This window comes from Qipengyuania flava (assembly GCF_011762005.1).
Lineage (GTDB): Bacteria > Pseudomonadota > Alphaproteobacteria > Sphingomonadales > Sphingomonadaceae > Qipengyuania > Qipengyuania flava.
On the sequence record NZ_JAASQU010000002.1, the window covers coordinates 618078 to 672986 of the forward strand.

57 protein-coding genes and 1 tRNA gene (2 of these 58 running past the window's edge) are annotated in these 54909 nt (G+C 64.0%); 34 read left to right on the forward strand and 24 right to left on the reverse strand.

Going from position 1 to position 54909, the window contains the following annotated elements; translation table 11 throughout:
• Positions 1-2267: the 5' portion of an ATP-dependent Clp protease ATP-binding subunit ClpA gene (clpA, locus tag FHS69_RS09695; protein WP_130585671.1), read on the reverse strand. It extends 121 nt beyond the left edge of the window; the window shows 2267 of its 2388 coding nt (coding positions 1-2267); it begins with the start codon at positions 2265-2267; its stop codon lies beyond the left edge, outside the window.
• A gap of 130 nt (positions 2268-2397) precedes the next feature.
• Positions 2398-2598: a DUF1192 domain-containing protein gene (locus tag FHS69_RS09700; protein ID WP_067671887.1), complete on the reverse strand. Its 201-nt coding sequence runs from the start codon at positions 2596-2598 to the stop codon at positions 2398-2400.
• Positions 2599-2705: 107 nt separating this feature from the next.
• Here FHS69_RS09700 and FHS69_RS09705 point away from each other — a divergent pair, with 107 nt between their 5' ends.
• The 6 genes from FHS69_RS09705 to FHS69_RS09730 all read left to right on the forward strand — a co-directional run bounded on the left by FHS69_RS09705 (position 2706) and on the right by FHS69_RS09730 (position 8998).
• Complete coding sequence (locus FHS69_RS09705) at positions 2706-3716, forward strand: NAD(P)H-quinone oxidoreductase (protein WP_341801739.1); 1011 nt, start codon at positions 2706-2708, stop codon at positions 3714-3716.
• Positions 3709-4323: a glutathione binding-like protein gene (locus FHS69_RS09710; RefSeq protein ID WP_166777515.1), complete on the forward strand. Its 615-nt coding sequence runs from the start codon at positions 3709-3711 to the stop codon at positions 4321-4323. Before FHS69_RS09705 ends, FHS69_RS09710 begins: the two co-directional genes overlap by 8 nt.
• Before the next feature lie 101 nt (positions 4324-4424).
• Positions 4425-5321 carry a UDP-2,3-diacylglucosamine diphosphatase gene (locus FHS69_RS09715; RefSeq protein WP_166777516.1) on the forward strand — a complete coding sequence of 299 codons (897 nt, stop codon included), beginning with the start codon at positions 4425-4427 and terminating at the stop codon, positions 5319-5321.
• Between the two features lie 89 nt (positions 5322-5410).
• A complete protein-coding gene (locus tag FHS69_RS09720) occupies positions 5411-6397 on the forward strand; it encodes a glycosyltransferase family 4 protein (protein ID WP_166777654.1) in 987 nt (328 codons plus the stop codon).
• 104 nt (positions 6398-6501) lie between these two features.
• Complete coding sequence (locus FHS69_RS09725; protein ID WP_067465157.1) at positions 6502-7230, forward strand: DUF1013 domain-containing protein; 729 nt, start codon at positions 6502-6504, stop codon at positions 7228-7230.
• A 94-nt stretch (positions 7231-7324) separates the two neighbouring features.
• Entirely contained in the window at positions 7325-8998 is a 1674-nt protein-coding gene (locus tag FHS69_RS09730; RefSeq protein WP_166777517.1) for a long-chain-fatty-acid--CoA ligase, read from the forward strand.
• 63 nt (positions 8999-9061) lie between these two features.
• Here FHS69_RS09730 and FHS69_RS09735 read toward each other — a convergent pair whose 3' ends face one another.
• Both FHS69_RS09735 and FHS69_RS09740 read right to left on the reverse strand, forming a co-directional pair.
• Positions 9062-9454, reverse strand: a complete 393-nt coding sequence (locus FHS69_RS09735) for a bactofilin family protein (protein WP_067465151.1) — start codon at positions 9452-9454, stop codon at positions 9062-9064.
• A gap of 16 nt (positions 9455-9470) precedes the next feature.
• Complete coding sequence (locus tag FHS69_RS09740; RefSeq protein WP_425128221.1) at positions 9471-10631, reverse strand: M23 family metallopeptidase; 1161 nt, start codon at positions 10629-10631, stop codon at positions 9471-9473.
• Between the two features lie 229 nt (positions 10632-10860).
• On the opposite strand from FHS69_RS09740, the gene FHS69_RS09745 reads away from it, so the two are divergent.
• The 10 genes from FHS69_RS09745 (at position 10861) to wecC (ending at position 19337) form a co-directional block, all read left to right on the forward strand.
• On the forward strand, positions 10861-11547 hold the full coding sequence (locus tag FHS69_RS09745) for a nicotinate-nucleotide adenylyltransferase (RefSeq protein WP_166777519.1): 687 nt from the start codon (positions 10861-10863) through the stop codon (positions 11545-11547).
• Positions 11548-11604: 57 nt separating this feature from the next.
• Positions 11605-12024, forward strand: coding sequence for a ribosome silencing factor (rsfS, locus tag FHS69_RS09750; RefSeq protein ID WP_067465145.1), 420 nt, complete (start codon positions 11605-11607; stop codon positions 12022-12024).
• Positions 12025-12072: 48 nt separating this feature from the next.
• On the forward strand, positions 12073-12495 hold the full coding sequence (locus tag FHS69_RS09755) for a 23S rRNA (pseudouridine(1915)-N(3))-methyltransferase RlmH (RefSeq protein ID WP_166777520.1): 423 nt from the start codon (positions 12073-12075) through the stop codon (positions 12493-12495).
• A gap of 17 nt (positions 12496-12512) precedes the next feature.
• Positions 12513-13721: a murein hydrolase activator EnvC family protein gene (locus tag FHS69_RS09760; RefSeq protein ID WP_166777521.1), complete on the forward strand. Its 1209-nt coding sequence runs from the start codon at positions 12513-12515 to the stop codon at positions 13719-13721.
• Positions 13722-13825: 104 nt separating this feature from the next.
• Positions 13826-15166: a S41 family peptidase gene (locus FHS69_RS09765; RefSeq protein ID WP_130585663.1), complete on the forward strand. Its 1341-nt coding sequence runs from the start codon at positions 13826-13828 to the stop codon at positions 15164-15166.
• Positions 15167-15181: 15 nt separating this feature from the next.
• Positions 15182-15658, forward strand: a complete 477-nt coding sequence (locus FHS69_RS09770; protein ID WP_067465134.1) for a disulfide bond formation protein B — start codon at positions 15182-15184, stop codon at positions 15656-15658.
• Positions 15655-16182, forward strand: a complete 528-nt coding sequence (locus tag FHS69_RS09775; RefSeq protein ID WP_166777522.1) for a demethoxyubiquinone hydroxylase family protein — start codon at positions 15655-15657, stop codon at positions 16180-16182. The genes FHS69_RS09770 and FHS69_RS09775 overlap by 4 nt, the downstream gene beginning before the upstream one ends.
• A 91-nt stretch (positions 16183-16273) precedes the next feature.
• Positions 16274-16837, forward strand: a complete 564-nt coding sequence (locus FHS69_RS09780; RefSeq protein WP_341801742.1) for a hypothetical protein — start codon at positions 16274-16276, stop codon at positions 16835-16837.
• Positions 16838-16877: 40 nt separating this feature from the next.
• Positions 16878-18017 (forward strand): non-hydrolyzing UDP-N-acetylglucosamine 2-epimerase, encoded by a 1140-nt coding sequence (gene wecB / locus FHS69_RS09785; protein WP_166777524.1) that lies wholly within the window; start codon positions 16878-16880, stop codon positions 18015-18017.
• 54 nt (positions 18018-18071) lie between these two features.
• Positions 18072-19337 (forward strand): UDP-N-acetyl-D-mannosamine dehydrogenase, encoded by a 1266-nt coding sequence (gene wecC, locus FHS69_RS09790; protein ID WP_166777525.1) that lies wholly within the window; start codon positions 18072-18074, stop codon positions 19335-19337.
• Between the two features lie 10 nt (positions 19338-19347).
• Here wecC and fabI read toward each other — a convergent pair whose 3' ends face one another.
• The 3 genes from fabI to FHS69_RS09805 are packed head-to-tail and all read right to left on the reverse strand — an operon-like array spanning position 19348 to position 22145.
• On the reverse strand, positions 19348-20157 hold the full coding sequence (gene fabI / locus FHS69_RS09795) for an enoyl-ACP reductase FabI (protein ID WP_166777526.1): 810 nt from the start codon (positions 20155-20157) through the stop codon (positions 19348-19350).
• Positions 20154-21179: a YihY/virulence factor BrkB family protein gene (locus tag FHS69_RS09800; protein WP_208380279.1), complete on the reverse strand. Its 1026-nt coding sequence runs from the start codon at positions 21177-21179 to the stop codon at positions 20154-20156. Before FHS69_RS09800 ends, fabI begins: the two co-directional genes overlap by 4 nt.
• A gap of 3 nt (positions 21180-21182) precedes the next feature.
• On the reverse strand, positions 21183-22145 hold the full coding sequence (locus FHS69_RS09805) for a DnaJ C-terminal domain-containing protein (protein WP_243844607.1): 963 nt from the start codon (positions 22143-22145) through the stop codon (positions 21183-21185).
• A gap of 184 nt (positions 22146-22329) precedes the next feature.
• On the opposite strand from FHS69_RS09805, the gene pdxH reads away from it, so the two are divergent.
• Genes pdxH through FHS69_RS09820 form a run of 3 tightly spaced genes read left to right on the forward strand, consistent with a single transcriptional unit; the run spans position 22330 to position 24673 of the window.
• Complete coding sequence (gene pdxH, locus FHS69_RS09810) at positions 22330-22938, forward strand: pyridoxamine 5'-phosphate oxidase (RefSeq protein WP_166777527.1); 609 nt, start codon at positions 22330-22332, stop codon at positions 22936-22938.
• A complete protein-coding gene (locus FHS69_RS09815) occupies positions 22935-23867 on the forward strand; it encodes a cation diffusion facilitator family transporter (RefSeq protein ID WP_166777528.1) in 933 nt (310 codons plus the stop codon). Before pdxH ends, FHS69_RS09815 begins: the two co-directional genes overlap by 4 nt.
• A complete protein-coding gene (locus FHS69_RS09820; RefSeq protein ID WP_166777529.1) occupies positions 23864-24673 on the forward strand; it encodes a PhzF family phenazine biosynthesis protein in 810 nt (269 codons plus the stop codon). The genes FHS69_RS09815 and FHS69_RS09820 overlap by 4 nt, the downstream gene beginning before the upstream one ends.
• Here FHS69_RS09820 and FHS69_RS09825 read toward each other — a convergent pair.
• A complete protein-coding gene (locus tag FHS69_RS09825) occupies positions 24658-25785 on the reverse strand; it encodes a serine hydrolase domain-containing protein (protein ID WP_166777530.1) in 1128 nt (375 codons plus the stop codon). The genes FHS69_RS09820 and FHS69_RS09825 overlap by 16 nt on opposite strands.
• Before the next feature lie 30 nt (positions 25786-25815).
• Here FHS69_RS09825 and FHS69_RS09830 point away from each other — a divergent pair, with 30 nt between their 5' ends.
• Positions 25816-26160, forward strand: coding sequence for a hypothetical protein (locus FHS69_RS09830; protein WP_172603112.1), 345 nt, complete (start codon positions 25816-25818; stop codon positions 26158-26160).
• On the opposite strand, the gene mnmA is transcribed toward FHS69_RS09830, so the two are convergent.
• A complete protein-coding gene (gene mnmA / locus FHS69_RS09835) occupies positions 26157-27311 on the reverse strand; it encodes a tRNA 2-thiouridine(34) synthase MnmA (protein ID WP_166777531.1) in 1155 nt (384 codons plus the stop codon). The two genes, FHS69_RS09830 and mnmA, sit on opposite strands and share 4 nt — an antisense overlap.
• A 68-nt stretch (positions 27312-27379) precedes the next feature.
• On the opposite strand from mnmA, the gene FHS69_RS09840 reads away from it, so the two are divergent.
• The 6 genes from FHS69_RS09840 to FHS69_RS09865 all read left to right on the forward strand — a co-directional run bounded on the left by FHS69_RS09840 (position 27380) and on the right by FHS69_RS09865 (position 34607).
• On the forward strand, positions 27380-27703 hold the full coding sequence (locus FHS69_RS09840; protein ID WP_166777532.1) for a hypothetical protein: 324 nt from the start codon (positions 27380-27382) through the stop codon (positions 27701-27703).
• Positions 27704-27706: 3 nt separating this feature from the next.
• A complete protein-coding gene (sciP, locus tag FHS69_RS09845; RefSeq protein ID WP_067465087.1) occupies positions 27707-28006 on the forward strand; it encodes a CtrA inhibitor SciP in 300 nt (99 codons plus the stop codon).
• A 139-nt stretch (positions 28007-28145) separates the two neighbouring features.
• Positions 28146-28409 (forward strand): GlsB/YeaQ/YmgE family stress response membrane protein, encoded by a 264-nt coding sequence (locus tag FHS69_RS09850; RefSeq protein WP_067465083.1) that lies wholly within the window; start codon positions 28146-28148, stop codon positions 28407-28409.
• Between the two features lie 236 nt (positions 28410-28645).
• A complete protein-coding gene (locus FHS69_RS09855) occupies positions 28646-29848 on the forward strand; it encodes an efflux RND transporter periplasmic adaptor subunit (RefSeq protein WP_067465077.1) in 1203 nt (400 codons plus the stop codon).
• Between the two features lie 14 nt (positions 29849-29862).
• Positions 29863-33339 (forward strand): efflux RND transporter permease subunit, encoded by a 3477-nt coding sequence (locus tag FHS69_RS09860; RefSeq protein ID WP_166777533.1) that lies wholly within the window; start codon positions 29863-29865, stop codon positions 33337-33339.
• Between the two features lie 53 nt (positions 33340-33392).
• Entirely contained in the window at positions 33393-34607 is a 1215-nt protein-coding gene (locus FHS69_RS09865; RefSeq protein WP_166777658.1) for a DUF445 domain-containing protein, read from the forward strand.
• Between the two features lie 55 nt (positions 34608-34662).
• Here the strand turns inward: FHS69_RS09865 and FHS69_RS09870 are convergent, their stop codons facing one another.
• Positions 34663-35592: an electron transfer flavoprotein subunit alpha/FixB family protein gene (locus FHS69_RS09870; protein ID WP_166777534.1), complete on the reverse strand. Its 930-nt coding sequence runs from the start codon at positions 35590-35592 to the stop codon at positions 34663-34665.
• A 27-nt stretch (positions 35593-35619) separates the two neighbouring features.
• Positions 35620-36366 carry an electron transfer flavoprotein subunit beta/FixA family protein gene (locus FHS69_RS09875; protein WP_166777535.1) on the reverse strand — a complete coding sequence of 249 codons (747 nt, stop codon included), beginning with the start codon at positions 36364-36366 and terminating at the stop codon, positions 35620-35622.
• 226 nt (positions 36367-36592) lie between these two features.
• Here FHS69_RS09875 and FHS69_RS09880 point away from each other — a divergent pair, with 226 nt between their 5' ends.
• Positions 36593-37075: a DUF6265 family protein gene (locus FHS69_RS09880; protein ID WP_243844608.1), complete on the forward strand. Its 483-nt coding sequence runs from the start codon at positions 36593-36595 to the stop codon at positions 37073-37075.
• 134 nt (positions 37076-37209) lie between these two features.
• On the opposite strand, the gene sucC is transcribed toward FHS69_RS09880, so the two are convergent.
• The gene (gene sucC / locus FHS69_RS09885) at positions 37210-38466 is read right to left on the reverse strand and encodes an ADP-forming succinate--CoA ligase subunit beta (RefSeq protein ID WP_082834535.1); all 1257 of its coding nucleotides are present in this window, start codon (positions 38464-38466) and stop codon (positions 37210-37212) included.
• 61 nt (positions 38467-38527) lie between these two features.
• Here sucC and FHS69_RS09890 point away from each other — a divergent pair, with 61 nt between their 5' ends.
• The gene (locus FHS69_RS09890; protein WP_166777537.1) at positions 38528-39307 is read left to right on the forward strand and encodes a 3'(2'),5'-bisphosphate nucleotidase CysQ; all 780 of its coding nucleotides are present in this window, start codon (positions 38528-38530) and stop codon (positions 39305-39307) included.
• A 64-nt stretch (positions 39308-39371) separates the two neighbouring features.
• Here FHS69_RS09890 and FHS69_RS09895 read toward each other — a convergent pair whose 3' ends face one another.
• The gene (locus FHS69_RS09895; RefSeq protein ID WP_166777538.1) at positions 39372-40067 is read right to left on the reverse strand and encodes a YiaD family glycine zipper/OmpA-like lipoprotein; all 696 of its coding nucleotides are present in this window, start codon (positions 40065-40067) and stop codon (positions 39372-39374) included.
• Positions 40068-40255: 188 nt separating this feature from the next.
• Here FHS69_RS09895 and FHS69_RS09900 point away from each other — a divergent pair, with 188 nt between their 5' ends.
• Complete coding sequence (locus FHS69_RS09900; protein WP_166777539.1) at positions 40256-41569, forward strand: CNNM domain-containing protein; 1314 nt, start codon at positions 40256-40258, stop codon at positions 41567-41569.
• A gap of 248 nt (positions 41570-41817) precedes the next feature.
• Here the strand turns inward: FHS69_RS09900 and FHS69_RS09905 are convergent, their stop codons facing one another.
• The 9 genes from FHS69_RS09905 to FHS69_RS09945 form a co-directional block, all read right to left on the reverse strand.
• A complete protein-coding gene (locus tag FHS69_RS09905) occupies positions 41818-42228 on the reverse strand; it encodes a DUF3035 domain-containing protein (protein WP_067465054.1) in 411 nt (136 codons plus the stop codon).
• Positions 42228-42776 (reverse strand): signal peptidase II, encoded by a 549-nt coding sequence (lspA, locus tag FHS69_RS09910; protein WP_208380281.1) that lies wholly within the window; start codon positions 42774-42776, stop codon positions 42228-42230. The genes FHS69_RS09905 and lspA overlap by 1 nt, the downstream gene beginning before the upstream one ends.
• A complete protein-coding gene (ileS, locus tag FHS69_RS09915) occupies positions 42773-45601 on the reverse strand; it encodes an isoleucine--tRNA ligase (protein ID WP_166777540.1) in 2829 nt (942 codons plus the stop codon). The genes lspA and ileS overlap by 4 nt, the downstream gene beginning before the upstream one ends.
• A gap of 70 nt (positions 45602-45671) precedes the next feature.
• Entirely contained in the window at positions 45672-46598 is a 927-nt protein-coding gene (locus FHS69_RS09920) for a bifunctional riboflavin kinase/FAD synthetase (RefSeq protein ID WP_166777541.1), read from the reverse strand.
• The gene (locus tag FHS69_RS09925; RefSeq protein ID WP_166777542.1) at positions 46595-47074 is read right to left on the reverse strand and encodes a dihydrofolate reductase; all 480 of its coding nucleotides are present in this window, start codon (positions 47072-47074) and stop codon (positions 46595-46597) included. The genes FHS69_RS09920 and FHS69_RS09925 overlap by 4 nt, the downstream gene beginning before the upstream one ends.
• On the reverse strand, positions 47071-48126 hold the full coding sequence (locus tag FHS69_RS09930) for a 5-(carboxyamino)imidazole ribonucleotide synthase (RefSeq protein ID WP_166777543.1): 1056 nt from the start codon (positions 48124-48126) through the stop codon (positions 47071-47073). The genes FHS69_RS09925 and FHS69_RS09930 overlap by 4 nt, the downstream gene beginning before the upstream one ends.
• Positions 48126-48620 (reverse strand): 5-(carboxyamino)imidazole ribonucleotide mutase, encoded by a 495-nt coding sequence (purE, locus tag FHS69_RS09935; protein ID WP_166777544.1) that lies wholly within the window; start codon positions 48618-48620, stop codon positions 48126-48128. The genes FHS69_RS09930 and purE overlap by 1 nt, the downstream gene beginning before the upstream one ends.
• A gap of 1 nt (position 48621) precedes the next feature.
• Positions 48622-49308, reverse strand: coding sequence for a 2,3-diphosphoglycerate-dependent phosphoglycerate mutase (gpmA, locus tag FHS69_RS09940; protein WP_166777545.1), 687 nt, complete (start codon positions 49306-49308; stop codon positions 48622-48624).
• 76 nt (positions 49309-49384) lie between these two features.
• Positions 49385-49528, reverse strand: a complete 144-nt coding sequence (locus tag FHS69_RS09945) for a hypothetical protein (protein ID WP_166777546.1) — start codon at positions 49526-49528, stop codon at positions 49385-49387.
• Positions 49529-49641: 113 nt separating this feature from the next.
• On the opposite strand from FHS69_RS09945, the gene FHS69_RS09950 reads away from it, so the two are divergent.
• Positions 49642-49716 (forward strand) — tRNA-Thr (locus FHS69_RS09950).
• Between the two features lie 132 nt (positions 49717-49848).
• Here FHS69_RS09950 and FHS69_RS09955 read toward each other — a convergent pair.
• Positions 49849-50745, reverse strand: coding sequence for an SDR family oxidoreductase (locus tag FHS69_RS09955; protein ID WP_166777547.1), 897 nt, complete (start codon positions 50743-50745; stop codon positions 49849-49851).
• 90 nt (positions 50746-50835) lie between these two features.
• Between FHS69_RS09955 and FHS69_RS09960 the strand changes: the two genes are divergently transcribed.
• Together FHS69_RS09960 and FHS69_RS09965 are read left to right on the forward strand one after the other, a co-directional pair.
• Positions 50836-51303, forward strand: coding sequence for a PH domain-containing protein (locus tag FHS69_RS09960; protein ID WP_067671978.1), 468 nt, complete (start codon positions 50836-50838; stop codon positions 51301-51303).
• A gap of 2 nt (positions 51304-51305) precedes the next feature.
• Positions 51306-52838 (forward strand): PH domain-containing protein, encoded by a 1533-nt coding sequence (locus tag FHS69_RS09965; protein ID WP_341801745.1) that lies wholly within the window; start codon positions 51306-51308, stop codon positions 52836-52838.
• Here FHS69_RS09965 and FHS69_RS09970 read toward each other — a convergent pair.
• The gene (locus FHS69_RS09970; protein WP_166777548.1) at positions 52835-53131 is read right to left on the reverse strand and encodes a GNAT family N-acetyltransferase; all 297 of its coding nucleotides are present in this window, start codon (positions 53129-53131) and stop codon (positions 52835-52837) included. The two genes, FHS69_RS09965 and FHS69_RS09970, sit on opposite strands and share 4 nt — an antisense overlap.
• A 54-nt stretch (positions 53132-53185) precedes the next feature.
• Between FHS69_RS09970 and FHS69_RS09975 the strand changes: the two genes are divergently transcribed.
• Together FHS69_RS09975 and FHS69_RS09980 are read left to right on the forward strand one after the other, a co-directional pair.
• Complete coding sequence (locus FHS69_RS09975; RefSeq protein WP_166777549.1) at positions 53186-54181, forward strand: threonine aldolase family protein; 996 nt, start codon at positions 53186-53188, stop codon at positions 54179-54181.
• Positions 54178-54909, forward strand: the 5' portion of a protein-coding gene (locus FHS69_RS09980) for a DMT family transporter (RefSeq protein ID WP_166777550.1). It continues 213 nt past the right edge of the window; the window shows 732 of its 945 coding nt (coding positions 1-732); the start codon lies at positions 54178-54180; its stop codon lies off the right edge, out of view. The genes FHS69_RS09975 and FHS69_RS09980 overlap by 4 nt, the downstream gene beginning before the upstream one ends.

Consider the following 54909-nt stretch of genomic DNA (forward strand, 5'->3'; position numbering starts at 1 on the left):
GGGGTGAGTTCGAAGGCCGGCTTGTCGTCCTTCATCGTCACCGAGACCTCGCCGCCGTCGGCCAGCTTGCCGAACAGCAGTTCTTCGGCAAGCGGCTGCTTGATCCGTTCCTGAATCAGGCGGCCCATCGGACGCGCGCCATAGAGGCGATCGTAGCCCTTGTCCGCCAGCCATGCGCGCGCATCCTTGTCGAACTGGATGTCGACATTCTGCTCGGCCAATTGGAGCTCGAGCTGAAGGATGAACTTGTCGACCACCCGCGCAACGGTGTCCTTGCCGAGATAGCCGAAGGGAACGATCGCATCGAGACGGTTGCGGAATTCCGGGGTGAACATGCGCTTCACCGCTTCCTCGCTCGCGTCTTCCTTGCTCACGTCGCCGAACCCGATGCCCTGGCGCGCCATGTCGGCTGCGCCCGCATTGGTGGTCATGATCAGCACCACATTGCGGAAATCGACCGTCTTGCCGTGATGGTCGGTCAACCGGCCGTTGTCCATCACCTGCAGCAGGATATTGAACAGGTCGGGATGTGCCTTCTCGATTTCGTCGAGCAGCAGCACGCAATGTGGGTTCTGGTCGACCGCATCGGTCAGCAGGCCGCCCTGGTCGTAACCGACATAGCCCGGAGGTGCGCCGATCAGCCGCGAAACGCTGTGCCGCTCCATATATTCGGACATGTCGAAACGCTTGAGCTCGATCCCCATGATGCTGGCGAGCTGACGCGCGACTTCGGTCTTGCCGACGCCGGTCGGGCCCGAAAACAGGAACGAACCGATCGGCTTGTCGGGATCGCGCAGGCCTGCGCGGCTGAGCTTCATAGCGGTCGAGAGCTTCTTGACCGCGGCGTCCTGCCCGAAGACCACGTGTTTGAGATCGCGCTCAAGATTCTCGAGTGCCTTCTTGTCGTCCTTGCTGACCGACTTGGGCGGGATCCGCGCCATCGTCGCGATGACCGCCTCGATCTCGCGTGCGGTGATCTTCTTCTTGCGGCGGCTGGGCGGCACCAGCATCTGCATCGCCCCGACCTCGTCGATCACGTCGATCGCCTTGTCGGGCAACTTGCGATCATTGATGTAGCGCGCCGACAGCTCGACCGCGGTTTTCAGCGCGTCCGCAGTGTAGGTCACCTTGTGATGGTCCTGAAACGCGGTCTTGAGCCCCTTGAGGATCTTGATCGTGTCCTCGACGGTCGGTTCGTTCACGTCGATCTTCTGGAACCGGCGCAGCAGCGCGCGGTCCTTCTCGAAATGGTTGCGGAATTCCTTGTAAGTGGTCGAACCGATGCACCGGATCGCTCCGCTCGACAGCGCGGGCTTCAGCAGATTCGAGGCATCCATCGCCCCACCACTCGTCGCGCCTGCGCCGATCACCGTGTGGATCTCGTCGATGAATAGGATCGCCTCGGGCATGCCTTCAAGCTCGTTGACCACCTGCTTGAGGCGTTCCTCGAAATCGCCGCGATAACGCGTGCCGGCGAGAAGCGCGCCCATATCGAGCGAATAGATCACCGCTTCCTGCAGGACCTCGGGGACCTCTCCCTCGACGATCTTGCGCGCGAGCCCTTCGGCAATAGCGGTTTTGCCTACCCCGGGGTCGCCGACATAGAGCGGGTTGTTCTTGCTGCGCCGGCACAGGATCTGGACCGTGCGATCGACTTCGGGTCCACGGCCGATCAACGGATCGATGCGGCCGTCCTCGGCCTTGCGGTTCAGGTTGACGGTGAACTGGTCGAGGGCGGTTTCCTTCTTGCCCTTGTCGCCCGCCTTGTCCTCGTTCGCCGCCTCCGTTCCGTCGGCGCCTTCGGGCGGGCGGTTCTCGACCTGCTTGCCGCCCTTGCCGATGCCGTGGCTGATGAAGCTGACGGCATCGAGGCGGCTCATGTCCTGCTGTTGCAGGAAATAGACCGCGTAGCTGTCCCGCTCGGAGAACAACGCGACCAGCACATTGGCGCCGGTCACCGTGTCCTTGCCGCTCGATTGCACATGCAGGATCGCACGCTGGATCACGCGCTGGAAACCCGCGGTCGGCTGCGGATCGGCGCTCTCGTCCGATTGCAGCGACTGGTATTCCTGTTCGAGATATTGCTTCACCACAGCGGTCAGCTCACCGAGATCGACACCGCAGGCAGACATGACCTGCGCGGCGTCCTCGTCGTCGATCAGCGCGAGCAGCAGGTGCTCGAGCGTCGCATATTCGTGCCGACGCTCGCCCGCATCGGTCAGCGCGGCGTGAAGGGTCTTTTCGAGATTGGCGGCAAAGCTGGGCATTCAGAAGTCTTTCGCTTGGGACTCGCAAAAGGCGAGCACGGGACAGCCTATGGGGCGAAGGTTAGCCAAAGCTGTATAGGCAGGCGATATGGGCACGCGGGCCGATGATTTCAGCCCCCGCATCGCGCAACTAATCCTTGCGTCCGAACAAGGCCTCCGCCGCATCGCGATGTGCAGCGGCAGAAAGGCGATGTTTCTCGACGCGTACGATCTCGGCTTCGAGCAGGGCGATGCGTGCTTTGAGCTCGTCCTGCGAATAGGGCCCGAGATCCTCGGTGGCCAAAAGGCTGGCGGCGTCGCCCCTGGGGCGCGGACTCGCATCGTCATCCATCGCGGACAATCTCGCAATTCTGTGTGGTTGCTGTCAACGGGGCCGCGCGGTATTGCACCGCTTGCGTGCCCGGGATGACATGCAAGTTGCGAAGAGAAGGGGGAAAAGTGGCTGCGGATTTGCCCAAGACGATGACCGCCATGGGGTTCGACGATCCAGGGGGGCCAGAGGTCTTCCGCGCCGAGACCCTGCCGGTACCCCAACCGGGCGAGAACCAGGTTCTCATCCGGGTCGCGCATGCGGGGGTCAACCGGCCCGACGTCATCCAGCGGCAGGGCTTCTATCCCCCGCCACCGGGGGCATCACCAATTCCGGGGCTGGAAGTGGCGGGCACGGTGGTGGCCACCGGCATCGGCGCACCGCCGGAAATGCTCGGCCGCCGCGTTTGCGCTCTGGTCTCGGGCGGGGGATACGCCGAGTATTGCCTCGCGCATGCGGCGCATTGCCTGCGCGTGCCCGGCACCATGGCGCTGGGCGTCGCAGCAGCCATTCCCGAGACCCTGTTTACCGTCTGGCACAATGTGTTCGAGCGCGGCTGGGCGCGCGATGGCGAAAGCCTGCTGGTCCACGGCGGCACGAGCGGGATCGGCACCATGGCGATCCAGCTGGCCAAGGCCTTCGAAATGCAGGTGGTCGCAACCGCGGGTAGCGAAGAGAAGTGCCAGGCGATCCGCGACCTCGGGGCCGATCTGGCGGTCAACTACAAGACGCAGGATTTCGTCGAGGAAGTGAAAAGCTTCACTGGCGGCAAGGGTGTCGACGTGGTGCTCGACATGGTCTCGGGCGATTACGTGGCGCGCAATATCGAGTGCCTTGCCGAAGACGGCCGCCACGTGACGATCGCGGTGCTGGGCGGGCTCAAGGCACAGATCAACATGGCCACTGTAATGCGCAAGCGGCTGGTGCTGACCGGGTCGACTTTGCGGCCCCGCTCCGACGAGTTCAAGGCCTTGCTGGCGGATGAGATTTACAACCATGCGTGGCCGCTGTTCGAAGAGGGAGCCATTGCGCCGGTAATGGATCGCAGCTTCCCGCTGGCGGAGGCGGGGGCGGCGCATGCCCACATGGAGGCGGGCGATCACATCGGGAAGATTGTGCTCGAGGTTGGCGGTGAGTGACCCGATCCTCCACGAGGATCCGCGCAGCGGCAATTGCTACAAGATCAAGCTTACCGCTGCGCTGCTCGGCCTCCCGCTCGCCACCCGGCAGTACGACATTCTCGCAGGTGAGACGCGCACGCCTGAATTCCTCGCCAGCGTCAATCCGAACGGCCGCATTCCCGTGCTCGAGATCGACGATCGTTTCCTTCCCGAAAGCAATGCCGCCTGCTGGTATCTCGCGGGCGATAGCGCGCTGATCCCGCGGGATCGTTTTGCACAGGCGGAAATGCTGCGGTGGATGTTTTTCGAACAGAACAGCCACGAGCCCAATATCGCGACACTGCGGTTCTGGCTGCACTTCGTCGGCGAGGCTCAGCTTTCGCCGCAGCAGAAAGCGCAGATGATGGCAAAGCGCATTGCCGGATGCGACGCGCTGGCGTCGATGGATCGCCACCTTGCGAAGCGCGACTGGTTCGTCGGCGGAGCGGTGTCTCTCGCCGATATCGCGCTGTTTGCATACACGCATACCGCCGAAGAAGGCGGCTTCGGCCTAGGCGACTATCCCTCCATCGGGGCATGGCTCGACCGCGTGCGGGGCCTGCCCGATTTCATCCCCATGCAATGACCCGTCATTGTCGCAATGTCGCGATTCGGTAACGGCAATGTGAATCGCACGTAACAATCTCACGCCATGTCAGGGCTGACACCCATCAGGGGACCCGGCCCATGAATGATCTGCCCAATCAGTTCGATGCCGCACACAAAGTCGCGAGCTTTCCCTCGATCCGGCCCAGCGTTCCAGAGCGCACGACCGGCGAACGCCGCAAGTTTCGCACGATCTGGATCAGCGATGTCCACCTCGGCACAAAGGGGTGCAACCACGAGCTGCTGATCGACTTCCTCGACCATACCGACAGTGAGACCATGTATCTCGTCGGTGATATCATCGACGGCTGGCGGTTGAAGAAAAAGTTCTACTGGCCACCCGAACACAACGATATTGTCTGGCGAATTCTGAAGCGTGCCAAGCGGGGCACCAAGATTGTCTATATTCCCGGCAATCACGACGAGATGGTCCGCCCCTTCAGCGGACTGAATTTCGGCGGGGTCGAGATCATGCGCGCGGCCTTCCACGATACCGCGGACGGGCGCCGCCTGATGGTGCTGCATGGCGACGAATTCGATACGATCATGCTGGCCCATCGCTGGCTCGCCTTCGTCGGCGACGCGCTGTACCACGTCATGATGAAGCTCAACAATTGGGTGGCCGCCGCGCGCAAGCGGCTCGGACTGCCCTATTGGTCGATTTCCAAGGCCGCCAAGCACAAGGTCAAGAACGCGGTCGAGTTCATCTCGAAGTACGAGGAAGTCGTTGCCCGTGCAGCGGCAGAGCGCGGGGTGGACGGGGTTGTCTGCGGTCATATTCATACCGCCGAGTTCCGCGATTTCGAATGGGATGGTCGCACGGTCGAATATTGGAACGACGGTGATTGGGTCGAAGGCTGCAACGCACTGGTCGAGCATTTCGACGGGCGCATGGAGATTCTTCACTGGCCTGAAGAAGTCGCGCGGCGCGACCGGTCTGCAGATGACGTCACGCCGTCAGTTTCGGCGGCAGCGTGACCGCGCATTTCCCAGCGCCTGCCCACCTGGCGGAAGTCGCTGCCCTCCCGCAGCGTATCGCGATCGTTACCGACGCCTGGCTGCCGCAGATGAACGGCGTGGTTCGCACTTTGACGACGACATGCGAGCAATTGCGTGCGCATGGCCATGAAGTGCTGGTGGTGTCGCCCGATCAGTTCGCCAGTCTTCCGTGCCCGACCTATCCCGAGATACGGCTGGCCGTGACGCGCCCGGGCGCGGTGGCATCGCGTCTGCGCGAATTCTCTCCCGAAGCGATCCACATAGCGACCGAAGGCCCGCTGGGTATGATCGCGCGCAGCTATTGTGCGCGGCATGCGATCCGCTTCACCACCGCCTACCACACGCAGTTTCCCGATTATTTGGCCAAGCGCACGCGTTTGCCGGCTGAATGGTTCTGGCGCTACATCGAGTGGTTCCACCGGCCCGCGCGGCGGGTGCTCGTGGCGACCGACAGCATCAGCGAAGAATTGCGCGCTCACGGGCTGACGCATTTGCATCGCTGGAGCCGTGGCGTCGACCTGTCTTGCTTCACCCCCGATGCACCGCCACCGCCCGAATTCGCAGACCTACCCGGCCCGATCCAAATCTATGTCGGGCGCGTCGCGGTCGAGAAGAACATCGAGGCTTTCCTCGAAAGCGAGTATCCCGGCAGCAAGGTGGTGGTGGGAGATGGTCCGGCGCTGGCAGCATTGCGCGCGAAATATCCTGAGGCGCATTTCCTCGGTCGGCGTTCGGGAAGGGATCTTGCGGGCTGCTATGCGGGGGCGGATGTTTTTGTCTTCCCAAGCAGGACGGATACGTTCGGGCTGGTGATGATTGAGGCGCTGGCCTGCGGAACTCCCGTCGCGGCCTTTCCCGTTCCCGGGCCCTGCGATATCGTCACCCCCGAAGTCGGCGCCCTCGGTGAGCAGCTCGACCGGGCGATCGGCGCCGCTTTGTTCTGCGACCGCAATGCCTGCGCGGCCTATGGCGCCCAATTCAGCTGGGCAGCCGCGACCGGTCAGTTCCTTGCCGGGCTGGCGGCCTTCGAGGCGGAGGAACTGCCTGGCGCCTGAGGCTTTCGCTTGCCGAATCCGACACTCTCGCCTACATCGGCAGGATAACGGCCGTCCCGCGAGGGGCGGCCTTCTATTTTCGCAAGACGAGAAAAGGCATATTCATGGCCGACCAACCCAAACCGTTGATGCCGCATGCGACCGCCACCTGGCTCGTCGACAACACCGGCCTGTCGTTCGAACAGATCGCCGAATTCTGCGGCCTTCATATTCTCGAAGTGCAGGCGATGGCGGACGATCTTGCGGGTAGCAAGTACACCGGCCGCGATCCGGTCCATGCGGGCGAACTGACCCAGGACGAAATCGAGAAAGGTCAGGCCGACAGCGAATATCGTCTCAAGATGCAGCGCGCGCCGGTCGCGGTCAGCCGGACCAAAGGGCCGCGCTATACGCCGGTGTCGAAGCGGCAGGACAAGCCCGATGGGATCGCATGGATCCTGCGCAACCACCCCGAAATTTCCGATGCGCAGATCGGCAAGCTGATCGGCACCACGCGCAACACGATCGGTGCGATCCGCGAGCGCAGCCACTGGAACATCCAGAACATCCAGCCCAAGGACCCCGTTACACTCGGCCTGTGTTCGCAGCGCGAACTCGACGCGGTTGTGGCCAAGGCGGCCAAGAATCTCCCGGTCGACGACGAAGCGGCGCCGGCACCTTCGGGCGGGACGGGCAGCGATCGCGAGAAGCTGATCGAGGAACTGCGCGCCGAACGCGACGCAAACGAAAAGGCTGCCGCCGAGGCCGCGCAGGAAGCCGAAGCAGCTGCCTGGCTGGAGGCCAAGCGTGCTGCCGAAGAGACCGGCGAAACGGGTGAGCCCACCGACGTCTGATCTGCGCTACGCAAGGATACTGAAAGGCGGGCGGAGTGCGGACTTCGCCCGCCTTTTTGCTTGCGTTTGAGGCGCATTACTCCATGCTACTGACATGGATGTAAGCAAGCTTCCCAACCATCACCCGGTGCCTTGGAATACCACTTTCGAACCCATGGCTCTGCCGGCCATGTTCGCGCGCAGCACACGGGCTGCTCCCGACGCGCCACTGCTGCATTTTCTCGGTCGCAGCTACACTTACGATGAACTCTTTCGCGATGCGCAAGCCTTCGCACAGGCGCTGATCCGGCGCGGCATTGCCGCTGGCGACCGGGTCGGGCTCTTCCTGCCCAATGTCCCGAGTTATGTCGCCGCCTATTACGGGGCGATGATGGCCGGTGCGGTTGTGGTGAATTTCTCGCCGCTCTATTCGGTCGAGGAGCTCGAACAGCAGGTCGCGGATTCGGGCACGCGGCTGCTGGTGACGGTCGACGTCCCGGAGCTCTACGCCACGGCCGAAAAAGTTCTGCGCGGCTCGGCGCTAAGAACGCTCGTGGTAAGCTCGCTCGCCGAGATGCTGCCAACCTTCAAGGGGCTCGCCATGCGCGTCCTCGGGCGCAAGAAGATAGCGCGCGTTTCCCGTGACGAGAGTGTTCTCGCGTGGCGCGAGTTTCTCAGCCGAGGGCGCGAGGGCAAGGCCGCGCTGCCCGAGGTCGATCCGCATTCGCTCGCGCTGTTGCAATACACCGGCGGGACCACCGGCACGCCCAAGGGGGCGATGCTGACCCATGCCAATCTCTCTATCAACGCGCAGCAAACCGCCGGTCTCAATCCGTTCGGCGATCCTGCGCACGAAGTCTTTCTCGGCGCTTTGCCGTTCTTCCACGTTTTCGCGAACACCGCGCTGCTCAACCATGCCGTGGTAACCGGCGCGGCCATCGCCATGGTCCCGCGCTTCGATGCGGGCGAGGTGTTGAAGACGATCGAAAAGCATCGCGCTACCGGCTTTCCCGGCGTGCCGACCATGTTTCAGGGGCTGCTCGACCATCCCGCGTTGGCCAAGACGGATCTCTCGAGCCTTCGTGTTTGCATTTCCGGCGGTGCGCCGCTTCCCGCACCGCTGCGCGACAAGTTCGAAGCCGCGACGGGGGTGCGACTGGTGGAGGGTTATGGTCTCACCGAAAGCTCGGGTGTCATCTCGACCAATCCCTATCGCGGCACGCGCAAGCCGGGGACGATCGGTCAGGTCGTTATGGGCACCGAAGTCCTGCTGCTGGACAAGGAGGACCCGAGCATCCTCGCACCGGATGGCGAGCCGGGCGAACTGGCGCTGCATGGTCCGCAGATCATGCAGGGCTACTGGAACCGTCCGGACGCGGCGAAGGATGTTTTCGTCGAGCATCAGGGCAAGACATGGCTGCGCACCGGCGATGTGGCCACGGTGGACGAGGACGGCTTTCTCGAGATTGTCGACCGGATCAAGGACATGATCGCGGTGGGCGGTTTCAAGGTGTTTCCCAGCCAGGTCGAAGACGTCCTGCTCGAACACCCCGGCGTCAAGGAAGCGCTGGTCATCGGCCGACCCGATTCCTATCGCGGCGAAGCACCGGTCGCCTATGTCACGCCCAATCCCGGGCGCGAGACCAGCGGTGCAGACCTGCGCGAATGGCTCAACGCGCGTGTCGGCAAGCACGAGCGCGTCGACGAGGTCGTGATCCGCGATGAACTGCCGAAGACCATGATCGGCAAGCTCGATCGCAAGGCATTGCGCGCGGAAGTGCTGGACTGATCGAGAAAAAGGCCGCCAGCGCTGCATGCGCGGGCGGCCTCGGATGTCTTTGCCGAGCGGGCGTCAGCCCGCGACGGTGACTTCGGCCTTGGCGCCGGCGCCGCCCGGTTGGACGGCCGGTTTGCCCTTCGCGTCGCGATGCGCGAAGCGGCCTTCGACCTGCGCACCCTGTTCGATCGTCAATGCATCGTAGAACACGTCGCCGGTGATCTTGGCCGTCTTCAGGATGACCAGTTCCCGGGCAGTGATCGAACCCTCCACCGTGCCGGCAAGCCGGGCGGTCTCTGCCTTCACCGCGCCCTTGACGGTGCTGCTCTCGCCCTGAACCAGAGCCGAGCAGGCGATATCGCCTTCGACCGATCCGTCGATATGGAGATCGGCCGAAGCCGTGATATCGCCGGTGATGGAAAGATCCGATCCGAGGACCGAAAAGGTCGAATTGCTCTTGCTGGCCATGCGCTCGCGTCCCGAATTACTTGCTGTTGCTGGCGAGCTGGGGTGCTCGCCGGATTTCTTCGAGAACATTGGGAGCGGTCTCCAGGAAGGTACGCGGATTGACCGCGCGATTGTTGATTCGCACCTCGAAGTGGAGGTGCGGGCCGGTCGATCGGCCGGTATTGCCGATAGCGCCGATCGTTGCTCCGGCGCCGACCTGCTGACCGACCTTCGCATCGAACCGCGACATGTGCGCATAGCGCGTCATCAGGCCGTTGCCATGGGTGATTTCCACCGTCTTGCCGTAGCCACCCTTCCAGCCGACGAAGCTGACGCGACCGGCAGATGCGGCACGGATCGGCGTCCCTACCGCCCCCTTGAAATCGAGCCCCTTGTGCATCGCGCCGCGACGGGTGAAGGGATCGCGGCGATAGCCGAAGCCGCTCGAAATCATGCTGATGTGCGCGGGGGTAACCTGCGGTACGCCCTCGAGCCCGCGTTCGAGCGCGTCCATCCGCGCGACCGAAAGGCCCAGGCGTTCGAACCGAGGATCGATCGTGCCGTCCGAATTGGTAGCCAGCTTTTCAAGCGGACCACCCATCGCGCCGCGCTCGGCATTGCGGATCATGCCGTCCGGGTCGAGACCCAGCTTGCGAAGTGCATTCGCGGCACGCTGCGAACGCCAGTCCGCATATTGAGTCAGGCCTTCGACGAGCGCCAGCTGGCGCGCTTCGATGCGAGCCAGCGCTGCCGCTTCGGGGAAAGCCGCGCTAACCTTCTCGACCGTCTCGGCGGCTTCGGTTGCACTTTCGCTGACGCTGCCGGCAACTTTCAGATCCTCGGGCAGGGCTTCGCCAATGACTTCGAGGAACTCCATCCGGCGGTTGAGGTCTTCCTTCACCGCGGCGATATCGTCGCCATAGGCATCGACACGCTCTTCGGCCGTGGCCACGCGCGCTTCGCGGTCGAGCAGAGAGAGCCGGTCGGCTTCGGCACGATATTGCGTCCAGCCCGCCATACCGACCGACGCAGTGCATACAGCCAACGCCGACAGGGCTAGCGCGGCGGCGGTCATCTGAAAACGCGATGAAAGAGTGATAAAGCGTACCTGGCCCTGCGAGCGCATGAAGAACTCACGCTCCGGAAACCAGCTTCGCACACGGCTCCCCCAGCCATTTGCGGCGATCTTGTTGCTCAAAACGACCCGTCCCTTATGGTCTTTGACGTCCCGGGAAAGGCGCTACCAAAGGTTCCTTTCGAAATCGAATCGCGGTTCCCATAGAATCCATGAGTTGATGCTGGGACGGGACGAGTCGTTTTTGTACAATTCTTTCCGGCGATCAAAAATCGCGTCGGGCGTGATGGATATCAGTGCCACGGTAGAGGCCGCAACAGGAAAGGGGGCCGTAAGTCCTTGCTTGTAAACGATGATTGAGCAGAGCGACATTGCGAAGACGGGCGGTAAGCGAATCGGGTTGCTCGGGGGCAGCTTCAATCCTGCCCATGGCGGGCATCGGCGGATATCGCTGTTCCTCCTGCGGGCGCTCGGGCTCGACGAGGTATGGTGGATGGTCAGTCCGGGCAATCCGCTGAAGCCCAGGGCGGGCATGGCCCCGCTCGGGGTACGGGTTCGCTCCGCGATGGCGCAGGCGCGCCGAGCGCCGATCCGTGTCACCGCCGTCGAACGCGAACTGGGCACGCGCTATACCGTCGATACCTTGCGTGCGATCGAACGACGCTACCCGAAGCACCGGTTCGTTTGGCTGATGGGATCCGACAATCTTGCGCAGTTTCACCGGTGGCGCGACTGGCGCGGGATCGCACGTACGATGCCGATTGCGGTTGTCGCGCGGCCCGGCTATGATGGCGCTGCTGTCGCGAGCCCCGCGATGGCCTGGCTGCGGCGCTTTTCGATGCCACTGTCCAGCTTTGTGAACGGGGGCGAATGGAGCGCGCCGGCACTGGTGACCTTGCGATTTGATCCGGACGAAAGATCGGCCACGGCCATACGCCGCGCCGATCCCGACTGGGCCTCACGCTTCGCCGGACCGCCTCCACGGGACCAACTGACGCATCGTTTGATACCGTCGGGTGGGGAAACCACCGCGCCATGATGCGCGTTGTGTTCCTCATGGCCCGAGCCTTTCAATCCAGGAGTACCGCTTCCGCCTATGACACAGGCGCATACCAATCCGCCCGCATCCGGGACCGCTTCGGCACAGGTCGTCGACTTGGCTGACGCAACCACCGATCCGTTGCTCAAGCTCGTGTTGCAGCAGCTCGACGACGACCAGGCGCAGGAGGTCGTCACCATCGATCTCGAAGGCAAGAGCTCGATCGCCGATCATATGGTGATCGCGTCGGGTCGCTCGACTCGCCAGGTAGCTGCGATGGCGCAGAAGCTCGCCGAGAAGGTCAAGCAGGCCGGTTTCGGCCCGGTCAAGCTGGAAGGCTTGCCTGCGGCGGACTGGGTGCTGCTCGATGCGGGCGATGTCGTCGTTCACCTGTTCCGCCCCGAAGTGCGCAGCTTCTACAATCTCGAACGCATGTGGGCGTTCGGCGATGCGCCCCCGGTGGCTGGCACCGCCTGAGGCCTCTCGGCCTCCGGTGAACCACGCCGTGGCCGAAGGGTCGATCGCGTGCTCCTCCACATTATTGCCCGCGGCAAGATCGCCCGCTCGCCCGAGGCTGAACTGGTCGCGCGCTATGAAAAGCGCCTGACCTGGCCCCTCAAGCTTACCGAACTGCCCGAGACCGGTGGGCGCGTTCCCGAACCGCAAACACCTTACAAGACGGTGTTGCTCGACGAACGAGGGCGCGATCTGCCCTCCGAAGAACTGGCCGCCATGCTCGAGCGGTGGCGCGATGACGGAATGCGTGAGTGCCGCTTCGTGCTGGGTGCAGCAGACGGACATTCGAAGGCAGAGCGCGCCGGGGCCGATCTGCTGCTTGCCTTTGGCCGTGCAACCTGGCCGCACCTCTTGGCGCGTGCGATGCTGGCGGAACAATTGTATCGTGCAACCACCATCATCGCCGGTCACCCCTATCATCGCAGCGGTTGATCGGGCAGGTATCCGCCATGCGCCGCCACGCCGCCATCGCCGCACTTGCCGCAGCCGCCGTGCTGTGCCTGCCCGCGATCGCGCAGGCGCCGGCACAGATCGAGACGACCGAAGACGCCCGCGCCGCATTGGATGCCGCGCGCCAGCAACAGCGCAATGCGCGCGCGCGCGGTGAGAAGCTGGAGCGGCAGGCTGCGGCGTCGCGCGAGGCGGCGGCGAAGGCCCGCGCCGAAACCGCGGCGTTGGCTGCGCGTGTCCAGCAGGCCGAGGCGGGTGTTGCTGCGGCGGAGGCCGCCCTGGCCCTAGCCAATCGCGAACGCCGGAAGCTTGATCGCCGCCTGGCGCAGCGCCGCACCCCGCTGGTGCAACTTACCGGGGCATTGCAATCGATGTCGCGCCGGCCACTCGCGCTTTCGGCGCTACAATCGGGGTCCTTGCGCGACCTCGTCTATACCCGAGCGCTGCTCGACAGCACGATTCCCGTCGTGCGCCAACGGACTGCGGCCTTGCGCCAAGAGCTCGATCGCGCTCGCGAACTCGAGAGCGAGGCGCGCGCTGCGCTGGTGCAACGCCGCGATAGCGAAGCCGTCCTGCTGCAGCGGCGCCGGCAATTGGTTGCCCGCGCCGCACAGGAACGGCTCAAGGCCCAGCAGGCTGCGGGTGGGGCGGATCGCGAGGCGCAACGCGCACTGGTACTGGCCGAGCAGGCGCTCGATCTCGACCAGCTTGTCGGACAGCTCGAGGCTGCCGGGTCGCTTCGCCAGCAACTCGCTGCCTTGCCCGGCCCCTTGATGCGCCCGGCCGACCCGACCGCCGCGCGTCCATCGGCTGTCCCTGAGCCCCTGCCCAGCGAAACCGCCCCTCCTTCGAGATACCAGCTCCCCGTCGAAGGCGAAATCGCCACCGGCTTCGGCGAAATCGGGCCAAGCGGTCAGCGGCAGGCGGGGATTGCACTGCTTGCGCGCGAACGGGGACAAGTGGTCGCTCCGGCGCATGGGAGGATCGTCTTCGCCGGTCCTTATCGCGGTTACGGGCGGATTGTGATCGTCGAACACGACAATGGCTGGACCAGTCTGGTTACCGGCATGGGCGCCCTCGACGTTGCGGTCGGCCAGACCATTTCAGCGGGATCCCCGATCGGCCGCGCTCCAGCGGCGGGCGGTGCGATCGCGCTCGAACTGCGGCAGGATGGCAATCCGGTCAATCCGCTCGACTATCTGGGTTAGCCATCGGTCGATAGGCGGGCTGCCGGCGGGCACCAAACATGCTCATCTGGCATTAACCGCGTGCAGGCGATAGATTGGCCGCGCTCAAAGGAGTCCCGCAACGCATGAAATTCGCCGCTCTCGCCCGTTCGGCCGCATTGGTCACCGCAGTCGCGCTCATTCCCGCGACCACTGCCAGCCTAGCACAGGTCGAAGGCCGCGCCGGGCCTGAGTTCGCCAAGGTGCTGGCGGTCTATCAGCGCATAAAGGCCAGCTACGTCGAACCGGTCGAGGACGAGACGCTCATGCGTGGCATGATCGACGGCATGTTGTCCGCGCTCGATCCGCATTCGGGGTATCTCGACGGCAGCGATCTGCAGCGGCTCGAAACGATGATCGACGGCAATTATTCGGGGCTCGGCCTGTCGGTCGTTGCCGAGGATGGCGCGGTCAAGGTGATCTCGCCCTTCCGCGGTAGCCCGGCCGACAAGATGGGCATCAAGGCGGGTGACTTCATCACCCATCTCGACGGTCGGCTGATCGTCGGCCAGACGCTCGACGAATCGGTGGCGCAAATGCGCGGGCGCGAAGGCACCTCGATCCAGCTCACGATATTCCGCCCGGGACGCGACGAACCCTTCGATCTCGACGTGACCCGCGGTGTGATCGAACTCGAACCGGTCACTTGGGAATTGCACGAGGGCAATATCGGCCACATCATGGTCAATGAGTTCTCGCGCGATGTCGGTAGCGACGTGTTCTCTGCCTGGGAGGCGCTCAAGGGCGAAGCCAGCGGGCGGGTTGCCGGTCTGGTGCTCGATCTGCGTTCGAATCCCGGTGGTTCGCTCGACGAGGCGGTTGCCCTGTCTGACCTGTTCCTGACCGAGGGGCGGATCGTTTCGCAGCGCGGCCGTGCGAGGGGCGAGAACATCGCTTACGATGCGGAAACCGTCTTCCGTGGCGATATCGCTTCGGGCCTGCCCATCGTCGTGCTGATCGATGCCGGTTCTGCCTCAGCGTCGGAAATCGTTGCCGGCGCGTTGCAGGACCATCGTCGCGCAGTGGTGATGGGTGAGCGCAGTTTCGGCAAAGGCAGCGTCCAGTCGCTGCTCCCCTTGGGCCGCGATGCGGCGCTCAAGCTCACCACGGCGCGCTACTACACGCCGGCTGGCCATTCGGTCCAGGAGGGCGGAATCGATCCCGATATCACCGTCCCTCAGCTGTCCGATCCCGATCTCGCCAAACGGGCGCGTTTCCAGATGCGCGAATCCGACCTGCGCGGACATCTGGTCAACGAGCTTGGCCTTGCCGATGACGCGGTGGAGAAGGACTCGCGCGATGATCCGCGCTTCCAGCAAACCGCCGACGAGCTGAAAGCCAAGGGCATCGAGGATTTCCAGCTGCATTACGCGCTCGATACGCTGCGGCGGACGAGCCCCAAGAACATTGCCGCGCGCACCAAATAGGCTAGATCGCCGGTTATGACGCTTTCGCCGCCTGCCCGTTTAGCGCGCATTCTCGCACTCGCCGTTCCCGCGCTGCTGCTGGGCGGCGCCTATCTGTCGCAATACGGGTTTGGCCTGTACCCGTGCGAGATGTGCTGGTGGCAACGCTGGCCGCATTTCGCAGCGGTAGGGCTGGCTTTGCTGGCCTATGTGAGCCCGCCGGCGCGATTCTGGACTGCTCTGGCGGCATTGGCGATCGTGACCTCGGGAGCGATCGGGCTGTTCCACGCAGGCGTCGAATACGGCTGGTGGCCGGGCATTACCTCTTGCGCGTTGGTTGCCGGCAACGGATCCGGCAACGCACTCGAGGATATCATGAATACCCCGCTGGTCCGCTGCGACCAGCCAGCATGGACGCTGTTCGGCATCAGCCTCGCAGGTTACAACTTTCTCGTCTCGTCCGCTGCCGGACTGGCCATCGGTCGCTTGCTGATGAAGGATCGTCGCGCATGACCAAGGTACCCGATCACATTGCCCGCATGATCCGCGTCGACCAGGCAGGCGAATTTGGCGCGACCCGGATCTATGCCGGGCAGCTCGCCGTGATGGGTGATCGCGGCCCCGATTCGGCCGAGATCGCCGGCATGGCCGAGCAGGAGGCGGGGCATCGGGCGAAATTCGATGCACTCATGGCGCGGCGCGGAGTGCGGCCAACCGCCCTGCAACCGTTCTGGGATCGGGCAGGTTTCGCGCTGGGCGCGGTGACTGCGCTGATCGGTCCCGAAGCGGCGATGGCCTGCACCGCCGCGGTCGAAACCGAGATCGACGATCACTATTCACGCCAGCTCGACCAGTTGGAAGCCAGCGGCGAAGATCCTGAACTCGCGGCGATGATCGAGGAGTTTCGCGAAGACGAGCGCGAACATCGCGACGCCGCACTGGCGGCTGGCGCGGAGCGTGCACCGGCCTATCCGCTGCTGTTGGGCCTGATTCGCATCGGGTGCCGCGCGGCAATCCGCATCTCCGAGCGCGTATGACGGGAACAGGCGCCCTCCCGCTACGCTTCAGCACCAGTTCAGCGCGTCGGGCGCCATGTGGAATGTACCGTTCAGCCCCAAGAGGATGACCATGCCGAAACCACTTCTCGCTCTCGCCAGCCTTGCACTGGCCATGCCGGCTGCGGCGTTCGCTCAGGATGCCGACGAGGCCGCGGACGACAGCTACAATATGGTCATTGTCTATGGCGACGACGAATGCCCGCAGAGCACGACCGACCAGATCGTGGTGTGCGCGCGCAAGGCGGAGAACGAACGATTCCGCATCCCCGAAAACCTGCGTTTCTCCGAAAGCCCGGAGAACCAGTCTTGGGCGGAGCGGGTCGAACGGTTCGAGATGGTCGGCGCCTTCGGCACCATGTCGTGCTCGCCGACCGGCGCGGGCGGATTTACCGGCTGCACCCAGCAGATGATCAATGATGCCTATGCTGACAAGGCGAATGACGCGGGTGTCCGCTTCGGCGAGATTATCGCCGCCGAACGCGCCAAGCGCCTCGCGACGATTGATGAAGATGCCGCCGCCGAACAGGAGCGCGTCGAGATGATCGAGCGTGAGTATATGGAGCGGCTCGAGCGTGAACGCGCGGCGGAGACGCCCGATGAGCAGTCGCTCCCGCAACCCGCCGATCCCGAATAGGGTCTATCGGCGCTTAACCATTTGCCGCTAGATCGCGGACATGGCCGCGCCCTTGAAGATTCTCACCGTGTTCGGGACGCGTCCCGAAGCGATCAAGCTGTTTCCGCTGATCCACGCCCTCGATGCCGATCCGCGGTTCGACAGTCGGGTGTGCATTTCGGCACAGCACCGCGAGATGCTCGATCAGGTCCTATCGATCGCAAAGGTAGTTCCCGACTACGATCTCGACTTGATGACACCGGGCCAATCGCTCGACGCGCTGACCGCCCGTGCGCTGGTGGAGATCGGCAGGGTGCTGGACGACGAACGGCCCGATTGGGTGGTGGTGCAGGGCGATACGACCACGGTGATGGCGGGCGCAATCGCGGCTTATTACCGCAAGATTCCCGTCTGCCATGTCGAGGCGGGACTCCGCAGCGGCGACATTTACCAGCCATGGCCAGAGGAGGTGAACCGCCGCGTCGTGGGCAGTTTCGCCGCGCTGCACTGCGCCCCGACGCCGACCGCACGCGAGGCATTGCTCCGTGAGAATGTCGCGGCCGATAGCGTCCATGTCACGGGCAATACGGTGATCGACGCGCTGCATTGGGTTACCCGCCGGATCGAACAGGACCCCCAACTCGCGTCAGGGCTGGGGGACATCGAAAAGCGTTTCGCGGGCCGTCGAATAGTCGGGGTGACGAGCCACCGCCGCGAGAACTTCGGCGACGGAATGTCTTCTATCGCCAATGCGGTTAAAAAGATCGCCTTGCGAGATGACGTAGGGGTTATTTTCCCCGTGCACCTCAATCCCAATGTGCGCTCGGTCATGCAAGCTGCGCTTGGCGATCTCGACAATGTCGCGCTGATCGAGCCGCTGGATTATCCGCATTTCGCGCGGTTGCTCGATATCTGCCACCTGATGCTGACAGACAGCGGCGGGGTGCAGGAGGAGGCGCCTGCGCTCGGCAAACCGGTACTCGTCATGCGCGAAACCACCGAAAGGCCGGAAGGTGTGGCGGCGGGAACCGCGCGGCTCGTCGGCACCGAGAGCGACGCGATCGTGCGCGAATGCATGCGCTTGCTCGATGACGAAGCTGCCTATGCGGATATGGCACGTGCGCACAATCCATTCGGCGATGGCAGGTCGGCGGGCCGCATCGCCGACCTTCTGGCCGGCGAACGAGGCGCGTTACTGTAAAATTTACCGACACGCGCTAGAGCGGGCGAAAACAAGTTCAGGGACCAGTTCTACATGCGTGGTGACACCAAGCCCGACGTCTGCGTCATCGGCCTCGGATATATCGGACTGCCTACTGCGGCGATCATCGCTCGTGCCGGCTGCCGGGTCCACGGCGTCGACGTGACACAGAGCGTCGTCGACACGATCAACCGTGGTGAAATCCATATCGAGGAAGTCGATCTCGATGGCTTGGTGCAGGCGGTGGTGCAACGCGGCCTGCTGACGGCATCGACCACCCTCGCACCCGCCGACGTGTTCGTCATCGCGGTCCCCACGCCCTTCGCGAAGGATGGCAACCATACGCCCGATACGAGCTATGTGATGGCAGCTGCGCAGCAGGTGGCTGCGGTGATCAAGAAGGGCGACACCGTGATCCTCGAGTCGACCTCGCCCGTCGGCACTACCGAAGCTATGCGGGATGCGATCGCGGCCGCGCGGCCGGACCTCGAATTGCCGGGGCTGGGCGAGGGGCAGCCCGACGTCAGTATCGCCTATTGTCCCGAACGTGTGCTGCCCGGGAAAATTCTCGAAGAGCTCACGCACAACGACCGCTCGATCGGGGGGATCACGCCGCGTTGCGCGCGCAAGGCGCTGGCGTTCTACAAACGCTTCGTGAAGGGCGAATGCGTCACCACCGACGCCCGCAGCGCGGAAATGACCAAGCTGGTCGAAAACGCCTTCCGCGACGTGAACATCGCTTTCGCCAACGAACTCTCCATGATCGCCGACAAGCAGGGACTCGACGTGTGGGAAATCATCCGGCTGGCCAATCGCCATCCCCGCGTCAACATCCTGACCCCGGGGCCGGGCGTGGGTGGTCACTGTATTGCGGTCGATCCCTGGTTCATCGTCCACGGCGCGCGCGAAGAGGCGCAGATCATTCGCCAGGCGCGCGATACCAATGACGCCAAGATGCACCATGTCCTGGCTCGCGCCAAGGCGCTGGCCGATGCGCATCCCGATGCGAAGATCGCCTGCCTCGGGCTCGCCTTCAAAGCCAATATCGACGACTTCCGCGAAAGCCCCGCGCGATTCGTCGCCGCGGCGCTGGCGCGCGAATACGGCAGCCGGGTGCAGGTCGTCGAACCCTATGCGGGTGATCTTCCCGTCGAGTTCGAAGGGACCGGGGCGGAACTGGTCGACATCGACACCGCGCTGGAAGAATCGGGCGTGCTGATCACGCTGGTCGACCACGATGTCTTCAAGGTCATTCCGCCCGAGGAACGCACCGGGAAGAAGGTCTACGACACCCGCGGGATCTGGCCCGACGTGGCCTAGAACCTGATCGTCAGCTCTTGACCACCGCAATATCGGGCGCGTCGACCTGCTTCATGCCGACGACGTGGTACCCCGCGTCGACATGGTGGGTCTCGCCGGTCACTCCCGAAGAAAGGTCGGACAGGAAGTAGAGCCCCGAACCACCAACATCGTCGATAGTGACGTTGCGGCGAAGCGGCGAGTTCAACTCGTTCCATTTGAGAATGTAGCGGAAGTCGCCGATGCCGCTTGCGGCCAGTGTCTTGATCGGGCCGGCGCTGATCGCGTTCACGCGGATGTTCTGCGGGCCCAGGTCGTTGGCAAGATATTGCACGCTCGTTTCGAGCGCGGCCTTCGCCACCCCCATCACGTTGTAATGCGGCATCACCTTCTCGGCGCCGTAATAGGTGAGCGTGAGGATCGAACCGCCCTCGGTCATCATGGGTTGGGCGCGCTTCGCCACCGCGACCAGCGAATAGGCCGAGATGTTCATCGTCATCAGGAAGTTGTCGAGGCTGGTGTCGACATACTTTCCGCGCAGCTCGTTCTTGTCCGAGAAGCCGATCGCGTGGACGATGAAGTCGATCGTCTCCCAGCGTGCCGCGAGCGCTTCGAATGCGCGGTCGAGCGCTGCCATATCGGAGACATCGCATTCGATGAGGAAATCGCTGCCCAGCTGTTCGGCGAGCGGCCCGACGCGCTTTTTCAGCGCTTCACCCTGATAGGAGAACGCCATCTCGGCACCGTGTTCGGCGAGCTGGCGGGCGATCCCCCAGGCCAGCGATTTGTCGTTGGCGAGCCCCATGATCAGCCCGCGCTTACCTGCCATCAACCCGCTCATGCTGCGTGTTCCTCTTCTTCCATCTCACGCGCCAGCGCGGCTCGGCGACCCTCGTCGGTCTCCTCCGTCTGGCTGAATTCCTCTTCGGGCGTTTCTGCCAGTGCCGCATTCAATTCCGCGCCGATAACCACCCCGAGCCCGACAAGCCAGAAAAAGAACAGCACGATCATGACTCCGGCCAGCCCGCCATAGGTCAGGTCGTAGGCGAAGAAATTCCGCAGCACGGCAGGCATTACCGTGGTGACAGCGATCCACCACAGCGTCGTCAGCAGCACGCCCGGCCATTTCGGATAGCGTTTGCGCCGGTACTTGGACGGGGTCAGCGAATAGAAGATAAGATAGAGCGAACCGAACAGGCCCAGCGCCGGGACGATGCGGGTCAGCCGCAACAGGTCGCCAACTCCGTCGACCAATTGCGGAAAATAGGCCGCAATCACCTCCTGCGCCGCACCGATCACGAATTGCGCGATCAGGCTGAGAAGGAGCAACAGAACGGCGCTCAGGATAACACCGGTCGACAGCAAGCGATATTTCCAGAAAGCGTGCGTCGCATGCGTGCCGTAGGCGCGCCGCAGGATATCGCGGATGGTCTCGACCAGACTGCCAACGGTCCACAGCGCTACCCCGGCACCCGCCCACAGCAGCCAGCCGCTGCGCGCCTCGATCACGTCTCGCGCGACGGGTTCGATGACATTGCCCACGATCGGGGGCAGGGCGTAGAGCGCCGCATTGATCGTCGCAGCGCGCTCGGCTTCTTCGCCGAAAGCGGAGAAAACCGCCGCACCAAGGATGAAGAAGGGGAAGATCGCCAGCATCGACAGATAGGCAAGATTGCCGGCATGGATGAAGCCGTCGTTATACGTTCCCACCAACGTGCGCTTGGCGACTTCCCACGCGCGGGTACCGGGTCCGACCTGCAGTTCGATGCGGCCGCGCAGATCACGGGCTTCCCTGCGCCTTTGCTCGGGTGAGAGCGACTGGATCTCGCGCTCGGGGCTTTCGGGCAGGGGCTGCGACGTCAAGCCTTACACCCCGAGCTTGCTCCGCGGGTCGCTCTCGTCCTTCCAGCCATCGAGCCGCTCGGCGAGTTCGCCGAGCTGTTCGGGAAGCTGGATCTCGAGCGTGACCAGCTGGTCACCGCGCGTGCCATTCTTGCGCGTGAAACCCTTGCCCTTCAGGCGCAGCACGCTGCCGCCATTCGTCCCGGGCTTGATCGTCATCATCACGGGGCCGTCGACCGTGGGGACGCGCACCTTGCCACCACGCACCGCCTCGTCGAGCGTGATCGGCAGGTCGTTGCGGACATCGTCGCCCTCGCGCCGGAACAGCGTATGACGGTCGATCGCGATGGTGACCAATCCGTCACCGGCGCCCCCGGGGCCCTGCTCGCCCTTACCCTTGAGCCGCATCTGCGTGCCATCTTCGACACCCTTGGGCAGCTTGAGATCGATGGTTTTGCCGTCGGCTAGGGTGATACGCTGGTCTTTCAGCGCGGCCGCGTCGACGAAGGGCACCCGAAGCTTATAGGCAATGTCGGCGCCCTTCTGCGGTCCGCGCCGTTGTTGCGCGCCTCCGAATGGGCCTGCACCGGGCCCCCCGCGCGGCCCGCGTCCGCCGAACAAGCCTTCAAAGATATCGCCGAGGTCGACATCCTCGGTGCCAAACCCCTGGAAATCCTCGGCACGATAGCCGCGCTGGCCGCCATTGGGTCTGAAACCCCCGCCGCCGCCCATGCCGGCGAAGGGATTAGCGGGGTTGCCATCGGCATCGATCTCACCGCGGTCGAACTGCGCACGCTTGTCCTTGTCCGACAGCAGGTCATAGGCGTTGGTGACCTTGCTGAATCGCTCGGAAGCTTGCGGATTGTCCTTGTTGCGATCGGGATGCAGTTCTTTCGCGAGCTTGCGGTAAGCGCTCTTGATGTCCTTCTCGGACGCATTTCGGGCAACGCCGAGCGTGGTGTAGGGGTCGGAAGTGTTCATGGGCATCAGGCGTATTAGCTAGGCACAACAGCCGCGCCACGCAAGCGCATGTGGTTTCCTGCGCGGGCGATAGCGGATAGGGGACGCGGCATGGACGAAAACCTTTTCCTCGAGGTGCGGCATTCCCCGCTCAAACGGGGCGCAGCGGTTTTTGCTCCAGAACCGTGTTCGATCCTTTAGGAAACTTCACATGCAGTCCGACGACAGCGCCATTCCCGCCAGCGATCCCTTCATGCTGTTCGAAGTGTGGTACGCGGAAGCAAAAGAGGCCGAGCCCAACGATCCCAACGCGATGGCACTGGCAACCGCGTCGGAAGATGGCTTCCCTTCCGTGCGCATGGTTCTGCTCAAGGGCCACGGAACCGACGGTTTCGTGTTCTACACCAATGCCGAAAGCCGCAAGGGTGAGCAGATCCGCGCCAATATGCGTGCCGCGCTGCTGTTCCACTGGAAAAGCCTCAGGCGCCAAATCCGGATCGAGGGCCCGCTCAAGGAGATAAGCGAGGCCGAAGCCGACACCTATTTCCATTCGCGGCCGCGTGTTTCGCAGATCGGTTCGGCGGCCAGCGACCAATCGCGCCCCCTGCCGGATCGGCAGGTCTATCTCGATCGCGTTCATGCGCTCGAGGAACGGTATCCCGAAGGCGATATCCCGCGCCCGGCGCATTGGACCGGTTTCCGCCTTTCTCCGCGGCGGATCGAGTTCTGGCAGGATCGTCAATATCGCCTCCATGACCGGCGACTATTCAGCCGGGAAGACGAAACCGAGGCGTGGTCGAACACGCTGTTGTACCCGTGAGCGAGCAACGCACGCTGGCGCGCTCGGCCGCCATCGCCTCGATCACGGTCGCGGTGATTCTCGTCGTCCTCAAAAGTTGGGCAAGCTGGCGGACCGGCTCCACCGCGATGCTTGGCAGCCTCGCCGATTCGGCGCTCGACCTGATCGCCAGCCTCGCCACGCTGACCGGTGTATGGATCGCTTCCATGCCCGCCGACGAGGACCATCGTTTCGGTCATGGCAAGGCGGAGGCGCTGGCAGCGATTTTCCAGGTCATGCTGATCGCGCTTTCGGCGTTCGGGATCGCGGCGCGAGCGATCATGCAGCTGGCGGGGCAGCAGGTGACGGCGGCCGCCGATGAAGGCATCGCGGTTTCCTTGATCGCCATCGTGCTCACCTTCGCTCTGCTGGCCTGGCAGCGCCATGTCATGAACCGAACCCGCAGCCTCGCGATCCAGACCGACCACCTGCATTACAAGTCCGACCTGCTGCTCAATCTTGCTGTGATAGCGGCGCTGGTGCTCGACCAATATGTCGGGCTGGGCATGGCAGACCCGCTGTTCGGCCTCGCAATTGCCACATGGCTGGCAATCGGCGCATGGCGGGGGGCGAGCGATGCGGTCGACGATCTCATGGATCGCGAATGGCCCGAAGAGAAGCGCTCGGCCTTTGTCGAGGTAGCCGCACGACACCCGGAACTGTCGAACCTGCACGACTTGCGCACCCGAACCAGCGGCAATCGCGATTTCGTGCAGTTTCATGTCGACCTGCCGCCGACGATGACGATCGCCCGGTCGCACGCGATCATCGAACGGGTCGAAGAAGACTTGCGCGAACAGTTCCCCGGAACCGAGATACTGATTCACATCGATCCCGAAGGCCATGTCGACGAGCCCGGGAATCCGCTGGTCGAGGATAACGAATTCGCCAAACTGGAGAAGGATGGATGACGCACGCGCTGCCTTACTGGCATGTCGATGCCTTTGCCGATCGGCCCTTTGCGGGCAATCAGGCAGCGGTGATGCCGCTCGAAAACTGGTTAGACGACGCGGTGTTGCTCGCGATTGCGGAAGAAAATCTCTTCGCCGAGACCGCTTTCGTCGTGCGCGATACTACCGGGGAAGCGGATTGGGAGCTTCGCTGGTTCACTCCTACCGAGGAAGTGCGCTTGTGCGGCCACGCCACGCTCGCGAGCGGACATGTCCTGCTCGCCCGCGATGGTGGTGAGCGGGTGACCTTCCGCACGCGAAGGGCGGGATTGCTGGCAGTCGAACGCAGCGGCGACGCCTATGAACTGGCCTTGCCACTGATCCGCACCGAGCGCGGCGACTGGCCCGAAGCGGTGGCGCTGCTCGGCGCGCAGCCGCAGGAAGTATGGCTTAACCCGGACGGGTACGGCGTCTATCTTTTTGCTGACGCGGCCGTCGTTTCTGCGCTCGATCCCGACCTTCGGGGGCTGGGCGCGCTGGGGAACGACCAGTTCATCTGTACCGCGCCGGGAACCGACACCGATGTGATCAGTCGCGTTTTCGTGCCGGGTGGCGGGGTCGACGAGGACAGCTTCACCGGATCGGCACATGCTGCGCTGACGTATTTCTGGGCCGAGCGGCTGGGGCGCGAAAGTTTTTCGGCCTTTCAGGCTTCGCAGCGTGGGGGATACGCGCATTGTCGCCGCGACGGCGATTGCGCCGTGCTGTCGGGCCCCTGTGTCACCGTCGTTGAGGGGCGGTTCTACCTGCCTCAGGTTTCGGGGTAGAGCTCGACGATATCAGCGAGCTGTTGCAGCATCGCGCGCCGCTCGGGCGCATCCGAATGGCCCAGTCGCACAACGGTCAGCTTCTGGCTCGGTGAGACGAATACATACTGCCCCATGTGGCCAATCATCGAGAAAGCGTCCTTGGGCGCGCGGTTGGGGATCAGCGGATGCTCTTCTTCGCCCGTGGGCCGGTTGAGCCATGTCTGCAGGCCGTAATGCGGACTCTGCGGACTTGGCGTGACCATTTCTTCTACCCAGCCGCGCGGCACCAGCTGCTCGCCGCGATACGAGCCCTTGTTGCGCAGCAGTTCGCCCAACCGCGCCCAGTCGCGCGCGGTGGCATGGATCAGGCTGCCGCCGATGAGCGTGCCTGCACGATCGAATTCGGGCACCACGCTGGTCATCCCCAGCGGATCGAACAGCCGCGCCTTCAGATAATCGGACACTGCGCGGCGCCGGATATCGGGGTCCTTGCTGTCGGTCAGTGCTCGCGCCGCGATATCGGCGAGGATGACAGTGGTGTTCGAGGAATATTCGAACTTTGCACCAGGTTCGGCCTCGAGTGGTTGCGCGGTCGCATAGTCTGCCATGTCGTCGCGGCCATCGAGGAACAGCATGCGCACTTCGCTGCTTTCCTGCGGCGGATCGCCCGCCTCGGTATGTTCGAGCCCCGCGCGCATCTGCAGGAGGTGTCGCAATGTTATCTCTGCGCGCGGATCGCCCGTGCGTTGCCACCGAGGCACGGGGGCTGGCGCATCGAGTCGCAATTGCCCATCGGCCACCAGCATCCCGATCATGATGGCGGTGACCGTCTTGGCCATCGACCAGCTGATGAAACGCGTGTCCGCATCGTAGCCCGGAGCGTAGCGTTCCACCGCCAACCTGCCGCCATGATAGACTACCAGCGCACGCGTTTCGCCGAGGCCGTCATAAGTGAACAGATCATCCGCCGCGCGTGCAAGCGCCCGGGTCGGGGCGCCGGGATTCTCAGTCACCGCGGCAAGCGCTTCCTCGCTCAGCGGCGGCTCTTCGTTTCCGCCGGACGAACCGCAGGACGCAAGGCTTGAGGTGGCGAGGGCAAGCGCGATAAGGGTGGCGGGGCGCGTCATCATGGGCGCGTCACTCGCACGAAGGAATCCCGCTTGGCAACGGCCAAAACACGCTCGCGCAAAACCCGTCTTTGGCTCTGGCTGCTGCTTCTCGTCCTCGCGCTGCTGGGTGCAGCCTGGTTCGCCTGGGGTGAAGGGCTGCGGCAGACCGGCGGTGTCGGTTCGGCTTATGCCGCACGGGTCGGCTGCTCTTGCCGCTTCGTGGCCGGGCGCGATCTCGACGACTGCGCCAAGGACAAGCTTGCGGGGATGGAGCTGATTTCGCTGAGCGAAGACGTGCAAGCCAAGAGCGTGACGGCGTCGATCCCGCTGATCGCATCGGACACGGCCAGCTATCGCGAGGGCTATGGCTGCGTCCTCGACGAGTGGCGCGATTAGGCCGCGACGCGTTCGGTCGCTTCGATCCAGCCACCGCCGATCACGCGCTCGCCGGCATAGATTACCGCGGCCTGTCCCGGCGCAACGCCAAATTCCGGATCGGCGAAATGCAGCGTCACCGCCGCGCCACCGCCCAGCGCGCCTTCTAGCGTCACGGGAACCGGCTTGGCGAGGCTGCGGACCTTGGCTGTCAGCGGCACGTCCGGCATCGGACCGATACGGTTGGTCTCGCCGATCCGCGCCGCGGTAACCGCGAGCAGACGTTTGGGACCCACCTTCACCTGTCCCGCATCGGCGTCGATACCCACGACGTATAGCGGTTCGGGCTGCCCGCCGATCTCGAGCCCGCGACGCTGGCCGACGGTGTAATGGATCACGCCCTTGTGCTCTCCCAGAGTTTCCCCCGTCGCGGCATGGACGATCGCCCCCGGGCGCGCACCTTCGGGACGCATCTTGCGCACGATCTTGGCGTAGTCGCCATCGGGGACGAAGCAGATATCCTGGCTGTCGGGCTTCGCTGCGTTGCGCAATCCGGCGCTCTCGGCCAGCTCGCGGACTTCGGCCTTGGGCATCCCGCCGAGCGGGAACCGCAGGAAAGCGAGCTGCTGCTCGGTCGTGGCATAAAGGAAGTAAGACTGGTCGCGTGCCGGATCGGCGGCGCGGTGCAGTTCGGGGCCGGCCGGCCCCGTCACCCGCTTCACGTAATGTCCGGTCGCCAGACAATCGGCACCGAGCTCGCGCGCCATGTCGAGGAGATCGGTGAACTTGGGGCCCATGTTGCAGCGGATGCAGGGCACCGGCGTGCGCCCGGCAAGATAATCGTCGGCAAAGGTCTCGACCACGTCTTCGCGGAACGCGCTTTCGTGATCGTGGACGTAATGCGCAATGTCCAGCCGTTCTGCCACCGAGCGTGCGTCCTGGATGTCGTCCCCGGCACAGCAGGCGCCCTTGCGCCCGGTCGCGGCGCCGTAATCGTAGAGCTGCAGCGTGATGCCGATCACTTCGGCGCCGGTGCGTGCTGCCAGCGCAGCCACCACCGAACTGTCGACGCCACCCGACATGGCGACGACGATGCGGCATTCTGCGGCCGGCCGAGGCAGGTCGAACAGAGCGGCGGCCTGGTCCGGCGAAAGAGTATCGGTTGCGGGCATGCGCGCTTTATACACGGGTTCTACCGCGGTCGCTAGAGGATCCACGTAAGACACCGGTGGTCAGCTTCATGATACGTTTACCATGGATCGGTTATCCACAGGGCATGCTTGAGGGACGCTCGAAAGAAAAATCCGTTCGAGAACCGTGCGACAGCGCGGATTTGCGGCAGTTTCGCTGGACCGATTTGGTCGCGAAACTCGCTGCGACTCGCGATTTGCGCGAAGAGCTCGAACGGGTGGAGGCCGGCTTCAACGCCTTTGGCGAAGTGCGCCGCGAAGGAAACGGAGAAAGTAAACTGACCGTTAACCAAGCTGATTTAAGCCATGGCAAAGCTGGCCCCCTAGACCTTGGGAACACCGCGAACGAAGCGGACCAAGGCGACAGAGAGTAAAGAATGATCGAAAACCAGGACATCCGCCCTGCACAGGTTATCGGCCCGCTCGGTGAGCCGCTGACGCTGGAAGACCTGCCTTCGCCCAATACGAAGCGGTGGGTGGTCCGGCGCAAGGCTGAAGTCGTGGCTGCCGTAAACGGCGGATTGCTGACGATCGATGAAGTGCTCGAGCGCTATTCGCTGAGTCTCGAAGAATTCGCCTCTTGGCAGCGCGCTGTCGATCGTTCGGGCATGCAGGGTCTGCGCGTGACGCGGATCCAGCACTATCGCGATCTCTACGAACGCCAGCTCAAATATTGACCTGTTTCCATCCTAGGGGTGGAACGAATTGACAAGCCCCGCGCTCCCCGTTCATCCCTGAAGCGAATTCGGGGAACCCGTTGTCGACCCGCTCCGTTTGTGGAGCATTGGTTCGACGGGAAAAACAGGAGGAATTCGAATGGCTTGGATTATTGCTATCATCGTCGGTGGGATCATCGGCTGGCTCGCCAGCCTGGTCATGAACCGTGATGCCTCGATGGGCATCTTCTGGAATATCGTCGTCGGTATCGTCGGTTCGTTCATCGGCCGCTTCATCGGTTCGCTGATTGGCGTCGGCGCTACGCTGACTGAATTCAGCGTCCCGGGCCTGCTGATGTCGCTGCTCGGTGCGATCGTGCTGCTCGGTATCGCCAATCTGGTACAGCGCGGCCGCGTCCGCTAATCCGGCGATCATCCCAATTCCGAGGGCGGGGCGTTGAGAGGCGCCCCGCCCTTCGTGTATCCGGTAACGGCCTGTGGCCCCGTCGCGACATTCGTCCAGCCATGGGTGCCCCCGGTCGAGGCCGCGATTGCCCTGCGCGGAGCACGGGTCTACCGCCAAATGCGAAAATCTTGCGCTGAGTGGTTTAGCGATGTAATACACTCCATCTCCACAGCGCTTCTGGGGCAGGGAACGACATGAATTACGAGTCAGGTGTGATGGCCGAAAAGGGGGAGCCTATTACGGTCGGTCTCGACGAAGAGCACGTCGAGTTCGAGAACTCCGAACGGCGCGGTCGCCGCCGCATCTACATCATTGCCGGTCTCCTTGTGCTCGGTCTCGCGATTATCGCCTTCTTCCTGACTCGCGGCGATGGCGCCGCGACCCCGGCGGGGGACGAGAATGCCCAGGCGCCTACGGTGACCGTGGTCACCCCCGGGCGCACGACGGTCGAAGGCGAGTTGACGGCCACCGGTACGCTCGCTGCACGCCGTGAAATGCCGGTTGGTGTGGTCGGCGAAGGCGGCCGTGTCGTCTCTGTCCCCGTCGACGCGGGTGATTGGGTGCGCCAGGGCCAGGTGCTCGCGCAGATCGACCAGTCGGTCCAGTCGCAGCAGGTGCGCAGCGCCGCCGCTCAGATCCAGGTCGCGCAGTCCGACGCCGATCTCGCGCAAGCCAATCTCGATCGCGCGTTGCAGCTGGTCGAACGCGGCTTCGTCTCGCAGGCCGATGTCGACCGCCTGACTGCAACCCGCGATGCGGCGCGCGCGCGGGTCAGCGTGGCGCAGGCGCAATTGTCCGAACTGCGCGCACGCAATGCACGCCTCAACATCGTAGCCCCGGCTTCGGGTTATGTCCTCGAGCGCAATGTCGAAACCGGACAGACGGTCGGCGCGGGCTCGCCGCCGTTGTTCCGTATCGCTCGCGGTGGCGAGATGGAATTGCTCGCGCGCCTCAACGAGGACGCGCTCGCCAGGATTACCGTCGGAACCAGCGCTCAGGTCCGCCCCGTCGGCACCGACAAGCTGTTCACCGGCCAGGTCTGGCAGGTCTCCCCCACCATCAGCGAACAGGACCGGCAGGGTACGGCGCGGATCGCCTTGAGCTATGCGCCGGGCTTGCGTCCGGGCGGCTTTGCCACCGCGACGATCGCCAGCGGCACCGTTGTCGCTCCGATCCTGCCGGAAAGTGCGGTCCTTTCGGATGAAGACGGCGCCTACGTCCTCATCGTCAATGGCGAGGACAAGGCCGAGCGGCGCGCGGTGACCACGGGAACCGTGACGTCGAAGGGCATTGTGATCGCCGATGGGCTTACCGGTTCGGAGCGCGTGGTGCTGCGCGCCGGCGGCTTCCTGACCGAAGGCGAGACGGTCCGCACACAGCTGGCCGAACTCGACTGAGCAGGGGATAGGCAATGAACTTCCGGAATATCTCGGCCTGGTCGATCCGCAACCCGGTGATCCCCCTCGTTGCGTTCACCGCGCTGCTGCTGGCGGGCCTGATCAGCTTCGCCCGCATGGACGTGGTCAACAATCCGGACATCGAGTTCCCGGCGGTCAATGTCTCGGTCTCGCAACCTGGCGCCGCTCCGACCGAGATCGAGAACCAGATCACGCAACGGGTCGAAAGCGCCGTGCGTTCGATCAATGGCGTGAAGTCGATCAATTCGACTGCGCGCGAAGGCAATTCGAACACTTTCATCGAATTCGAGATCGGTACCGATCCCAACGATGCAGTGGCCGAAGTGAAGAACGCTGTCGACACGGTGCGCGGATCACTGCCCGACGGCATTCTCGAGCCGCGCGTGACCAAGGAAGAGATCTCGGGCGGTTTCCTCGCCATCTATGCGGTCGAAGCCGACGACATGACGATCGAGGGCCTCAGCTGGTTCATCGACGATTCGGTCGCCAAGCAATTGCTCGGCATCGAAGGCATGGCCGAGGTCAATCGCTTCGGCGGCGTCGATCGCGAGATCGAGGTGATCCTCGATCTTCCGCGGATGCAGGCGCTGGGCGTAACCGCGAGCCAGATCAACGGCGTGCTGAGGCAGAGCAATGTCGATGCCGCCGGCGGCATGGCCGAAGTCGGCGGGACGCGGCAGTCGGTGCGCGTGCTGGGCAATAGCGACGATGCCTATGCGCTCAGCCAGCGGCAGATCCAGATCGGAGGCGGTCGCACGGTCAAGCTGGCCGATGTGGCCACCGTACGCGACGGCTATTCCGAGCGCACGTCGATCAGCAAGGTGCGCGACAAGGAGGTCGTCAACTTCGCGATGAGCCGCGCGAAGGGCGCATCCGACGTGACGGTCTATGACGAGGCGCTCGAAAAAATCGCCCAGATCGAGGCGGAGAACCCCGGGGTGAAGTTCATCCCGCTGTTCAACACGGTCAAATATACCGAAGAGCAATACGAAAGCGCCATGGCCGCGATGATCGAGGGTGCGATCCTCGCAGTGGTGGTCGTGTTCTTCTTCCTGCGCGACTGGCGGGCAACCGCGATCTCGGCTGTGGCCATCCCCTTGTCGGCCATCCCGACCTTCTGGTTCATGGATCTGCTCGGCTTCAATCTCAACCAGCTCTCGCTGCTCGCCCTGGCGCTGGTCGCCGGCGTGCTGGTCGATGACGCGATCGTCGAGATCGAAAACATCGTGCGCCACATGCGCATGGGCAAGACCGCCTATCAGGCATCGATCGACGCGGCTGACGAGATCGGTCTGCCGGTGGTCGCCACCAGCTTCTGTATCGTCGCGGTGTTCTTTCCCGTCGGCGCAATGCCGGGCATCTCGGGCCAGTTCTTCAAGAACTTCGGCTTCACCGTTGTGGTCGCCGTGCTGATGTCGCTGGCGGTGGCTCGCATGATCACGCCGATGCTGGCGGCCTACTTCCTCAAGGCCCATGGCGCGGCAGCGCATGGCGAAGGTCCGATGATGGACCGCTATATGAACGTGCTGCGCTGGTCGCTCGACCGCGGCAAGATGTATGCAGCGCGGCAAGAAGTGGAGAGCCCGCGGCGGCGCTGGCTCTATATCCTCTCGCTGCTGCTGGTGGTGCTCGGTGCGCTGGCTGTGTCTGCTATGGCGACATTCACCGCGTCGGACCTGATTCAGGGGCTCGAGCTGCCGGAGCTCATAACGGGCGGCGATCCAGAACCCCGCGGCTTCGTAAAGCTCGTCGTCACGCTCATAGGCCTCGTGCAACTGGCGCTGGCACTCGCAATCGGTCTTTTCGCGACGCTGGCCTTCTTCCGCTTGGCCGGCTTTATCGCTCGGCTGTTCGGCAGTCACATGGCGCAGGCATGGCAGTATCTCTACGCGCGCTTCCTCGACCATCGCGTGTGGATGCTCGGCGTCGGTTATTTCTCGCTGCTGCTGACGATCCTGCTGTTCGGCATCGTGCCATCGCAGTTCCAGCCGAATATCGATGATGAGAACAGCCGGGTCGAGATCGAGATGGTCCCCGGGACCACGCTCGAGACGACCGAACGTGTGACCGACCAGGTCGCCGACATCCTGTATGAGCAGCAGGAGGTCGAACTCGCGCTCGAACGCGTCCGCGAAGGGCAGGCCACGCTTTACGTGACGCTCAAGCCCGATCGCGAACGCAGCTCGATCGAATTCGAACGTGCGCTGGCACCCACGCTGGCCCAGATACCCGACGCGCGCGTGCGTTTTGCCTCGCAATCGGGCGGGTTCGGTTCGGGGCGTGACATGACGGTGATGCTGGCCGGTTCGGACCCCGACCTGCTCAATGAGACAGCCGCAACGCTGGTCGAGCAGATGAAGGGTATCGACATGCTCGTTGCACCGCGCATCAGTGCGGACATCAACCGGCCCGAACTCATCATCGAGCCGCGCGAAGACATCGCTGCCGAGCTGGGCGTCACCACGGTTGCGCTCAGTCAGACCATCCGCATCGCCACCATGGGCGAGATCGAACAGAACGCTGCGAAGTTCTCGCTGTCCGATCGGCAGATTCCGATCCGGGTCAAGCTGCCGGAGCGTTCGCGCGAAGACCTCGATACGATCAAGAATCTGCCGGTCCAGACCGCGAGCGGCGGCTCGGTCCCGCTTTCGCGCGTCGCCGATGTGTCCTTCGGTTCGGGCCCGACGACCATTCAGCGCTACAACCAGAACCGCCGCGTGCTGGTGGGGGCCGATCTCGCGCAGGGCGTCGTCAAGGGCGAAGCACAGGCGGAAATCGATACGTTGCCCGTTCTGCAGGATCTGCCGCAGGGCGTGATCCGCGACGTCGTGGGCGAAGACGAATGGCAGCAGGAACTGGTCACCAGCCTCGGCATCGCCATCGTCTCGGGCGTTTTGCTGGTCTTTGCCGTGCTGGTGCTGCTGTACAAGCGCCTGATGAGCCCGCTCGTCAACATGACCAGCCTCGCGCTTGCACCGCTTGGCGGCATCCTGCTCGTCTGGCTGTTCGGCCAACCGCAGTCGATGCCGGTCTATATCGGTATCCTGCTGCTGCTGGGCATCGTCTCGAAGAACTCGATTCTGCTGATCGATTTCGCGATCGAGGAGATGGACAAGGGTACGCGCAAACTCCACGCAATCATCGATGCGGGGCACAAGCGTGCACAACCGATCGTCATGACCACCGTGGCAATGACCGCGGGCATGGTGCCCACCGCCCTCTCAGGCGTGCTGGGCTCGGGTGACGGCGCGTGGCGCGCTCCGATGGGCACGGTCGTGATCGGTGGGCTTATCCTGTCGACACTGCTTACGCTGCTCATCGTTCCTGCCGGCTTCAGCTTGGCGGACGGCTTCGAAAAGCGCGCCGGGCCCTGGCTGCGCAACCGGCTGCTGACCTACAAGGAAGGCGATGATCGCAAAGGATTGCCCGGTGACGGGCCAGGCGAACCGGGGCTCGAACCCGCCGAGTGAGTAACCTGCTACCCGCCCGCGGCACCTCCATCACGCCCGACAGGGCAAGGATGATGCGCCGCACCGCGTCGGGGCTCATCGTGCTGATGGCCGCCTTGTTCCTGTGGTCGGGGCGCTATCTCGATGTGCATCCGGCGTGGGGCTATCTGCATGCCTTCGCCGAAGCGGCAATGGTCGGCGGGCTGGCCGACTGGTTTGCGGTCACCGCGCTGTTCCGGCGTCCGCTCGGCCTGCCGATCCCGCACACGGCGATCATTCCCGAGAACAAGGATCGCATCGCCGATACCATGGCGGGCTTCCTGCGCGACAATTTCCTGACACCCGCCGTGGTCGGACGGCGCATGGGTTCGATGAATCTTGCACAGGCGGTGGGAAGCTATCTCGCAGATCCGCGGGCAACGCAGGATTCGCGCATCCGTGCGGGCGCGGGCGAGCTTGCGGTCGAGGTGCTCGAATCGCTCGATCCCGAACGGCTTGGCACGCAGGTCCGGACAGGGCTCAAAACCCAGCTGGCGAAGCTGGAGGTCGCGCCACTTCTCGGCGGGATGCTCGAGGCGATGATTGCCGATGGCCGCCACCGGCCGTTGATCGACAAGATCATCCGCTGGGCCGGACTGGTGCTTGAGGACAACGAAACGCTGGTGCGTGACATGGTCCACAAGCGGGCGAACGCGGTGCTCCGTTTTACCGGTCTCGACGAACGTCTCGCCAATTCGGTTCTCGACGGCCTCTACAAACTGCTCGCCGAAGTTCTCGTCGATCCCGACCACCCGCTACGCAGCAAGATCGAGGAAGGTCTGCAGGATTTGGCCCACGGCCTGCGCGAAGACCCCGAGATGCGCGAGCGGATCGAACGCATGAAGCAGGAGCTGCTGGAAAACCCCGCGATTGGCGATTGGTGGCAGGGCGTCTGGGAACGTTTGCGCGCCAATCTCATCGAATCGATACGAAGCTCGAACGGTTCGACGGGGCATGATTATATCGGGGAAACGCTCGGCGAACTGGGCGCAGCACTGCGCGATGACGAGCGGCTCCAGCGGCAGGTCAACCGGTTCGCGCGCCGGACCGCGGTGGGCGTAGCCACGCGCTATGGCGACCAGATCGTCCGCCTCGTGTCCGAAACGGTCAAGCGTTGGGATGCACAGACTATTACCGACCGGGTGGAAAGCGCAGTCGGGCGCGATCTTCAGTTCATCCGTATCAACGGCACGCTTGTCGGCGGCCTGGTGGGGATGACGATTCACACGCTCGATATCTATGTGATCTGATACGAAAAGGGCGGACCTTTCGGCCCGCCCTTCGCATTGTCAGTGAACCGTTTGCTCAGAGCTTCTCGGTTAACTCCGGCACCGCCTTGAAGAGGTCGGCCACGAGGCCGATATCCGCCACCTGGAAGATCGGGGCGTCTTCATCCTTGTTGATCGCGATGATCGTCTTGGAGTCCTTCATCCCGGCAAGGTGCTGGATGGCGCCCGAGATGCCAATCGCTATGTAGACCTCGGGAGCGACGATCTTGCCGGTCTGCCCGACTTGGTAGTCATTGGGCACGTAACCCGCGTCAACCGCAGCACGGCTGGCGCCGATACCGGCTCCCAGCTTGTCCGCAAGCGGGGTGATGACCTGCTCGAAGGTTTCCGAATCCTTCAGCGCGCGACCACCCGAGACGATGACCTTGGCGCTGGTCAGTTCGGGACGATCGCTCTCCGCGATCTCTTCGCTGACGAAGCTCGAAAGACCTGCATCGGTTGGGCCCGAGACTTCCTCGACGGCACCCGAACCACCTTCGGTGGCAGCCTTCTCGAAGGCGGTGCCGCGGACGGTGATCACCAGCTTCGCATCGGACGATTCGACCGTGGCGATCGCATTGCCGGCATAGATCGGGCGCGTGAAACTCTTCTCGCCTTCGACCGAAAGGATATCCGAGATCTGCATCACGTCGAGCAGCGCAGCGACGCGCGGGGCGACGTTCTTGCCCGTGGTGGTTGCAGGCGCGACGAATGCGTCATGGTCCGCCATCAACTCGGCGATCAGCGGGGCCACGTTTTCGGCCAGCGCATTTTCATATGCGGCGTCGTCAGCGAGGTGAACCTTGCCCACTCCGGCGATCTTTGCGGCTTCGTCGGCCACGGCGCGGCAATTGGCGCCGGCCACCAGCAGGTGGACTTCGCCGAGCTTGCCCGCAGCGGTGACTGCGGCAAGCGTTGCATCGGCGAGGTTCTTGTTGTCGTGTTCGACCCAAACGAGGGTTTTCATGTCAGTCTTCCTTCTCGTCCGAACGGCTTAGGCGATGCCGAGCGCTTTGATCTTGGCGACCAGCGCATCGACGTCTTCGACCTTTTCGCCAGCCTGGCGAACGGGCGGTTCGGAGACGTTCGTCGTGGTCAGTCGCGGTGCGGTATCGACCCCGAAATGGGCCGGGCTCTTGGTGTCGAGCGGCTTCTTCTTCGCCTTCATGATATTGGGAAGCGAAGCATAACGTGGTTCGTTCAGACGCAGGTCGGTGGTGACGATCGCGGGAAGCGTAAGCTTGACGGTCTGCAGGCCGCCATCGACCTCGCGTTTCACCGTGACGCTGTCGCCTTCGACTTCGACCGTGTTGGCGAAGGTGCCCTGCGGACGGCCCATGAGGGCAGCCAGCATCTGGCCCGTCTGGTTCGAATCATCGTCGATCGCCTGCTTGCCGAGCATGATCAGACCGGGCTGTTCTTCCTCGGCAACCGCCTTGAGGATCTTGGCCACGGCGAGCGGTTCGACCTCGTCATCGGTTTCGACGAGGATTGCGCGATCGGCGCCCATGGCAAGCGCGGTGCGCAGGGTTTCCTGCGCCTTCGCCGGGCCGATGCTGACCGCGATGATTTCTTCGGCCTTGCCCGCTTCCTTGATGCGGATGGCTTCCTCGACGGCGATTTCGTCGAAGGGGTTCATGCTCATCTTTACGTTGGCAAGGTCCACGCCCGAACCATCGGCCTTGACCCGTGGTTTGACGTTGTAATCGATCACCCGCTTCACGGGGACGAGGATTTTCATGCGATACCTTCCTCTCGATAGAATCTGTAGGCTTCGCCTAGCTCGCGTTTACGTAAACGTCAAGCTGGGCAGCCGCCGGTTTCGGGGCATTTTCGCCATTCCCTCGCGTTGCGCGCGGCACGGGTCAAGAGAGGCGGGCGTGCATCTTTACTATGGCCTTGCTGGCGAATAGTTTCCGGCTTTCGGCAGGGAGCATGCCATGCGCGCTCGAGCGATCCTATTTGCAATGCTGCCATTCCTCGCGTCGCCCGCGATGGGGCAGGAAACCCGTGTAGCCCCCGAAGGCCATAACCCGCCGCCCGCTACGGTAGCGCAGTTGGACTGGATGCTCGGCCAGTGGGTCGGCGAGGGTATTGGCGGCGCGCGCGCTTACGAGAGCTGGCTACCCGCCAGCAGCGCGACAATGGTCGGAACCTTCGTGCAGGAAACCGCCACGGGCGAAATCATGTTCACCGAACATATGTATGTTGCGGAAGAGGCGGGCTCGCTGGTCGTGCGGCTCAAGCACTTCAATGCCGATCTGACCGGATGGGAGGAGAAGGACGACATGCTGTCCTTCCCCCTTCTGTCGATCGACCAATGCGCGGCCTATTTCAGCGCGCTGACCTATCGCTGCGATGGCGATGACGCGATGCTGGTGGCAGTCCGGATGAAAAGCGACGGCGACGAAATCAGGGACCTGGTGTTCCGCTTCAAACGGCTTCGCTAGTCGCCCCGGCGACGCGGACTGCCCCGATCAGAATGCGGGGCAGCGACAATCAAGGGAAATCATGACGGACCGCCCCCGAGCGCCCGAGCATACGGCCCGGGCGAAACGAGGGCGGCAAACCGTGGTACAGCCGATCAGGCGGCCTGCTTCACTTCGGCGACGATCTTCTTGGCGGCGTCGCCCAGGTCGTCGGCGCTCACGATGGCGAGGCCCGAATTGTCGAGGATGGCCTTGCCCTCTTCGACATTGGTGCCTTCGAGCCGGACTACCAGCGGAACCGAGAGGTTCACGTCCTTCGCCGCCTGGACGATACCGTTGGCGATGACGTCGCACTTCATGATGCCGCCGAAGATGTTGACGAGGATGCCCTCGACCGCGGGATCCTTGAGGATGATCTTGAACGCAGCGGTCACCTTCTCGGTAGTGGCGCCGCCACCGACATCGAGGAAGTTGGCGGGGAAGGCGCCGTTCAGTTTGATGATGTCCATCGTCGCCATGGCAAGGCCGGCACCATTGACCATGCAGCCGATATTGCCGTCGAGCTTGATGTAGGCGAGGTCGTATTCGCTGGCTTCGACTTCGGCCGGATCTTCTTCGGTCTCGTCGCGCAGCGCTTCGACGTCTTTGTGCCGGAACAGCGCATTGCCGTCGAAGCTCATCTTGGTGTCGAGAACGAGCAGATTGCCGTCCTCGGTTTCGACCAGCGGGTTGATCTCGAGCATCTCGCAATCGAGATCCATGAAGGCGGTGTAGAGCTGCTTGGCCAGCTTCTGCGCCTGCTTGTTGAGATCGCCCTTCAGCTTGAGCGCGAAGGCCACTGCGCGGCCATGGTGCGGCATGAAGCCCTGCGCCGGGTCGATCGTGATCGTGGTGATCTTCTCGGGAGTCGAATGCGCGACTTCCTCGATGTCCATGCCGCCTTCGGTCGAGACGATCATGGCGACGCGTCCCGTTGCGCGGTCGACCAGCATCGAGAGGTAATATTCCTCGGCAATGTCGACGCCGTCGGTCACGTAGAGGCGGTTGACCTGCTTGCCCGCGTCACCGGTCTGCACGGTGACCAGCGTGTTGCCGAGCATTTCCTTGGCGTTGGCCTCGACTTCCTCGATGCTCTTCGACAGGCGGACGCCACCCTTCGCGTCGGGGCCGAGTTCGGTGAACTTGCCCTTGCCGCGGCCGCCGGCGTGGATCTGCGCCTTCACGACATAGAGCGGACCGGGCAATTGCTTGGCGCCTTCGACCGCTTCCTCGACCGTGAGAGCGGCATGGCCGGCGGGGATGCCGATGCCGTATTTCGCAAGCAGTTCCTTGGCCTGATATTCGTGAATGTTCATGAGAATCCTTCGTCCTTCGCGTGACGCGCGTGGGGGAATAAGAGTCGCTGCGGCCATAAGCATGTCTGAGCCCGCTTGAAAAGGCCCGCTTTCGGGTGCAGTGCGCGCGCGCATACCCATGATCGACAGCCAGCGCCTCGAATCCATCGTCTCCGAAGCCGGGAGGATCGCCTACGACCTGTGGCCGGGGGCGGGGAACGCGCTGGACGCGTGGGAGAAAAAGCCCGGCGATCCGGTGTGCGAGGCCGACCTCGCGGTCGACGCGTTCCTCAAGCGCGAACTGGGTGCGTTGCTGCCGTCCGCGGGCTGGCTTTCCGAAGAGACCGCCGATGATCCGGCGCGGCTCGCGCATGATCTGATCTGGCTGGTCGATCCGGTGGACGGGACGCGCGACTTCATCCGCGGCCGTAGCGGCTGGGCGGTCTCCGTGGCCTTGATCAGCGGGGGGCGCCCGCTCATCGGGACGCTGTGCGCGCCCGCCCGCGGGGAAACCTGGCAGGCGGTGGCGGGGCAGGGGGCGTTTCGAAACGGCCAGCGGCTTACCGCATCGATGCGCCGCGAATTTCCCGGCTCGCGCGTACCTGCACATGCGCTGCCCAAGACCGACACCGACCTGATTACGGTCGACCAGCCCAATTCGATCGCCCTGCGCATCGCCATGGTCGCCGCGGACGAGGCCGATCTGGTCGCCACCGTGCGCTGGGGGTTCGAATGGGACATCGCTGCCGCGGGCATGATCGCACGTGAGGCGGGGGCTGCGGTGAGCGACGCCTATGGCCGCAAGCTCGATTACAACAAACGCGATCCACGGGCCTTCGGTGTCCTTGTCAGCGCGCCCGATATCCATACCGCGGCAGTCGAGCGTCTGGCGCAGCGTCTCGCTACCCCCGAGGGCTAGCGACCACGAAAAAGGGGCCGGCGCGCTGCCGACCCCCTCGCGTGCTCCGAAGAGAGCGTCCGTTTTACATTCCCTGCGACTGCGCGGCCTGGATATCCTGCTGATCGAAGGGGATGATCTTGATTTCGACACGCCGGTTGAGCGGCTGGTTGACATTGTCGCCCGTCGACACCTTGAGACGCGTTTCGCCAAAGCCCATCCAGCGGATGCGCGAGGAATTGACACCGCGCGAAATCAGATAGTTGGCGACTGCCTGCGCGCGCTGTTCGGACAGGCGCTGGTTCGATTCGGCAGAACCGACAGTGTCGGTGTGTCCGTAAACGTCGACGAGGCTGTTGGGATATTGCGTCAGGCTGGATGCGACGCGATCGAGCAGGTCGCGGAAACCGGGCGAGATCGTATAGCTGCCGGTGGCGAAGGTGACGCCATCGGGAAGGTTGACGAGGATCGCTTCGCCGCCATCGGTTTCGCTGACATCGACGCCCGAACCCGCGGTCTGCTCTTCGAGTTCCTTGATCTGCTTGTCCATGTTGTAGCCGACAACGCCGCCCGCGACGCCGCCTGCAGCCGCACCAATGATGCGGCCGGTCTTGCCACCGATGACACCGCCCAGCAGGCCACCTGCAAGCGCGCCGCCGGCCGTGCCGAGGACGGTGCGGGAAACCTTGCGTTCGCCGGTGTTGGGATCGGTAACGCAGGCCGAAACTGTCAGGAGCGACACCGCCGCGAGGCTGGCGGTCATGATACGCGACTTTTTCATTAAATTCTCCTCCTCTGAGGTCTCCGGTCCGACGCCGTGAAGCGGCGCTCGCCGGGCGAGTGATGGCGGACGCGCCCACCCGCGTCACAATCCATCAAACCGCCCAAGCGGCGAGCCGTTCCGCGTGGCTGGCAGATAAACAGCAGGAAACGCTGGCAGCGCCAAACATTTGTGCTAGCCGTGCGCGGGTGACACCTTTTCCATGGACCGACCTGCTGATCATCGCAGGGCTGATCGTGCTCAACGGCGTTTTCGCCATGAGCGAACTGGCCATCGTTTCTGCACGGACCGCGCGGCTGCGCTCGGCCGCGCAACAGGGCAACGGTAGCGCCCAGATCGCGTTGCAACTGGCTGCCGAGCCGGGGAAGTTCCTCTCCACCGTGCAGATCGGGATCACGCTGATCGGGATCATCGCAGGCGCCTATTCCGGAGCGAGCCTCGGCGGGCCGGTAGGGGAGCGCCTCGAGTTGCTCGGCGTTCCCGCAAGCTGGGCCGAAGAGGCCGGCTTCGCCACAGTGATTGTCGTGACGACCTATTTGAGCCTTGTCGTCGGCGAGCTGGTGCCCAAGCAGGTGGCCCTGCGCGCTGCCGCGCCCATTGCCATCGTCATGGCACGTCCGATGGCGCTGCTGGCGAAAGTGGCTGCGCCGCTGGTGTGGTTGCTCGATGCGTCCTCGGGGATCCTCATCCGCTTGCTGGGCGTGCGCCCTGCCGGCCAGAGCGCCGTCACCGCCGAAGAACTGCACATGCTGTTCGCCGAAGCCACGCGCAGCGGCGTCATCGAACACGAACAGCACCAGATGCTGCAGGGCGTTGTCCGGCTTGCCCAGCGTCCCGTGCGCGAACTGATGACCCCACGCACGGAAGTCGACTGGATCGACATCCATGCCGATGAACAGGCGGTATGTGCGGTGCTCGATGAGAGCCCGCATTCGTTGCTGCCCGTGGCCGAGGGGTCGCCCGACCGCGTGCTCGGTGTGGTCAAGGTGCGCGACATCCTCTCGCGCCTTATCGCCAAGCAACCAGTCGATATCGCCAGCCTGATGATCAAGGCGGAGGTGGTGCCCGACCAGCTAGATGCGGTCGATGCACTACGCGTGCTGCAGCAGGCCGAAGTCGCAATGGCCATGGTGCATGACGAATATGGCCACCTCGACGGGATCATAACCCCGGTCGATCTGCTCACCGCGCTGGTTGGCGATTTTGCCAGCGATCAGGATCCGGGCGACGCGCCGGGGATCGTCGAGCGTGGCGATGGCAGCCTGCTGGTGTCGGGTTCGCTATCGGCCGATGTCCTCGCCGACCGGCTGGGCATCGAATATGGCGAGGATCGCGAGTTCGGGACCGCGGCGGGCTATGCGCTGCATGTGCTGAAACGGCTGCCCAATGAGGGCGACCACTTCACCGACCAGGGCTGGCATTTCGAAGTGGTCGACATGGACGGCCGCCGGATCGACAAGCTGATCGCGAGCAGCGAAACGAGCGAAAAGGTTGGGGCCTAGTCTTTGTGTTCGCACCGACATCCGTCGGTGCGTCCTCGCTAGATGCGCAGCAAGCTGCGCCCGCTGCGGGCGGCCGATTGGCCCTGCCGTCCGCTGGTCGCGGACGGGACTTGCGCTATTCAGACATGGTGTCGATGGGAACCGAGCCGAAGGCGAGGCAAGGGCGACTGCCCGCCCACAGGGGCCCGGAGCAAAGCGAAGGAATAGCCCCGAGGATGCACCGACGGATGTCGGTGCGAAACACAAAACTAACCCGGGATCACGGCCACTGCGCTGGCACCGTCGCCTTCGGGAGCGGCAATGATGTCGCGGGTCACGCTGCCCTTGGCGACCGTGGCGGTGTCGGGATCCCCCACGGCGCTGCGGATACCGGGCGCGGCGGCGCCGGCGCGGTCGAGCACGCTGGTCTCGACGCTGCTGCGCGCCTGCGGACCGCCGAACAGCGCCTCGAGCGTCTGCGCTGCCGCGCTGCCCTCGGCCGGACGCGGCGCACCGGGCTGCGGCGGCACGAGGTTGAAATCGGGCGGAACCACCAGCGGGGCCTGCCGCTGGACGGCGAACTCGTCGGGACGATCACGGTTGAGCAGGCCGCCGCTGCCGCAGGCAGCGGTCATGGCGCCGAGACCGGCGATCAGGGCGAAACGGGTGAATTTACTCATCACTTGCTCTCCGCGGCGTCGGCCGCCTTGGTGTTCATGAGGCCATCGACCTCGTCGTCATCCTTGTCGCGCATGAAAAAGGCCCGCGCAAGGACGATGAGGACGCCGATGGTGATAGCCGCATCGGCGACGTTGAAAATCAGGAAGGGACGAAACTCGCCGAAATGAAGGTCGGCGAAATCGACGACAAAGCCGAGATCGTAGCGATCCTTGATGTTGCCCAGCGCCCCGCCGAGTATCAGCGACAGCGCGAGGATGTCGCCGAGGAGTTTCTCGCGCAACATCCAGATGGTCACCACCAGTGCAATCAGCCCGGTTACCGCCACGAGGCCCCAGCGCATTTCAGGACTGGTCGCCTCGAACATGCCCAGCGAGACACCGAAATTGCGCGTGAAACGCAGGTCGAAGATCGGCAGCAGTTCCATCGCATCGCCGATACGGTCGATGCCGAGCGTCTTGGTGACGTAATTCTTGCTCCACTGGTCGACTGCAAAGATCAGCAGCGCGACGACGCAGCCGACCAGGCGGTGGCGCAGGACGGGGCTCATGCTGCACCGTCCAGTTGTGTGACGACATCTTCGCAGCGGTCGCACAGGTTGCCATCCTCGGCGACGCTGGGCAGCAGGCGCCAGCAGCGCCCGCACTTGTTCTCGCCTGTTCGCTTGACCGTCACCCCTTCGCTATCGCTGCGGGTGACTGACGCGGTGATGAACAGTTCGGCCAGATCGGCGTCGCTGAAACCGTTGGGAACGGCGTCGGCAGGCACCGTCACATCGGCCTCGAGGCCCGAACGGATCACCTTTTCGCGGCGCAGCGGTTCGATCGCTTCCATCACGTCCTCGCGCAATTCGCGAAGCTTCGCCCAGCGCGCGCCATCGGCGCTGACGCCCGGCACCTGCGGCCATTCGAGCAGGTGGACGCTGCCGCCCTCGGGATAGCGCGTCGACCACACTTCCTCCGCCGTGAACACCAGCACCGGCGCGGCATAGCGAACGAGGGCATGGAACAGCAGGTCGAGCACGGTGCGATAGGCATTCCGTTTCACGCTGTCGGGCCCGTCGCAATAGAGCACGTCCTTGCGGATATCGAAGTAGAAGGCCGACAGATCCTCGTTGCAGAAATCGACCAGCAGACGCGTGTAGGCGTTGAAGTCGTAATTCTCCGCCGCGTGGCGCAGTTTGCCATCGAGATCGGCCAACAGCGCGAGGATGTAGACTTCGAGTTCGGGTACCTCGCCGACATCGCCCATATCGCCGACGAACCCGTCGAGCGCGCCGAGCAGATAGCGGAAGGTATTGCGCAGCTTGCGATACTGGTCGCCCGTGCCCTTGAGGATCTCGTCACCGATGCGGTGATCCTCGGTTGAATCGACGCTGAGCGCCCACAGGCGGATGATATCCGCGCCGTATTGCTCCATGACCTTGAGCGGGTCGATCGTATTGCCGAGGCTCTTGGACATCTTGCGGCCGTCGCTGGCCATGGTGAAACCATGCGTCAGCACCTGGTCGTAGGGCGCGCGGCCGCGCGTCGCGCAGCTTTCGAGCAGGCTGGACTGGAACCACCCACGATGCTGGTCGCTACCCTCCAGATAAAGGTCGGCAGGCCACTTGAGCGCCGGCCAGCGCCCGCTTTCGAGCGTGAAGGCATGCGTGCAGCCCGAATCGAACCACACGTCGAGGATGTCGGCGACCATTTCATAATCGTCGGGGTTGTACGCCTCGCCGAGGAATTCGGCCTTGCGACTCTCGTCCCAGGCATCGACGCCGTGCTCGCGCACTGCAGCAATGACGCGCGCGTTGACTTCGGGGTCCTGCAGATATTCGCCCGTGCCGTTCTTCACAAACAGCGTGATCGGCACGCCCCAGGCGCGCTGGCGCGACAGCACCCAGTCGGGGCGGCCTTCGACCATCGAGCCGATCCGGCGACGGCCCTTTTCAGGTATGAAGCGCACGCGCTCGATTTCGGACATGGCACGTTCGCGCAGCGTGCCGCCGCCGCCCAGTTCCTTGTCCATCGGCACGAACCATTGCGGCGTGCAGCGATAGATGACCTTGGCCTTCGAGCGCCACGAATGCGGGTAGGAATGCTGGTAATCGTCGCTGGCCGAAAGCAGCGCGCCCGCTTCGCGCAAATCGTTGCAGATCGGGCCTTCGGGCGAATTGAACGGCTTGTTGATCACGCTGCGGCGGCGTTCCTTGCCGTTCTCGTCCAGATCGCCCGCACCGAGCCATTCCCAGTCGTCGCGGTAGCGCCCGTCGGCCATGACCGCGAAGACCGGCTCGAGCCCGTTGGCGCGGCACAGCAGGAAGTCGTCCTCGCCATGGTCGGGCGACATATGAACGAGGCCCGTGCCGCTGTCGGTGGTGACGAAATCGCCCGGCAGAAAGGGACGCGGCCTGGCGTAGAACCCGCCGAGATGGTGCATCGGGTGGCGCGCGACGGTTCCGGCGAGGTCGGAGCCTTTGTAGATCTTGATGTTATCGGCGCCACTTTGGGCGGCACCAGTCTCATTCTCGTTAGCTCTTGTCCGAAGAGACAGTGCGTAGCAAAGGTCCTCCGCAACCAAGTAACGACGATCGCCATGGTGTACCAGGACATACTCGATCTCCGGCCCATAGGCCAAAGCCTGGTTCACCGGGATCGTCCACGGCGTCGTCGTCCAGATCACCGCATGCGCGCCGACCAGTTCCTCGATCGGGCTCTCGGTGATCTCGAACGCCACGTCGATCTGCGTCGAGGTAATATCCTCGTACTCGACCTCGGCCTCGGCCAGCGCGGTCTCCTCGACCGGGCTCCACATCACCGGCTTCGAGCCGCGATAGAGATTGCCCGCTTCGGCGAACTTCATCAGCTCGGCGACGATGGTCGCCTCGCTGTCGAATTGCATGGTGAGATAGGGATTGTCCCAGTCGCCCATGATACCGAGCCGCTTCAGCTGATCGCGCTGCACATCGACCCATTTCTGGGCATAGGCGCGGCATTCCGCGCGGAATTCAGCCGCCGGGACCGCCTTCTTGTCGAGCTTCTTCTTGCGGTACTGTTCCTCGACCTTCCATTCGATCGGCAGGCCGTGGCAGTCCCACCCGGGCACGTAGGGCGCGTCCTTGCCCATCAGGTTCTGCGTGCGGCAGACCATGTCCTTGAGCGTGTGGTTAAGCGCGTGGCCGATATGCATGTCGCCATTGGCGTAGGGCGGGCCGTCATGCAGCACGAAGGTCTCGCGCCCGGCGCGCGCCTCGCGCAGCTGCCGGTACAGCCCTTCTTCCTCCCAGCGCGCCGCAATCTTCGGCTCCTTTGCGGGGAGGCCGGCCTTCATGGGAAAATCGGTCTTGGGCAGGAAGACCGTGTCTCTGTAATCGCGCTTTTCGGACATATAGGCGAGCCGTTAGGCCAAACCCGCGCCGCAATAAAGACTTTCGTCGCACCGGTGCAGGCGCGACGCGTCAGCCCAGCAGGCGGCGCGCCTCGTCGCAGTCCTTCTCCATCTGCGCGACCAGCGCGTCGAGGCTGTCGAACTTCGCTTCACCGCGCAGGAAATGGTGGAAGGCGACTTCGATCTCCTGCCCGTAGAGATCGCCCGAAAAGTCGAAGAAATAGGGTTCGAGCAATTCCTTGGGTGGATCGAACTGCGGGCGCACGCCGATATTGGCCGCGCCCTTCAGTTCCTGCCCGGTGGCGAGCACACGGCCCGTGACCGCATAGATGCCGTATCTGGGGCGCAGGTAATGCTCGACCGGCAGGTTGGCGGTGGGATAGCCGATCTCGCGCCCGCGCTTGTCGCCGTGCTGGACCACGCCGCGGATCGCGAAGGGACGGGTGAGCAGCCGCGCAGCTTCCTGCGGGTCGCCCTCGCGCAGCGCATCGCGCACACGGCTTGAGGACACCGGGGCGCCGTCGTCCATGACGGGCGGCACAGCGCGTGCCTCGATCCCCGCGTCCTTGCCGAGCTGGACCAGCCTTTCGAAATTGCCACCGCGCGCCTTGCCGAAGGTGAAGTCCTCCCCAGTAACCACCCCGGCCACGCCCAGATGCTCGCCCAGCAGTTTCCGGACGAAATCCTCGGCCGTGGTGCCCGCCAGTTCGCCGTCGAAGTGGAACACCAGCATCGCGGTCGCGCCCGCGGCGAGATAATGCTCCTGCCGCTGTTCGAGCGTGGTCAGCCGGAAAGGCGGCGCATCGGGCTTGAAATGGCGCACCGGGTGCGGATCGAAGGTGGCGATGATCGAAGGGCGGCCCTCTTCGCGTGCCCAGGCAATGGCTTCGCCCGCCACCGCCTGGTGGCCAAGGTGGAAGCCATCGAAATTGCCCAGCGCGACGATCGCGCCGCGCAGCGATTCGGGCAGCTGCTCGCGATGGTCGAGCCACCTCATGCGGTGCGCTCCAGGGTAACGAAGCTGAAAGCGGGCGCATCGTCCCGTGCGGGGAAATCCTCGCGAGCCATGATCTGCCACTCGGGGCCCGGCGGTTTCATGAAGGTATCGCCGTCGAAATCGGCGTGAATCTCGGTCAACTCGATCCTATCGGCATGCGCCATGAAGACATCGTAGATCGCCGCGCCGCCAATCACCGCGATTTCGCTGTTGCCGGCCCGTGCAATGGCCTCCTCCACCGAATGCACCACTTCGGCCCCGGTCGAATCCCAGCGCTCACGCCGCGTCAACACGATGTGTCTGCGGCCCGGAAGCAGACCCGGCAGGCTCTCGAATGTCTTGCGACCCATGATCATCGGCTTGCCCATGGTCAGTGCCTTGAACCGCTTGAGGTCCGCGGGCAGGTGCCAGGGAAGTGCGCCATCCTTGCCGATGCAGCCGTTCGCCGCACGCGCGTAGATCAGAAACAGGTTCATCGCACCAGCCGGGTCACATGGCCCATCTTGCGGCCCTCGCGCACCTCGGCCTTGCCATAATCATGCAGATGGGTGTCGGGTGCTTGCAAATGCGCCTGCGCGCCCTTTATCGCGCTGCCGATGATATTGGTCATGGTGACCGAACGCGCGACGCAGCCAGTGTCTCCCAGCGGCAGACCGGCGACCGCGCGAATGTGGTTCTCGAACTGGCTCGTGACCGCGCCTTCGATGCTCCAGTGCCCCGAATTGTGCACGCGCGGCGCCATCTCGTTGAACACCGGTCCTTCGCGCGTGGCGAAGAATTCGAGCGTCAGCACGCCGACATATTTCAGCGCATCGGCAACCTGTCGGGCAAGGTTGCGGGCCTCATCCACCTGCGCCTCGATCGTCTCGCCCGCGGGCAGGGTGGAGGTGGCAAGGATCCCCGCTTCGTGCGCATTGCGGGTCGAATCCCAGAAGCGGATTTCGCCGTCCTGTCCGCGTACGAGAATGACCGAGAACTCGGCCTCGAACTCGACGAAGCCTTCGTAGATCAACGGGACCTCGGGCAGGTTCAGCGCCGCGGCATCGCGCGCCGAACCGATCCGCCACTGGCCCTTGCCGTCATAGCCGTCACGCCGGGTCTTGAGGATACCGGGCGCCCCGAGCCGGTCGACCGCCATTTCGAGATCGTGTATCGAATCGATCCGCGCATAGGCTGCCGGCGTGCCGCCGAGCCCTTCGACGAAGCGCTTCTCCGCCAGCCGGTCTTGCGCGGTTTCGAGCGCGCGCGGATGCGGGAAGATGCGGTCCCCGGGCATCGCCTGCGCGGTGGCGACGGGCACGTTCTCGAATTCCCAGGTCACAACGTCGCATTGTGCGGCGAAGGCGGCGAGCGCGGCCGTGTCGTCCCAGCCGTTGGCAAAGACATCGTCGCACACCTGCGCCGCCACCGTGTCGCCTTCGGGCGCGTAGGCGATGCAGCGATAGCCTAGTTGCGCTGCACTTTGCGCCATCATCCGGCCAAGCTGGCCGCCGCCCAATATGCCGATCGTGCCGCCGCGCTTCAGCATCAGTCGACCGGGCGCTCGGTGACCGCGGCGCTGCGTGCCGCGCGCCAGTCCTGCAGCCGCTGCGACAGCCCGGCGTCGTGATTGGCAAGGATAGCCGCGGCGAACAGGCCGGCATTGGTGGCGCCCGCCTTTCCGATCGCCAGAGTGCCGACTGGGACGCCCGCTGGCATCTGCACGATCGAGAGCAGGCTGTCTTCGCCCGACAGCGCGCGCGATTGTACCGGCACGCCCAATACGGGGACATGGGTCAGCGCCGCGATCATGCCGGGCAGATGCGCCGCGCCGCCGGCGCCGGCGATGATTACCTCGAACCCGGCTTCGGCCGCGCCCTTGGCGAAATCATACATCCGGTCGGGTGTGCGATGCGCGGACACGATCCGGACATCGGTGGCGACGCCGAGCTCGTCGAGCACTTCGGCGGCGCAGGTCATGGTCTCCCAGTCCGACTGGCTCCCCATGACGATCGCGACCTTGGCGTTCCCGGGGACAGTCATCTCAGCTGTCCTTCAGGTAGTAGCGTTCGCCGGTAACCTGCGTCCCGTCGAATTCGTAGATGATCGGCTGACCGGTCGGGATCTCCAACCCGGTTATCTCGTCATCGGAGATGTTCGAGAGATGCTTGACCAAGGCGCGCAGCGAATTGCCATGCGCGGAAATGATGACCGTCTCGCCTTTGCCCAGCTGCGGCAGGATGGCCTCTTCCCAATAGGGCAGCACGCGCTCGATCGTCAGTTTGAGGCTCTCGGTGCGCGGTACGTCGATCCCGGCATATCGCGGGTCGTCCGAGAGGTCGAATTCGCTGCCCTGTTCGAGCTCGGGCGGGGGAACGTCGAAGCTGCGGCGCCAGACATGCACCTGCTCGTCACCGTGCTTCTCGCGGGTTTCCTGCTTGTTGAGTCCGGTCAAGCCGCCGTAGTGGCGCTCGTTGAGGTGCCAGTCGCGCGTGACCGGGATCCACAGCCGATCGCAGGACTCGAGCGCGAGATTGAGCGTCTTGATCGCGCGTTTCTGGACGCTGGTGAACGAGACGGTGGGCAGCACGTTCTTGGCGCGCATCAACTCGCCCGCCTCGCGCGCTTCGGTTTCACCTTTTTCGGTAAGGTCGACGTCCCACCAGCCGGTGAAACGGTTGGCGAGGTTCCACTCGCTCTGACCGTGGCGGACGAGGATCAGCTTGCTCATTTTCTCTCCCGATTTCCGTGCCGACGCGGGCCGGAACAGCGCCTCGCATTCGCGAGAAAGCAGTGAGCACCGCGCGTTAGCGGGACGTGTCCGGCTTGGAAACCCCGTCTGCGTCCGATTCGCGCATTTCACGCGCCTGGCCCTTGCGCCGTCGCAGGTTCTCGCGAAGTTTCGCCGCAAGGCGTTCTTCGCGGCTCATCTTGTCGTCTTGGCTGTCCATGGCGCAAGCTTTCGCCAATTTTGCGGTTTGGCTCAAGCGAAGGTTGACTTATGCGCGGCGTCTGCCATTAGCGCGCGCCTCCACCCCAGCGGCTTTGCGCAGGGCGGAACCGTGCTGCTGTAGCTCAGTGGTAGAGCGCACCCTTGGTAAGGGTGAGGCCGGGAGTTCAATCCTCCCCAGCAGCACCATTTTCCTCTCATTTCTGGCGCGAGCGCTCGAAGCCGCCCCTTTCGGCTCTTCTCGCTCGCGCGGCCAGAAGGCGGTGGTGCTTGTCGCATGCATGGCGAAGTCCAACCTGCGGAAGCGGGTTGGCAACCTGATCACGTGCTCCGGTCGGCCTTGTCCCTGGCATTGGTGCCCTTGATCATCGCGCGCATCGCTTCCCATTGCTCGTCGCCCATGTCCTTGAGCGCGCCGTAAAAATTGCCCCCATGCGCCTGATAGCCGCCGCCATCGATCGCGATGGTCTGGCCATTGATCCATTCGGCCCCGGGGCCCATCAGAAATACCGCAAGGTTGGCGAGTTCGTGCATCTCGCCGTGGCGGCCCATCGGATTGGTTTCCTCGTGCGAATTGCCTCCGCGCCCGCCGGGGGAGAGCCGCGCGCTCATCCCGTCGGTCGGGAATAGGCCGGGAGCGATCGCATTGAAGCGTAGGCCGTACCGTCCCCATTCCACCGCGAGGCTCTGCGTCATCACGTTCAGGCCCGCCTTGCTCATCGCGCTGGGCACGACGAACGGCCCGCCGTTCCAGACCCAGGTGGTCAGGATCGAGAGGAAGCTCGCGCGCCGGCCTTCGGCAATCAGCCGCTTGCCGATATCGAGCGTGACGTAAAAGCTGCCGCGAAAGACGATATCGCTGATCGCATTGAACCCGCCGACCGACAGGTCTTCTGTGCGGCTGATGAAATTGCCTGCCGCGTTGTTGACCACGCCGGTCAGCGGCCCGCGCTGCCAGATCGCATCGACCATATCGGAGATCGCATCGGGATCGCGAATATCGCAGCCATGCCCGGTGATCGTGCCGCCATGGCGTTCAGCCAGTTCCGCGGCTGTTTCGTCGAGCCTGTTCTGCCGCCGCCCGCAAATATGTACTTCGGCACCGAGCTTGAGAAAGGCTTCCGCCATCTCGCGCCCGAGCCCCGTTCCGCCCCCGGTGACGAGAATGCGTTCGCCAGCCAGCAACCCTTCCCGAAACATCAGCCTCGAAATATCCATCTCTCTCCCTCTCCTCTGCCTGCTGGCATAGCGCAGTCGGGTGACGAAACCAGATTGAATCACCTTGCTGTATTGCCTAGCTAGAACGCTATGGATGCTGCCGACGACCTCACTCCGCTCGATCCCGCCTACAAATCGCTGATGCGCGTGCAATTGGCGATCGTCGCCGCCGTCCTGCTGGTGGCGGCATCGATCGCCGAAGTGGCGATACCCGGATGGACCGGCGCGGTCTGGATACCGGCATTGCTGGTGGCGGCCTACGCGCTGATCCGTGTTCCGCTGCGGCGCTATCACGCGCGCGGCTATGCGCTGGCAGGCGAACGCTTGCGGGTGGTTCGGGGCGTCATCTTCCGCAAGGATACGGTCGTCCCGTTTGGCCGGGTGCAGCATATCGATGTGGGGCAGGGGCCGCTCGAGCGTTTCTTTCATCTCGCCACACTCACCGTACACACCGCGGGCACACATAATGCCTCGGTGGCGCTGCCGGGGCTGAAGCATGATACGGCTGTGGCCATGCGCGAGGATATCCGTACCGCGATCCGGCGCGACACGCGGTGATCGTGCCCATCGAAGACAGCCCGCGGCGCACCGATCCGCGCAGTTTCGCAGTGCGCGCGATCTCGATGCTGGGGCAGCTTGTGCTGCCGATCCTGTTTGGCGCTTTTGCGATTCTCGATGAAGGTGATCTTGGTGATCTGGCGCTCTATTTCGTACCGCTGGTGCTGGTTGCCGTGGGTGCGAACATGGCTTTCGCCTATCTGCGCTGGCAGCGGCTGACCTATACGGTTGGCGAAGCCGACATCCGGGTGGAGAGCGGTATACTGTCGCGCGCGGCACGATCAGTGCCATACGAGCGAATCCAGGATGTAAGCCTCGAACAGAAGCCCGTTCCCCGGTTGTTCGGTCTGGTCGAGGTCAAGTTCGAAACCGGCGCGGGAGGGGGGGACGACCTCGCCCTCACCTATCTCACGCAAGGTGAAGGCGAACGTCTGCGAGAGCTGGTCCGCGCGCGCCGCGACGGAACCGTCGTGGCGAGCGACAGCACCGTTACCGTGGAAGCCGATTCGGGGCGCCTGCTGTTCGCAATGTCGCCCAAGCGCGTGGTCACCTTCGGCCTGTTCGAGTTCTCGCTTGCCGTGGTGGCTGTGGTGGCGGGCCTTGCACAGCAGTTCGATTTCCTACTGCCATTCGAAGTGTGGGACTGGCGCGCCTGGCGCGAGCAGCTGGCCGCACCGGGTCAGTGGCTCGCGGGACTGGGCTTTCTCGCACAGGTGCTTGGAGTGGTCGTGGCGATTGGATCGCTTGCGCTGGTCGGCGTCGCGACCGGCGTCATTCGCACGGTTTTGCGTGAATGGAATTTCCGGCTCGAACGCACAGACAAGGGCTTGCGTCGGCGACGCGGGCTGTTGACGCGCACCGATCTGGTCATGCCGGTCCATCGCGTGCAGGCGCTAAGGCTGCGCACGGGTTTCCTGCGGCGCCTGTTCGGCTGGCACGCGCTCAAGGTCGTCAGCCTCGCCAGCGACAGCGGCTCGGCCAATCACGAGGCGGTTCCTTTCGCCCAGATGGACGAGATCGCGCCGGTCGTTGCGGAAACCGGCTTTGCCCTGCCGGCGACCGATCTCGACTGGGATCGCGCCATGCCCGCCTATCGGGTCGACGGGTTCCTGCTCGGCTTTGCGGTTACGCTCTTGATTTCGGCTATCGCATTGGCCTTTGGTCGCTGGGAGCTCGCGCTCATTCCCCCCATTCTCGGTGGGGGCTGGATGGCGCTGCATGAATATCTCGACTGGCGATGGAGCCGCTACGCGCTTGATCGTGACCAGCTTTACGCCCGCCGGGGGTGGCTCGCGCCCAGCCTGACGATCAGCAGCCGGCACAAGCTGCAATCGGCCGAAATCATCCGCAACCCGCTCGCGCGCTTACGCGGCTATGCCGACCTCCATTTCGGGCTCGCAGGCGGAAATTTCCGGATGCGGGGACTTCCACTGGCGCGCGCTCAAGCCATTCGCGATGCCGTGCTCGCCAGCATGGGCGAGAGAGACTTTTCCGAAGTTGTCGAAACGAGCGGGTCGCGGCCGGAGGCGCACTAAGCGCGCAGATCCGCCCATTCGGGGTGGCGATCGAATTGTGCTGCGACGTAGGAACAGCTCGGAATGATCGTGAAATTCTCGCTGCGCGCATCTGCTATCAACGCCGCGACCAGCTTGGCTGCGACACCCTGACCGCGCATGCGGGCGGGGACCAGCGTGTGTTCCGCATCGCGGGCTCCGCCGCGCAATACCCAGGTGAGCTTGCCTGCCTCTGCTCCTTCGGCGTCGCGCGCGCGATATTCGCCTTGCTCGCCACCACCGACGCGTTCGATTTCGATCTTCGCCGTTTCCATCGTCGAACCTTTCCTTCCTGTGCAAGCAATGCCCGGGTGGTTATGGGCGTTCCGATGCTTTTCCTCTCCGACAATGCCGCCTCGGTCCACCCCGCCGTCTGGGATGCACTGCAGTCTGCCGACGCACCCGATTCGCCCTATGACGGGGATGCGGCGAGCGCCGCGCTCGACGAACGTTTCTCCGATCTTTTCGGGCGCCCCTGCGCGGTTTTGTGGGTGGCAACGGGCACCGCTGCCAACTGTCTTGCACTGGCCAGCATGGTGCAGCCTCACGGCGCGGTGGTGTGCCACGAAGAGGCCCATATCGAGATGGACGAGGGCGGGGCGCCCGGTTTCTATCTGCACGGGGCCAAGTTGATCCTGGCACAGGGCGAGGGGGCCAAGCTGTCGCCCGATGCCATTCGCGCGGCCATCGACCCCATTCGCGACGACGTCCACCAAGTCCAGCCGCATGCGGTTTCGATCACCCAGGCGTCCGAATATGGCTGCTGTTATCGGCCTGAGGAAATCGCTGCGATCGCCTCGCTCGCCCGCCAGCGCGGTCTGGCGCTGCATGTCGACGGGGCACGCTTCGCCAATGCGGTCGCCTTTCTCGGCTGCACGCCTGGCGATGCCGTCGGCCCCGCCGATGCGTTAAGTTTCGGCTTCATCAAAAACGGGGGGATGAGCGCGGAGGCGATCGTCTTCTTCGACCCCGCGCTGGCCGATGTCGCGCGCTACCGGCGCAAGCGCGCAGGCCATCTGCAATCCAAGGGGCGGTTCCTGGCCGCGCAGCTGCACGCGATGATCGAAGATGATGTCTGGCTGGACAATGCACGCCATGCGAATGCCGCGGCGCAGGAAATTGCGGGGGCCTGTGGCGAGCGGTTGATGCACCCGGTCGAGGCGAACGAGCTGTTCGTGCGCTGCACGGCGGCCGAACGGGATACGCTGCGCGCCCGGGGGTTCGGTTTTTACGACTGGGGCGCTGACGCTGCGCGGTTCGTGACCGCGTGGAACACGCGCGACGAGGATGCGCGGGCGCTTGCACGGGCAGTCGCAGCGCTATGAACCCGCCAAGCGAGGCGGAAAGCCTCTTCACCCCGCGCAACTTCGCCGCCTTCCTGCTGGTCAGCCTGATCTGGGGCGGGACCTGGCTGGTGATCCGCGACCAGATCGCGAGCGTGCCGGCCAGCTGGTCGATCTCCTATCGCTTCGTCATCGCCGCGATAGGCATGTTCGCGCTTGCCGCGCTGCGCCGCGAACCACTGTTGCTCGCGCCCGGTGGGCTGCGCTGGGCCATGTTGCTGGGGCTGTTCCAGTTCACGCTCAACTTCGCCTTCGTCTACAATGCCGAAAGCTACATCACGTCGGGGCTCGTCGCAGTGATGTTCGCCTTGCTGGTCGTTCCCAATGCAGTGCTCGGACGCATCTTCCTGCGGCAGCCGATCACCGGTGCCTTCGTCCTCGGTTCGGCCATTGCGGCGATCGGGGTGGCGCTGCTGTTCGCGCATGAGTGGCGCTCGTCGCCCGCCACGCTGGAAGAGGTGCTGCTCGGAGCGGCGTTGACGGTGGGCGGCATCCTGTCGGCCAGCGCTGCCAATATCACGCAGGCAATGGACGGTGCCAAGCGGCAGCCGTTCCTAGCGCTGCTGGCTTGGTCGATGGCGATCGGCGTGGCGATCAATTCCGCCTTTGCGCTGGCGACCGCGGGCGCGCCGCAATACGATCCGAGGCCATCCTATGCCTTGGGTATCCTCTATCTCGGGCTGGCCGGATCGGTGGTGACATTTCCGCTC

Excerpts from the sequence above, each read along its gene's own strand:
- fabI (WP_166777526.1), bottom strand. The coding sequence starts at position 20,157 with ATGAGCGGGTTGATGGCAGGTAAGCGCGGGCTGATCATGGGGCTCGCC.
- FHS69_RS09775 (WP_166777522.1), top strand. The coding sequence starts at position 15,655 with ATGACCAAGGTACCCGATCACATTGCCCGCATGATCCGCGTCGACCAG.
- FHS69_RS09945 (WP_166777546.1), bottom strand. The coding sequence starts at position 49,528 with ATGGACAGCCAAGACGACAAGATGAGCCGCGAAGAACGCCTTGCGGCG.
- FHS69_RS09895 (WP_166777538.1), bottom strand. The coding sequence starts at position 40,067 with ATGAAAAAGTCGCGTATCATGACCGCCAGCCTCGCGGCGGTGTCGCTC.
- sciP (WP_067465087.1), top strand. The coding sequence starts at position 27,707 with ATGATCGAAAACCAGGACATCCGCCCTGCACAGGTTATCGGCCCGCTC.
- FHS69_RS09890 (WP_166777537.1), top strand. The coding sequence starts at position 38,528 with ATGATCGACAGCCAGCGCCTCGAATCCATCGTCTCCGAAGCCGGGAGG.
- FHS69_RS09715 (WP_166777516.1), top strand. The coding sequence starts at position 4,425 with ATGAATGATCTGCCCAATCAGTTCGATGCCGCACACAAAGTCGCGAGC.
- wecB (WP_166777524.1), top strand. The coding sequence starts at position 16,878 with ATGGCCGCGCCCTTGAAGATTCTCACCGTGTTCGGGACGCGTCCCGAA.
- FHS69_RS09975 (WP_166777549.1), top strand. The coding sequence starts at position 53,186 with ATGCTTTTCCTCTCCGACAATGCCGCCTCGGTCCACCCCGCCGTCTGG.
- FHS69_RS09865 (WP_166777658.1), top strand. The coding sequence starts at position 33,393 with ATGCGCCGCACCGCGTCGGGGCTCATCGTGCTGATGGCCGCCTTGTTC.
- FHS69_RS09770 (WP_067465134.1), top strand. The coding sequence starts at position 15,182 with ATGACGCTTTCGCCGCCTGCCCGTTTAGCGCGCATTCTCGCACTCGCC.
- FHS69_RS09880 (WP_243844608.1), top strand. The coding sequence starts at position 36,593 with ATGCTGCCATTCCTCGCGTCGCCCGCGATGGGGCAGGAAACCCGTGTA.
- FHS69_RS09745 (WP_166777519.1), top strand. The coding sequence starts at position 10,861 with ATGATTGAGCAGAGCGACATTGCGAAGACGGGCGGTAAGCGAATCGGG.
- FHS69_RS09725 (WP_067465157.1), top strand. The coding sequence starts at position 6,502 with ATGGCCGACCAACCCAAACCGTTGATGCCGCATGCGACCGCCACCTGG.
- rsfS (WP_067465145.1), top strand. The coding sequence starts at position 11,605 with ATGACACAGGCGCATACCAATCCGCCCGCATCCGGGACCGCTTCGGCA.
- FHS69_RS09850 (WP_067465083.1), top strand. The coding sequence starts at position 28,146 with ATGGCTTGGATTATTGCTATCATCGTCGGTGGGATCATCGGCTGGCTC.
- FHS69_RS09905 (WP_067465054.1), bottom strand. The coding sequence starts at position 42,228 with ATGAGTAAATTCACCCGTTTCGCCCTGATCGCCGGTCTCGGCGCCATG.
- FHS69_RS09730 (WP_166777517.1), top strand. The coding sequence starts at position 7,325 with ATGGATGTAAGCAAGCTTCCCAACCATCACCCGGTGCCTTGGAATACC.
- FHS69_RS09840 (WP_166777532.1), top strand. The coding sequence starts at position 27,380 with ATGATACGTTTACCATGGATCGGTTATCCACAGGGCATGCTTGAGGGA.
- FHS69_RS09960 (WP_067671978.1), top strand. The coding sequence starts at position 50,836 with ATGGATGCTGCCGACGACCTCACTCCGCTCGATCCCGCCTACAAATCG.
- purE (WP_166777544.1), bottom strand. The coding sequence starts at position 48,620 with ATGACTGTCCCCGGGAACGCCAAGGTCGCGATCGTCATGGGGAGCCAG.
- lspA (WP_208380281.1), bottom strand. The coding sequence starts at position 42,776 with ATGAGCCCCGTCCTGCGCCACCGCCTGGTCGGCTGCGTCGTCGCGCTG.
- sucC (WP_082834535.1), bottom strand. The coding sequence starts at position 38,466 with ATGGCCGCAGCGACTCTTATTCCCCCACGCGCGTCACGCGAAGGACGA.
- FHS69_RS09970 (WP_166777548.1), bottom strand. The coding sequence starts at position 53,131 with ATGGAAACGGCGAAGATCGAAATCGAACGCGTCGGTGGTGGCGAGCAA.
- ileS (WP_166777540.1), bottom strand. The coding sequence starts at position 45,601 with ATGTCCGAAAAGCGCGATTACAGAGACACGGTCTTCCTGCCCAAGACC.
- FHS69_RS09720 (WP_166777654.1), top strand. The coding sequence starts at position 5,411 with ATGAACGGCGTGGTTCGCACTTTGACGACGACATGCGAGCAATTGCGT.
- pdxH (WP_166777527.1), top strand. The coding sequence starts at position 22,330 with ATGCAGTCCGACGACAGCGCCATTCCCGCCAGCGATCCCTTCATGCTG.
- FHS69_RS09760 (WP_166777521.1), top strand. The coding sequence starts at position 12,513 with ATGCGCCGCCACGCCGCCATCGCCGCACTTGCCGCAGCCGCCGTGCTG.
- FHS69_RS09920 (WP_166777541.1), bottom strand. The coding sequence starts at position 46,598 with ATGAGGTGGCTCGACCATCGCGAGCAGCTGCCCGAATCGCTGCGCGGC.
- FHS69_RS09735 (WP_067465151.1), bottom strand. The coding sequence starts at position 9,454 with ATGGCCAGCAAGAGCAATTCGACCTTTTCGGTCCTCGGATCGGATCTT.
- FHS69_RS09870 (WP_166777534.1), bottom strand. The coding sequence starts at position 35,592 with ATGAAAACCCTCGTTTGGGTCGAACACGACAACAAGAACCTCGCCGAT.
- wecC (WP_166777525.1), top strand. The coding sequence starts at position 18,072 with ATGCGTGGTGACACCAAGCCCGACGTCTGCGTCATCGGCCTCGGATAT.
- FHS69_RS09765 (WP_130585663.1), top strand. The coding sequence starts at position 13,826 with ATGAAATTCGCCGCTCTCGCCCGTTCGGCCGCATTGGTCACCGCAGTC.
- FHS69_RS09925 (WP_166777542.1), bottom strand. The coding sequence starts at position 47,074 with ATGAACCTGTTTCTGATCTACGCGCGTGCGGCGAACGGCTGCATCGGC.
- FHS69_RS09855 (WP_067465077.1), top strand. The coding sequence starts at position 28,646 with ATGAATTACGAGTCAGGTGTGATGGCCGAAAAGGGGGAGCCTATTACG.
- FHS69_RS09805 (WP_243844607.1), bottom strand. The coding sequence starts at position 22,145 with ATGCCCATGAACACTTCCGACCCCTACACCACGCTCGGCGTTGCCCGA.
- FHS69_RS09955 (WP_166777547.1), bottom strand. The coding sequence starts at position 50,745 with ATGGATATTTCGAGGCTGATGTTTCGGGAAGGGTTGCTGGCTGGCGAA.
- FHS69_RS09820 (WP_166777529.1), top strand. The coding sequence starts at position 23,864 with ATGACGCACGCGCTGCCTTACTGGCATGTCGATGCCTTTGCCGATCGG.
- FHS69_RS09825 (WP_166777530.1), bottom strand. The coding sequence starts at position 25,785 with ATGATGACGCGCCCCGCCACCCTTATCGCGCTTGCCCTCGCCACCTCA.
- FHS69_RS09875 (WP_166777535.1), bottom strand. The coding sequence starts at position 36,366 with ATGAAAATCCTCGTCCCCGTGAAGCGGGTGATCGATTACAACGTCAAA.
- FHS69_RS09930 (WP_166777543.1), bottom strand. The coding sequence starts at position 48,126 with ATGCTGAAGCGCGGCGGCACGATCGGCATATTGGGCGGCGGCCAGCTT.
- gpmA (WP_166777545.1), bottom strand. The coding sequence starts at position 49,308 with ATGAGCAAGCTGATCCTCGTCCGCCACGGTCAGAGCGAGTGGAACCTC.
- FHS69_RS09700 (WP_067671887.1), bottom strand. The coding sequence starts at position 2,598 with ATGGATGACGATGCGAGTCCGCGCCCCAGGGGCGACGCCGCCAGCCTT.
- FHS69_RS09860 (WP_166777533.1), top strand. The coding sequence starts at position 29,863 with ATGAACTTCCGGAATATCTCGGCCTGGTCGATCCGCAACCCGGTGATC.
- mnmA (WP_166777531.1), bottom strand. The coding sequence starts at position 27,311 with ATGCCCGCAACCGATACTCTTTCGCCGGACCAGGCCGCCGCTCTGTTC.
- FHS69_RS09780 (WP_341801742.1), top strand. The coding sequence starts at position 16,274 with ATGCCGAAACCACTTCTCGCTCTCGCCAGCCTTGCACTGGCCATGCCG.